At 73.2% G+C, this 57,671-nt stretch carries 42 protein-coding genes (2 of these 42 cut by a window edge); 32 read left to right on the top strand and 10 right to left on the bottom strand.

The genetic code is table 11. The features are described from left to right. The 3 genes in view from A6F73_RS21855 to A6F73_RS21865 are tightly spaced (at most 12 nt apart) and all read left to right on the top strand, a layout consistent with a single transcriptional unit that may run on beyond the window. Positions 1 to 818 carry the 3' portion of a SidA/IucD/PvdA family monooxygenase gene (locus A6F73_RS21855; RefSeq protein ID WP_079135878.1) on the top strand. Its footprint begins 646 nt before the window's first position, so 818 of the gene's 1,464 nt are visible here — the last part of the coding sequence; the start codon falls outside the window, past its left edge; its stop codon occupies positions 816 to 818. A gap of 7 nt (positions 819 to 825) precedes the next feature. Further along, a complete protein-coding gene (locus tag A6F73_RS21860; protein WP_244293671.1) occupies positions 826 to 2,619 on the top strand; it encodes an IucA/IucC family siderophore biosynthesis protein in 1,794 nt (597 codons plus the stop codon). 12 nt (positions 2,620 to 2,631) lie between these two features. Beyond that, entirely contained in the window at positions 2,632 to 4,791 is a 2,160-nt protein-coding gene (locus A6F73_RS21865; protein ID WP_079135879.1) for an ATP-dependent DNA helicase, read from the top strand. Positions 4,792 to 4,923: 132 nt separating this feature from the next. Here the strand turns inward: A6F73_RS21865 and lexA are convergent, their stop codons facing one another. Next, complete coding sequence (gene lexA, locus A6F73_RS21870) at positions 4,924 to 5,637, bottom strand: transcriptional repressor LexA (RefSeq protein WP_244293672.1); 714 nt, start codon at positions 5,635 to 5,637, stop codon at positions 4,924 to 4,926. 524 nt (positions 5,638 to 6,161) lie between these two features. Here lexA and nrdR point away from each other — a divergent pair. The 7 genes from nrdR (at position 6,162) to A6F73_RS21905 (ending at position 16,448) form a co-directional block, all read left to right on the top strand. Beyond that, positions 6,162 to 6,659, top strand: coding sequence for a transcriptional regulator NrdR (gene nrdR, locus A6F73_RS21875; RefSeq protein ID WP_063349343.1), 498 nt, complete (start codon positions 6,162 to 6,164; stop codon positions 6,657 to 6,659). 204 nt (positions 6,660 to 6,863) lie between these two features. Further along, entirely contained in the window at positions 6,864 to 9,746 is a 2,883-nt protein-coding gene (locus A6F73_RS21880) for a vitamin B12-dependent ribonucleotide reductase (protein ID WP_063349344.1), read from the top strand. A 173-nt stretch (positions 9,747 to 9,919) separates the two neighbouring features. Then, complete coding sequence (locus A6F73_RS21885) at positions 9,920 to 10,684, top strand: NAD(P)H-binding protein (RefSeq protein ID WP_063351404.1); 765 nt, start codon at positions 9,920 to 9,922, stop codon at positions 10,682 to 10,684. A gap of 289 nt (positions 10,685 to 10,973) precedes the next feature. Then, complete coding sequence (locus tag A6F73_RS21890; protein WP_208869102.1) at positions 10,974 to 12,377, top strand: ABC transporter substrate-binding protein; 1,404 nt, start codon at positions 10,974 to 10,976, stop codon at positions 12,375 to 12,377. 209 nt (positions 12,378 to 12,586) lie between these two features. Continuing rightward, positions 12,587 to 13,609: a sugar ABC transporter permease gene (locus tag A6F73_RS21895; RefSeq protein WP_063349345.1), complete on the top strand. Its 1,023-nt coding sequence runs from the start codon at positions 12,587 to 12,589 to the stop codon at positions 13,607 to 13,609. Further along, entirely contained in the window at positions 13,606 to 14,553 is a 948-nt protein-coding gene (locus A6F73_RS21900; protein ID WP_063349346.1) for a carbohydrate ABC transporter permease, read from the top strand. The genes A6F73_RS21895 and A6F73_RS21900 overlap by 4 nt, the downstream gene beginning before the upstream one ends. Positions 14,554 to 14,930: 377 nt before the next feature. Then, on the top strand, positions 14,931 to 16,448 hold the full coding sequence (locus A6F73_RS21905) for a DUF4173 domain-containing protein (protein ID WP_079135880.1): 1,518 nt from the start codon (positions 14,931 to 14,933) through the stop codon (positions 16,446 to 16,448). A gap of 158 nt (positions 16,449 to 16,606) precedes the next feature. On the opposite strand, the gene A6F73_RS21910 is transcribed toward A6F73_RS21905, so the two are convergent. Next, positions 16,607 to 18,148 carry an MFS transporter gene (locus A6F73_RS21910; protein WP_279634959.1) on the bottom strand — a complete coding sequence of 514 codons (1,542 nt, stop codon included), beginning with the start codon at positions 18,146 to 18,148 and terminating at the stop codon, positions 16,607 to 16,609. Positions 18,149 to 18,520: 372 nt separating this feature from the next. Between A6F73_RS21910 and A6F73_RS21915 the strand changes: the two genes are divergently transcribed. From A6F73_RS21915 to A6F73_RS21925, 3 genes are all read left to right on the top strand, one after another. Beyond that, positions 18,521 to 19,072 (top strand): TetR/AcrR family transcriptional regulator, encoded by a 552-nt coding sequence (locus A6F73_RS21915; protein WP_159398506.1) that lies wholly within the window; start codon positions 18,521 to 18,523, stop codon positions 19,070 to 19,072. 227 nt (positions 19,073 to 19,299) lie between these two features. Further along, positions 19,300 to 19,998 carry a ribonuclease HII gene (locus tag A6F73_RS21920; RefSeq protein WP_063349349.1) on the top strand — a complete coding sequence of 233 codons (699 nt, stop codon included), beginning with the start codon at positions 19,300 to 19,302 and terminating at the stop codon, positions 19,996 to 19,998. A gap of 99 nt (positions 19,999 to 20,097) precedes the next feature. Beyond that, positions 20,098 to 20,775, top strand: coding sequence for a hypothetical protein (locus A6F73_RS21925; protein ID WP_063349350.1), 678 nt, complete (start codon positions 20,098 to 20,100; stop codon positions 20,773 to 20,775). A 231-nt stretch (positions 20,776 to 21,006) separates the two neighbouring features. On the opposite strand, the gene A6F73_RS21930 is transcribed toward A6F73_RS21925, so the two are convergent. Continuing rightward, on the bottom strand, positions 21,007 to 21,705 hold the full coding sequence (locus A6F73_RS21930; RefSeq protein WP_063349351.1) for a hypothetical protein: 699 nt from the start codon (positions 21,703 to 21,705) through the stop codon (positions 21,007 to 21,009). Positions 21,706 to 22,064: 359 nt separating this feature from the next. Continuing rightward, positions 22,065 to 24,260, bottom strand: coding sequence for a RecQ family ATP-dependent DNA helicase (locus tag A6F73_RS21935; protein ID WP_063349352.1), 2,196 nt, complete (start codon positions 24,258 to 24,260; stop codon positions 22,065 to 22,067). Positions 24,261 to 24,488: 228 nt separating this feature from the next. On the opposite strand from A6F73_RS21935, the gene A6F73_RS21940 reads away from it, so the two are divergent. After that, on the top strand, positions 24,489 to 26,063 hold the full coding sequence (locus tag A6F73_RS21940; protein WP_063349353.1) for a DUF4192 domain-containing protein: 1,575 nt from the start codon (positions 24,489 to 24,491) through the stop codon (positions 26,061 to 26,063). 61 nt (positions 26,064 to 26,124) lie between these two features. Here the strand turns inward: A6F73_RS21940 and A6F73_RS21945 are convergent, their stop codons facing one another. Continuing rightward, on the bottom strand, positions 26,125 to 27,438 hold the full coding sequence (locus A6F73_RS21945) for an alpha/beta fold hydrolase (RefSeq protein WP_063349354.1): 1,314 nt from the start codon (positions 27,436 to 27,438) through the stop codon (positions 26,125 to 26,127). 765 nt (positions 27,439 to 28,203) lie between these two features. Between A6F73_RS21945 and A6F73_RS21950 the strand changes: the two genes are divergently transcribed. From A6F73_RS21950 to A6F73_RS21980, 7 genes are all read left to right on the top strand, one after another. Then, the gene (locus tag A6F73_RS21950; protein WP_244293673.1) at positions 28,204 to 30,327 is read left to right on the top strand and encodes a glycogen debranching N-terminal domain-containing protein; all 2,124 of its coding nucleotides are present in this window, start codon (positions 28,204 to 28,206) and stop codon (positions 30,325 to 30,327) included. A 106-nt stretch (positions 30,328 to 30,433) separates the two neighbouring features. Next, the gene (locus A6F73_RS21955; RefSeq protein WP_063351408.1) at positions 30,434 to 31,192 is read left to right on the top strand and encodes an NUDIX domain-containing protein; all 759 of its coding nucleotides are present in this window, start codon (positions 30,434 to 30,436) and stop codon (positions 31,190 to 31,192) included. Positions 31,193 to 31,434: 242 nt separating this feature from the next. Then, on the top strand, positions 31,435 to 32,907 hold the full coding sequence (locus A6F73_RS21960) for an ATP-binding cassette domain-containing protein (RefSeq protein ID WP_063349355.1): 1,473 nt from the start codon (positions 31,435 to 31,437) through the stop codon (positions 32,905 to 32,907). A gap of 3 nt (positions 32,908 to 32,910) precedes the next feature. After that, on the top strand, positions 32,911 to 33,834 hold the full coding sequence (locus A6F73_RS21965) for a hypothetical protein (RefSeq protein WP_063349356.1): 924 nt from the start codon (positions 32,911 to 32,913) through the stop codon (positions 33,832 to 33,834). 118 nt (positions 33,835 to 33,952) lie between these two features. Next, on the top strand, positions 33,953 to 34,885 hold the full coding sequence (locus A6F73_RS21970) for a FadR/GntR family transcriptional regulator (protein WP_063349357.1): 933 nt from the start codon (positions 33,953 to 33,955) through the stop codon (positions 34,883 to 34,885). A gap of 454 nt (positions 34,886 to 35,339) precedes the next feature. Next, complete coding sequence (locus tag A6F73_RS21975; RefSeq protein WP_063349358.1) at positions 35,340 to 36,977, top strand: RNA polymerase sigma factor; 1,638 nt, start codon at positions 35,340 to 35,342, stop codon at positions 36,975 to 36,977. A 174-nt stretch (positions 36,978 to 37,151) separates the two neighbouring features. Then, positions 37,152 to 38,081 carry a serine protease gene (locus tag A6F73_RS21980; RefSeq protein WP_244293459.1) on the top strand — a complete coding sequence of 310 codons (930 nt, stop codon included), beginning with the start codon at positions 37,152 to 37,154 and terminating at the stop codon, positions 38,079 to 38,081. Between the two features lie 192 nt (positions 38,082 to 38,273). On the opposite strand, the gene A6F73_RS21985 is transcribed toward A6F73_RS21980, so the two are convergent. After that, the gene (locus tag A6F73_RS21985; RefSeq protein ID WP_063349359.1) at positions 38,274 to 38,507 is read right to left on the bottom strand and encodes a hypothetical protein; all 234 of its coding nucleotides are present in this window, start codon (positions 38,505 to 38,507) and stop codon (positions 38,274 to 38,276) included. A 537-nt stretch (positions 38,508 to 39,044) separates the two neighbouring features. On the opposite strand from A6F73_RS21985, the gene A6F73_RS21990 reads away from it, so the two are divergent. The 6 genes from A6F73_RS21990 to A6F73_RS22015 all read left to right on the top strand — a co-directional run bounded on the left by A6F73_RS21990 (position 39,045) and on the right by A6F73_RS22015 (position 46,230). Continuing rightward, on the top strand, positions 39,045 to 41,156 hold the full coding sequence (locus A6F73_RS21990) for a DNA topoisomerase IV subunit B (protein ID WP_063349360.1): 2,112 nt from the start codon (positions 39,045 to 39,047) through the stop codon (positions 41,154 to 41,156). A 163-nt stretch (positions 41,157 to 41,319) separates the two neighbouring features. Next, a complete protein-coding gene (locus tag A6F73_RS21995) occupies positions 41,320 to 41,805 on the top strand; it encodes a CcdC protein domain-containing protein (RefSeq protein WP_063349361.1) in 486 nt (161 codons plus the stop codon). A gap of 64 nt (positions 41,806 to 41,869) precedes the next feature. Then, positions 41,870 to 43,030: a histidine kinase gene (locus A6F73_RS22000; RefSeq protein ID WP_063349362.1), complete on the top strand. Its 1,161-nt coding sequence runs from the start codon at positions 41,870 to 41,872 to the stop codon at positions 43,028 to 43,030. Positions 43,031 to 43,103: 73 nt separating this feature from the next. After that, positions 43,104 to 43,799, top strand: coding sequence for a response regulator transcription factor (locus A6F73_RS22005; RefSeq protein ID WP_063349363.1), 696 nt, complete (start codon positions 43,104 to 43,106; stop codon positions 43,797 to 43,799). A 125-nt stretch (positions 43,800 to 43,924) separates the two neighbouring features. Next, positions 43,925 to 44,485, top strand: a complete 561-nt coding sequence (locus tag A6F73_RS22010) for a DUF485 domain-containing protein (protein WP_244293460.1) — start codon at positions 43,925 to 43,927, stop codon at positions 44,483 to 44,485. Between the two features lie 32 nt (positions 44,486 to 44,517). After that, positions 44,518 to 46,230 carry a cation acetate symporter gene (locus A6F73_RS22015; protein WP_063351411.1) on the top strand — a complete coding sequence of 571 codons (1,713 nt, stop codon included), beginning with the start codon at positions 44,518 to 44,520 and terminating at the stop codon, positions 46,228 to 46,230. 67 nt (positions 46,231 to 46,297) lie between these two features. Here A6F73_RS22015 and A6F73_RS22020 read toward each other — a convergent pair whose 3' ends face one another. After that, positions 46,298 to 46,987: a response regulator gene (locus A6F73_RS22020; protein WP_063349364.1), complete on the bottom strand. Its 690-nt coding sequence runs from the start codon at positions 46,985 to 46,987 to the stop codon at positions 46,298 to 46,300. Beyond that, positions 46,987 to 48,582, bottom strand: a complete 1,596-nt coding sequence (locus tag A6F73_RS22025) for a sensor histidine kinase (protein ID WP_063349365.1) — start codon at positions 48,580 to 48,582, stop codon at positions 46,987 to 46,989. The genes A6F73_RS22020 and A6F73_RS22025 overlap by 1 nt, the downstream gene beginning before the upstream one ends. 220 nt (positions 48,583 to 48,802) lie before the next feature. On the opposite strand from A6F73_RS22025, the gene A6F73_RS22030 reads away from it, so the two are divergent. The 3 genes from A6F73_RS22030 (at position 48,803) to A6F73_RS22040 (ending at position 51,760) form a co-directional block, all read left to right on the top strand. Continuing rightward, positions 48,803 to 49,627 carry an ABC transporter ATP-binding protein gene (locus A6F73_RS22030; RefSeq protein ID WP_063349366.1) on the top strand — a complete coding sequence of 275 codons (825 nt, stop codon included), beginning with the start codon at positions 48,803 to 48,805 and terminating at the stop codon, positions 49,625 to 49,627. Beyond that, complete coding sequence (locus A6F73_RS22035) at positions 49,617 to 50,492, top strand: ABC transporter permease (protein WP_063349367.1); 876 nt, start codon at positions 49,617 to 49,619, stop codon at positions 50,490 to 50,492. The genes A6F73_RS22030 and A6F73_RS22035 overlap by 11 nt, the downstream gene beginning before the upstream one ends. Positions 50,493 to 50,683: 191 nt before the next feature. Beyond that, positions 50,684 to 51,760, top strand: coding sequence for an ABC transporter substrate-binding protein (locus tag A6F73_RS22040; protein ID WP_063349368.1), 1,077 nt, complete (start codon positions 50,684 to 50,686; stop codon positions 51,758 to 51,760). A 149-nt stretch (positions 51,761 to 51,909) separates the two neighbouring features. Here A6F73_RS22040 and A6F73_RS22045 read toward each other — a convergent pair whose 3' ends face one another. Next, positions 51,910 to 52,812: a sucrase ferredoxin gene (locus A6F73_RS22045; protein WP_063349369.1), complete on the bottom strand. Its 903-nt coding sequence runs from the start codon at positions 52,810 to 52,812 to the stop codon at positions 51,910 to 51,912. Positions 52,813 to 52,907: 95 nt separating this feature from the next. Beyond that, positions 52,908 to 55,358, bottom strand: a complete 2,451-nt coding sequence (locus A6F73_RS22050; RefSeq protein WP_063349370.1) for a DNA topoisomerase IV subunit A — start codon at positions 55,356 to 55,358, stop codon at positions 52,908 to 52,910. A 250-nt stretch (positions 55,359 to 55,608) separates the two neighbouring features. Here A6F73_RS22050 and A6F73_RS22055 point away from each other — a divergent pair, with 250 nt between their 5' ends. Then, on the top strand, positions 55,609 to 56,970 hold the full coding sequence (locus A6F73_RS22055; protein ID WP_063349371.1) for a pitrilysin family protein: 1,362 nt from the start codon (positions 55,609 to 55,611) through the stop codon (positions 56,968 to 56,970). Positions 56,971 to 56,990: 20 nt separating this feature from the next. Beyond that, positions 56,991 to 57,671, top strand: partial view of a pitrilysin family protein gene (locus tag A6F73_RS22060; protein WP_063351412.1) — the beginning only. 684 nt of this gene lie beyond the right edge of the window; only the first 681 of its 1,365 coding nucleotides appear in the window; its start codon is at positions 56,991 to 56,993; its stop codon lies off the right edge, out of view.

Genomic DNA, 57,671 nt, shown 5'->3' on the forward strand with positions numbered 1-57,671 from the left:
ACGACGGCGACGGCGTCCGGCTGCGCTGGCTCACCCGGACCAGGGCGCTCGCGCCGATGGAGTACTCCAAGCTCGGCCTGGAGCACTTCACCCCCGACTACACCCGCTACTTCCACAGCCTGCCCGAACCCGTCCGGGACGCGCTGGTCGCCGCCCAGTGGCAACTGCACAAGGCCGCCAGCGCCGAAACCCTCGCCGAGATCCACGACCACCTCTACGAACGCACCATCGGCCGCCCGATCGACACCGCCCCGGTCGACATCACCCCCGGCACCGCCGTCACCGAAGCCCGCCCCGGCCCCTGCGGCGGCCTCGAACTGCACTGCCGGCACGGCGACTCCGGCGTCGAACACGTCCTGCGCACCGACGCCGTGGTGCTCGCCACCGGCTACCGGGCCGCCCGCCCGGCCGCGCTCGAACCGCTCGCCCGGCTGATCGACTGGGACGGGGACGGGCGCTACCGGGTCGACCTCGACCACCGGGTCGCCACCCGGCCCGAACTCACCGGCGGCCTCTACGTCCAGAACGCCGAACTGCACACCCACGGCGTCGGCGCCCCCGACCTGGGGCTCGGCGCCCACCGGGCCGCCGTCATCCTCAACGCCGTCACCGGCCGGACCGTCCACCGGCTGCCCGCCCGCACCGCCTGGACCGGCTTCGCGCCGCCCCGGACCGCCCCCGCCGCTGCGGGCGCTGCCGCGGGCGCCGCCGCGGCTGTTGCCGAGGGCACCCCCGCCGCCGAGGGCGCCCCCACCGAGAGCACCCCCGCCATCCCCCGTCCCCAGGAGCTGACCCGTGCCGCAACCGTCGGCCGCTGAACCGCCGTTGTACCTGCCCCCGCACCTGACCGCCGGGCACTGGCGGCGGGCCGGGCGCGCCCTGCTGGCCAAGATGCTCGGCGAGTTCGCCTACGAGGAACTGCTCACCCCCGTCCGCGCCGCCTCCGACGGCGAGTACCTGCTCTGGCTGCCCGAGGCCGAGTACCGCTTCACCGCCCGCCGCGGCGCGTACGGAAGCTGGCGGGTCGACCCGGAGTCGGTCCGCTGCTCCGACCCCGACGGCCTCGACCCGCTGCGCTTCCTCCCGCACGCCCGGCACGCCCTCGGCCTGCGCGGCGAGACCACCGGCCACCTGATCCGCGAACTCACCGCCACCCTGACCGCCGACGCGCACCAGCTCGCCACCGCGCTCACCGCCGCCGAACTCGCCGACCTCGACCACCCCGCCCTGGAGGGCCGCCAGGACGGCCACCCCTGGATCGTCCCCAACAAGGGCCGGATCGGCTTCTCCGCCACCGACGCCGCCCGCTGGGCCCCGGAGGCCCGCACCCCGCGCCCGCTGCCCTGGATCGCCGTCCACCGCCGGCTCGCCGAGTACCGCGGCGTGCCCGGCCTGGAGCGGCCCGAGCAGCTGTACGCCCGCGAACTCGACGACCCGGACGCGCTGCGCGCCGCCCTCGGCCCGGCCGCCGCCGACTACCTGCTGCTGCCCGTCCACCCCTGGCAGTGGGACGAGACGATCGTCCCGCTGTTCGCGCCCTGGATCGCCTCCGGCGAGATCGTCCCGCTGCCCTCCGACGGCGACCCACGGCTGCCCCAGCAGTCCATCCGCTCCTTCTTCAACACCGCCCACCCCGAGCGCTGCACCGTCAAACTGCCGCTGTCCGTCCTCAACACCCTGGTCTGGCGCGGCCTGCCCACCGAACGCACCCTCGCCGCGCCCGCCGTCACCGCCTGGATCCACGGCCTGCGCGACGCCGACCCCTACCTGCGCGACGAGTGCCAGGTGATCCTGCTCGGCGAGATCGCCTCCGTCACCGTCGACCACCCGCTCTACCGCGAGCTGCCCGAGGCGCCCTACCAGTACAAGGAACTCCTCGGCGCGATCTGGCGCGAACCGCTCGGCCCCTTCCTGGCCGGCGGCGAACGCGCCCGCACCCTGGCCGCCCTGCTGCAGACCGGCTCCGACGGCCGGGCGCTCGCCGCCGAACTGATCGCCCGCTCCGGGCTCACCCCCGCCGCCTGGACCGGCCGGCTGTTCAGCGCGGTGCTGCCGCCGCTGCTGCACTTCCTCTACCGGTACGGGCTGGTCTTCTCCCCGCACGGCGAGAACGCCATCGTCGTCTTCGACGAGCACGACGCGCCGACCCGGCTCGCGGTCAAGGACTTCGTCGACGACGTCAACCTCAGCGACCAGGACCTGCCCGAACTGCGCGACCTGCCCGCCGAGGTCGACGACGTCCTGCTGCGGGACGGCCCGCAGGGGCTCTGCCAGTTCCTCCACTCCGGGCTGTTCATCGGCGTCCTGCGCTACCTCGCCCCGCTGCTGGAGGCGCAGACCGGGCTGCCCGAGGCCGAGTTCTGGGCCCTGCTGCGGGCCGAGATCCGCCGCTACCAGGACCGTTTCCCCGGCCTGGGCGAGCGCTTCGAGCTGTTCGACCTGTTCCGGCCGCGGATCGACCGGCTCTGCCTCAACCGCAACCGGCTGCTGCTCGACGGCTACCAGGACCGCCCGCACCGCCCGCACGCCGCCCGGTACGGGACCGTCCCCAACGCCCTGGTGACCCTGGAGGCGGATCTTCCCGGGCGACGGAGCCGGATTGTCACCCCAGCCCCGTAGGCTGGGAGGGTCATGACGAACGACTCCGAAACCCAGCTCCCCGGCGAGACCGAGCTCCCTGGCGAGGACGGCGGCGCCGCCGCCGACGTCGAGGAAGCCGTCGCCGTTCCGCGCTCCCGCATCCCCGACCTGCTGCACGCCGCGGTGGCGGCCGTCGGCGGCGTCGAGCGCCCCGGTCAGCTCCGGATGGCCGAGGCCGTCGCCGACGCCGTCGACAACGCCGAGCACCTGCTCGTCCAGGCCGGCACCGGCACCGGGAAGTCCCTCGCCTACCTGGTGCCCGCGCTCGCCCACGGGGACCGCGTGGTGGTCGCCACCGCCACCCTGGCGCTGCAACGCCAGCTCGTCGAACGGGACTTGCCGCGCACGGTCGAGGCGCTGCACCCGGTGCTGCGCCGCCGCCCGCTGTTCGCGATGCTCAAGGGCCGCTCCAACTACCTGTGCCTGCACCGGGCCAACGAGGGCACCCCGAGCGACGAGGGCGAGGGCCTGTTCGACGCGGCCGAGGCGCTCGGCGGGCCCGCCAGCAAGCTCGGGCAGGACGTGCTGCGGCTGCGCGAGTGGGCCGACGAGAGCGACACCGGGGACCGGGACGACCTCAGCCCCGGCGTCTCCGACAAGGCCTGGGCCCAGCTGGCGGTCACCTCCAAGGAGTGCCTGGGCGCCACCCGCTGCGCGTACGGGCAGGAGTGCTTCGCCGAGAAGGCCCGGGAGCGGGCCAAACTGGCAGACGTCGTGGTCACCAACCACGCGATGCTCGCGATCGACGCGATCGAGGGCGCGCCGGTGCTGCCCGAGCACGGGCTGCTGATCGTCGACGAGGCGCACGAACTGGTCAACCGGGTCACCGGCGCGGCCACCGCCGAGCTGACCGTCGGCGCGGTCAACCGGGCGGTCAAGCGCGCCGCCCGGCTCGCCAACGAGAAGGCCGTGGACGCCTTGCAGGCCGCCGCCGAGAACTACCACGGCCTGATGGAGACCGCCCAGCCCGGCCGGGTCGAGGAACTGCCCGAGTACCTGGCGTACGCGGTCACCTCGATCCGGGACGCCGCCCGCCAGGTGATCAGCTCGCTCGGTGAGACCCGCGACAAGGGGCTCAGCGACGAGGACGCCGTCCGCAAGCAGGCGATGGCCTCCGCCGAGTCGCTGCACGAGACCGCCGAGCGGCTGCTGGAGGACTCCGAGTACGACGTGGTCTGGATCGAGCGCAGCGACCGCTTCGGCATGGGCACGGGCTCGCTGCGGGTCGCGCCGCTCAGCGTCTCCGGGCTGCTGCGCGAGGGCCTCTACAAGGAGCGCTCGGTGGTGCTCACCTCGGCCACCCTCAAGCTCGGCGGGGACTTCAACGGCGTCGCCGCCTCCGTCGGCCTGCCCTCGGACTCCCGGCTGCCGGACCAGCGCACCCCCGGGGACAATCCTTCGTCCGGGTCCGGGTCCGGGTCCGGTTCTGGCTTCGGCGAGGACGCGGTGCCGCACTGGCGCGGCATCGACGTCGGCTCGCCGTTCAAGTACCCCAAGCAGGGCATCCTGTACGTCGCCCGGCACCTCGCCGATCCCGGCCGAGATCCCGAACGGCCCGACATGCTGGACGAGTTGGCGGAGCTGATCGGCGCGGCCGGCGGGCGCACGCTGGGCCTGTTCTCCTCGATGCGCGGCGCCCAGACGGCCGCCGAGGCGCTGCGGGAGCGGCTGGACAACCGGATCCTGCTCCAGGGGGAGGACACCCTGGGCGAGTTGATCCGGGAGTTCGCCTCGGACGCGTCCACCTGCCTGTTCGGCACGCTCTCGCTCTGGCAGGGCGTGGACGTGCCCGGCTCGGCCTGCCAGCTGGTCGTGATGGACCGCATCCCGTTCCCCCGGCCGGACGACCCGCTGATGAGCGCCCGCCAGAAGGACGTCGAACAGCGCGGCGGGAACGGCTTCATGGCCGTCGCGGCGACGCACGCGGCGCTGCTGATGGCGCAGGGCGCCGGCCGGCTGGTGCGCGCGGCCGAGGACCGGGGCGTGGTCGCGGTGCTCGACCCGCGGGTGGAGACCAAGCGGTACGGGAGCTTCTTCCGCTCCTCGATGCCGGAGTTCTGGTACACCACGGACCGCAACCAGGTGCGCCGCTCGCTGGCGGCGATCGACGCCTCGGCGCCGCCGGTCAAGCCGGTGGTGAAGCGGGGCTGAGCGGTGCGGTGATCCGGGGCTCCGTCCAGCCCCCCTGGGGGCCGAGGCGGGGTCCGGACGCCCCCGGAGACGCCGGAGGGGCTCCCCGCGACCACGCGGTGGAGCCCCTTCCCGCTGGGTGCGCGCGAGGCGTCAGAGGCGGCGCAGGACCGCGACGACCTTGCCCAGGATGGTCGCGTTGTCGCCGTTGATCGGCTCGTACGCAGGGTTGTGCGGCATCAGCCAGATCCGGCCGTCCTCGCGCTTGAGCCGCTTGACCGTGGCCTCGCCGTCGATCATCGCGGCCACGATGTCGCCGTTCTCGGCGACCGGCTGGCGGCGCACGGTGACCCAGTCGCCGTCGCAGATGGCCGCCTCGATCATCGAGTCGCCGCGCACGGTGAGCGCGAATAGCTCGCCCTCGCCGACCAGCTGGCGGGGCAGCGGGAAGACGTCCTCGACCGTCTGCTCGGCCAGGATCGGGCCGCCGGCGGCGATCCGGCCGACCAGCGGCACGTACGAGGTGGACGGACGGCCGGCCGTCTCGGCGGTGTTCGGGCGGGCCACCTCGACGCCGCGGACCTCGTAGGCGCGCGGGCGGTGCGGGTCGCGGCGCAGGAAGCCCTTGCGTTCCAGGGCCATCAGCTGGTGGGCGACCGAGGAGGTGCTGGACAGGCCGACGGCCTGGCCGATCTCGCGCATGGACGGCGGGTAGCCGCGGCGCTGGACGGAGTCCCGGATGACCTCGATCACGCGGCGCTGGCGTTCGGTGAGACCGGCCTCGTCGGTGCGGATGCCGGGGGGGCGGCCGGGCAGCGCGCGGGTGGGCGCCTGGTGGGCGTCGTCGATCGCTGGGGAGTGTTCGATCGGCTGGTCGGGAACGCGGCCCGTGCTGGAAAGGGCCGGGCCGGAGAGGCGCTGGTCTTCGCTACGGTCCATGCTGATGTCCACGCTCTGCTGATTCGTGGTGCGCTGCCCCACCTTGAACTGGGAGTGTTCCTGCACCGGGATGGTGTTGCTTTCGATGGTGTTCACGGCGGCCCCTCTCGACGGCTGTCCTCTCCCCTTTTCCAGCCCAACGCCCCTCCTATCGAAAGGTTGCGCCAAACACACGTTCGAGTGAATTATTCGAGAGTTGGCTGACTCGATCAAGGCTTTGCTGTACATCGAGACTGTGCATCGAGTAAATGTTCGATCGGATCTCGACTTCGGCAGTCTAATCGGTGCCGACACGCCAGGGGTGTCGCTTCCCCCGGAGACCTACATCTAGTGGTTACAGTCCTCTCCGTGCCCAGTACTAGTGGTTACGGCGCATGATCAGCTTGCCGAGGCCGGGGTCGCATCGCATAGACTCAACAGGTCCGCACGTCCTGCCAGGGAGGGATCCTCAGGTGCACTGCCCCTTCTGCCGGCATTCCGACAGCCGTGTTGTCGACAGCCGGACCAATGAGGACGGCAGCTCGATCCGCCGTCGTCGGCAGTGCCCGGACTGCGGCCGCCGCTTCACCACCGTGGAGACGGCCGCACTGATGGTCATCAAGCGCAGCGGGGTCACCGAGCCCTTCTCCCGGGAGAAGGTCATCACCGGCGTCCGCAAGGCCTGTCAGGGCCGCCCGGTCACCGAGGACGCCCTCGCCCAGCTCGGCCAGCGGGTCGAGGAGTGCGTGCGTGCCACCGGCAACGCCGAGCTGACCACCCACGACGTCGGGCTGGCCATACTCGGCCCGCTCAAGGAACTCGACGTGGTCGCCTTCCTGCGCTTCGCCAGCGTGTACCAGGCGTACGACGGACTGGAAGACTTCGAGGCCGCCATCGCGGAACTCCGCGCCGAACGGCCCGTCCCCGAGGCGGACGGCACCTGCGTGCCCGTCGCCGCCGCCGCGCCCTAGGAGGCGCCGGCACCCGGCCCCCTGGCGGGCCTTGCTGCACCAACGGGTCCCACGGGGCCCACGCATGCCCGAAAAAAGGGCACAGAACACAACAAACCGTGCGCAAGCAGGCGAGGTCTCCGCCTGCCCGCACACCGGAAGAACGAACCAGCGGTGCCCGGACTTTTCAGGGCACTTCGGGCGTTTGCCCAGGAGGAGGAAGAAGTGACAGACACCACGAGCGGTTCCGCACGCGGGTCGAAGTCCGACAAGACCACGGCCAAGGGCGGCGGCAAGGCCCCCAAGGGCGGTCTGCCGATCGGGCGCATCTACACCACTCCTGGCGTGCACCCGTACGACGAGGTCCGCTGGGAGCGCCGCGACGTCGTCATGACCAACTGGCGCGACGGGTCCATCAACTTCGAGCAGCGCGGCGTCGAGTTCCCCGACTTCTGGTCGGTCAACGCCGTCAACATCGTCACGTCCAAGTACTTCCGCGGCGCCGTCGGCACCCCCCAGCGCGAGTGGAGCCTCAAGCAGATCATCGACCGCGTGGTGCTCACCTACCGCGCCGCCGGCGAGAAGCACGGCTACTTCGCCACCAAGGACGACGCCGAGATCTTCGAGCACGAGCTGACGCACGCCCTCCTCCACCAGGTGTTCAGCTTCAACTCGCCGGTCTGGTTCAACGTCGGCACCAAGCAGCCCCAGCAGGTCAGCGCCTGCTTCATCCTGTCCGTCGACGACTCCATGGAGTCGATCCTCGACTGGTACAAGGAAGAGGGCATGATCTTCAAGGGCGGCTCCGGCGCCGGCCTCAACCTCTCCCGCATCCGCTCCTCGAAGGAACTGCTGTCCTCCGGCGGCAACGCCTCCGGCCCGGTCTCCTTCATGCGCGGCGCCGACGCCTCCGCCGGCACCATCAAGTCCGGTGGCGCCACCCGCCGCGCGGCCAAGATGGTCGTGCTCGACGTCGACCACCCCGACGTCGAGGCCTTCATCGAGACCAAGGTGAAGGAGGAGGAGAAGATCCGCGCCCTGCGCGACGCCGGCTTCGACATGGACCTCGGCGGCGACGACATCACCTCCGTCCAGTACCAGAACGCCAACAACTCCGTCCGCGTCTCCGACGAATTCATGACCGCCGTCGAGAACGGCACCGAATTCGGCCTGCGCGCCCGGATGACCGGCGAGGTCATCGAGACCGTCGACGCCAAGAAGCTGTTCCGCAAGATGGCCGAGGCCGCCTGGGCCTGCGCCGACCCCGGAATCCAGTACGACTCCACCATCAACCACTGGCACACCTGCCCGGAGTCCGGCCGCATCAACGCGTCCAACCCCTGCTCCGAGTACATGCACCTGGACAACTCCAGCTGCAACCTCGCCTCGCTGAACCTGATGAAGTTCCTGCGCGACGACGACTCCTTCGACGCGGACACCTTCGCCAAGGTCGTCGAGCTGGTCATCACCGCGATGGACATCTCCATCTGCTTCGCCGACTTCCCCACCGAGAAGATCGGCGAGACCACCCGCGCCTACCGCCAGCTCGGCATCGGCTACGCCAACCTCGGCGCCCTGCTGATGGCCACCGGCCACGCCTACGACAGCGAGGGCGGCCGCGCCCTGGCCGGCGCCATCACCTCGCTGATGACCGGCACCGCCTACCGCCGCGGCGCCGAACTCGCCGGCGTCGTCGGCCCGTACGACGGCTACGCCCGCAACGCCGCCCCGCACCAGCTGGTCATGCAGCAGCACGCGGACGCCTCGCTCGCCGCCGTCTCGCTCGACGAGTTGGATGTCCCGGTCTGGGCCGTGGCCAACGACACCTGGCAGGACGTCCTGCGGATCGGCGCGCAGAACGGTTTCCGCAACGCCCAGGCCTCGGTGCTCGCCCCCACCGGCACCATCGGCCTGATGATGGACTGCGACACCACTGGCGTCGAGCCGGACCTGGCGCTCGTCAAGTTCAAGAAGCTCGTCGGCGGCGGCTCGATGCAGATCGTCAACGGCACCGTCCCGCGCGCCCTCAAGCGCCTCGGCTACCAGGACGAGCAGATCGAGGCGGTCGTCGCCCACATCGCCGAGCACGGCAACGTGGTGGACGCCCCGGGCCTCAAGGCCGAGCACTACGAGGTCTTCGACTGCGCGATGGGCGAGCGGGTCATCTCGGCCATGGGCCACGTCCGGATGATGGCCGCGATCCAGCCCTGGATCTCCGGCGCGATCTCCAAGACCGTGAACATGCCGGCCTCCGCGACCATCGAGGACATCGAGGAGATCTACTTCGAGGCGTGGAAGATGGGCGTCAAGGCGCTCGCCATCTACCGCGAAAACTCGAAGGTCGGCCAGCCGCTCTCGGCGAAGAAGAAGGACTCCGAGGCCAAGGCCGAGGAGGCTCCGGCCGCCGCGGTCCAGAAGGTCGTCGAGTACCGCCCGGTCCGCAAGCGCCTGCCCAAGGGCCGCCCGGGCATCACCACCTCCTTCACGGTCGGTGGCGCCGAGGGCTACATGACCGCCAACTCCTACCCGGACGACGGCCTCGGCGAGGTCTTCCTCAAGATGTCCAAGCAGGGTTCGACCCTCGCGGGCATGATGGACGCCTTCTCCATCGCCGTCTCGGTCGGCCTGCAGTACGGCGTGCCGCTGGAGACCTACGTCTCGAAGTTCACCAACATGCGCTTCGAGCCGGCCGGCCTGACCGACGACCCGGACGTGCGGATGGCACAGTCGATCGTCGACTACATCTTCCGCCGCCTGGCGCTCGACTTCCTGCCGTTCGAGACCCGCTCGGCGCTCGGCATCCACTCCGTCGAGGAGCGCCAGCGCCACCTGGACACGGGCTCCTACGAGCCGCTGGAGTCCGAGGAGCTCGACACCGAGTCGCTCGCCCAGTCGGCCCCGGTGGTCGCCACCCCGGCCCCCGCCGTCGAGGCGCCCAAGGCCCCCAAGGCCTCCCCGGCGCAGGCTCACAACTCCACGGAGCTGATGGAGATCCAGCTCGGCCTCAACGCCGACGCCCCGCTCTGCTTCTCCTGCGGCACCAAGATGCGCCGCGCCGGCAGCTGCTACCTCTGCGAGGGCTGCGGCTCCACCAGCGGCTGCAGCTGACCGCCGGTACTGACCCCGCGCGGGTGAGCCACCGCTGAGGCGGGGCGAGGACTTCACGTCCTCGCCCCGCCTCTTCTCGTTGTCCGGGCACCTTCGCGGACGCCGATGTCACGGATGGGGGCGGTGGGCGGTCGGTAGGGGTGACGGTGTTCGGCGGGAGGAGTGGTGTGGTGATGGGGACGGTGCTGGTGACCGGGGCGACGGGGGTTCTGGGGCGGGAGGTGGTGCGGCTGCTGGTCGCGCGCGGGGTGGCGGTGCGGGGGCTGAGCCGGCGGGTGCGGAGCGGGGGCGCGGGGGTCGAGTGGGTGGTCGGGGACCTCGTGACCGGGGAGGGGATCGCCGGGGCGGTGGCGGGGGCCGAGGTGGTGGTGGACTGCGCGACCACGGTGGGGCGCAAGGACGTGGCCGCGGTCCGGACGCTGGTGGCGGAGGCCGGGAGGGCGGAGGTGCGGCACCTGCTGTACGTGTCGATCGTCGGGGTCGACCGGGTGCCGATCCCGTACTACCGGGCGAAGCTCGCCTGTGAGCGGGTGGTGCGGGAGTCGGGGCTGGGGTGGACGGTGCTGCGGGCGACGCAGTTCCACGACCTGTTGCTGAGGATCTTCGACGTGTCGGCGCGGTTGCCGGTGTTCCCGGTGCTTGGCGGGGCGAGCGTCCAGCCGGTGGACGTGCGGGAGGTGGCCGCGCGGGTCGCGGAGCTGGTGGGGGAGGGGCCGGCCGGGTACGCGCCGGAGGTGGGCGGGCCGCGGGTGCGGCCGTACCGGGAGCTGGCCGAGGCGTACCTGCGGGCGTCGGGTCGGCGGCGGGTGCTGCTGCCGGTGCGGGTGCCGGGGGCCTCGGGGCGGGCGCTGCGGGCGGGCGGGAACCTCGCGCCGGAGCGGGTGGTGGGCCGAGGGACCTTCGAGGAGGTGTTGGCGGAGCGGTTCGGCGACCGCTGATGTCAACCAGGGTTGCACCGGGCGTACTGACGGTCGGTCAAGAGGCGTGGCCCCGTCCGGGTTTCCGGGCGGGGCCGTCGTATCTGTCGCGCGGAGGCGAAGGCGGGGGCCGCGGTCGGGGTGTCGGCGGATGAAGGTCGACGCGGACCTTGGCGGCGGCTGGCGGCTGCGTTAACGTCATCGGATCGGTTCGTCCGTCGCCCTTCGCGATCTCTGCACGCCCGTCTCCGGTACAGCGCGATGTCGTTCAGCCCACCGTCGGCAGCATGCCCTGGCGAGGAGGACCGCATTGACCCTCAACCCGACCGCGCCGTCCGAGAGTTCCGGCTATCGCGGTTCCGGCCGTCGCTTGGCCGCCGTACCCGCCCTGCTCGCGGCGCTGGCCCTGACCGCGGCCTGTTCCAACAGCTCCGGCGGTTCGGGTGGCGGTGGTGACGCGGCGGCCCCGTCGCTGTCCGGTGACTGCGCCAAGTACCAGCCGTACGCCGGGCATTCGGGCACCACGGTGACGATGTTCGCCTCGATCCTCAGCCCGGAGTCGGACAATCTGGAGAAGTCCTGGGCCGAGTTCGCCAAGTGCACCGGCATCAAGATCAGTTACGAGGGCTCGAACGACTTCGAGTCCCAGCTGCCGGTCCGGGTGGCCGGCGGCAACGCCCCGGACTTCGCGATCATCCCGCAGCCGGGCCTGCTGGCGCAGATGGTGAAGAGCGGCAAGGTGGTCAAGCCGCCCGCCCAGACGGTCACCAACGAGGACCGGTGGAGTCCGATCTGGAAGACCTACGGCTCGGTCAACGGCACCTTCTACGCGGCGCCGATGAGCGCCAACATGAAGTCGCTGGTCTGGTACTCGCCGAAGGCCTTCAAGGCGGGCGGCTACGAGGTGCCGAAGACCTGGGCGGACCTGATGGCGCTCAGCGACCGGATCGCCAAGTCCGGTGGTGCCAAACCCTGGTGCGGCGGCATCGCCTCGGGCACGGCCACCGGCTGGCCGGCCACCGACTGGCTGGAGGAGGTGGTGCTCGGCACGTACGGCGGTGACGTGTACGACCAGTGGGTCGGCCACCAGGTGAAGTTCTCCGACGAGAAGGTCACCACCGCGATGAAGACCGTCGCCGGCTGGATGCAGAACCCGGCCTGGGTCAACGGCGGTTACGGCGACGTCAAGTCGATCGCCACCACCACCTTCCAGGACGCGGGCGCGCCGGTCCTCACCGGCAAGTGCGCCATGCTCCAGCAGGCGTCGTTCTACGAGGCGCAGTGGCCCAAGGACACCAAGGTCGGCCCGGACGGCGACGTGTTCGCCTTCCACCTGCCCGCGGTGAACCCGGCGATCCCCAACCCGGTCGAGGGCGGCGGCGAGTTCCTGGCCGCCTTCTCCGGCCGGCCCGAGGTGCAGGCGGTGCAGAACTACCTGTCCAGCTCGGACTGGGCGAGCAGCCGGGTGAAGACCGCGACGGGCTGGGTCTCGGCCAACCAGGGCGTGGACAAGAGCCTGTACACCGACCCGATCGACCGGCTGTCGGCGGACGCGCTGACCGACCCGGCGGCGACCTTCCGCTTCGACGGCTCCGACCTGATGCCGGCCGCCATCGGTGCCGGGCAGGAGTGGAAGTCGCTGACCGCCTGGTTCGCCGAGGGGCAGTCGATCCAGAAGACCGCCGCCGACATCGACGCCGCCTGGCCGCAGTAGCCGTACGGCCGTAGTGGGCGCCTGGCTGTAGTGGGCGCTTGGCCGCAGTGGGCAGACGCCCGTAGTAGGCGCCTGGCCGTAGTGGGCGCCGGGCCGGACTCGTGCCGGGCCCGGCCGGGCGCCGTTCAGGACCACCTGTCGAGGGCGGTGCGGGGCCACCCACCCGCACCGCCCGCCCCTTCCCACCAGAACAGGAGGGACGCACCGTCATGTCCGTACCCGGAACCCCTTCACCGGTCACCGCGCTCGCCACCGGCTCCTGGGGCGACGCGGCGGTCAAGTTCGGCAACAGCCTCGGCGCCGTCGCGGGCTTCCTCGGCATCCTGCTGCTGGTCTTCTTCGCCGCGGGCCGGGCCCGGGGTCGGCTCTCCCGCCCGCTGTCGGTGGTGGTGTTCCTCGGCCCGGCCGCGGTGCTGCTGCTGGTGGGCCTGGTCGTGCCGCTGATCCGCACGGTCTATCTGAGCCTGCAGAACGCCGACGGCAGCGGCTTCGTCGGCGGCGAGAACTTCGGCTGGGCGTTCACCACCGACTCGGTGCAGAAGGTGCTGGTCAACACGCTGCTCTGGCTGGTGGTCGCGCCGTTGGCGGCGACCGGCCTGGGCCTGGTGCTGGCGCTGCTGGTGGACCGGATGCGCGGCCAGGCGGTGTACAAGTCGCTGATCTTCATGCCGATGGCGATCTCGCTGGTCGGCGCCTCGATCATCTTCAAGTTCGTCTACGAGTCGCGTGGACCGGGCCAGTCGCAGATCGGCCTGCTGAGCCAACTCGCCATCGCGGTGGGCTGGGACGATCCGCCGAACTGGATGCTCTCGCAGCCGTTGAACACCTTCCTGCTGATGGCGGTGATGGTCTGGGTGCAGACGGGCTTCGCGCTGGTGGTGCTGTCGGCGGCGATCAAGGCGATCCCCGACGAGGTCACCGAGGCGGCCCGGCTGGACGGTGCGCAGGGGGTGCGGCTGTTCTGGTACGTCACGGTGCCGATGATCCGCACCACGGTGGTGGTGGTGCTGACCACCATCATGATCATCACGCTGAAGGCCTTCGACATCGTCCGCACCATGACCGGCGGCAACTTCGGCACCCAGGTGCTGGCCAACGAGATGTACTCGCAGTCCTTCGTGCAGTTCAACACCGGGCGGGGCAGCGCCCTCGCGGTGATCCTCTTCCTCGCGGTGCTGCCGTTGGTGGCCTACAACATCGTCCAGCTGCGGAAGGAGCGTGCGGTCCGATGAGCGCACCGCACGACAGGCCGGCCCGCGCGATGAGCGCGCCGCACGGCAGCCCGGTCCGGAAGGCCTTCAGCAGCCCGCTGGCCTCGGTCTTCGTGATCGCGGTGACCGTCCTGTGGACGATCCCGACGGTGGGCCTGCTGGTGACCTCGCTGCGCCCCAAGCAGGACGTGACGGCGAACGGCTGGTGGAACGCCTTCCTCCACCCGGACCTGGGCCTGGGCAACTACCACACGGTGCTGTTCGAGGGCGGCTCCGGCGTCTCCACCGGGCTGATGCCGTTCCTGGTGAACTCGCTGGCGATCAGCGTCCCGGCCACCCTGTTCCCGCTGGTGCTGGCGGCGATGGCGGCGTACGGGCTGGCCTGGGTGCGGTTCCGGGGGAGCGACACGGTGTTCTTCGCGGTGTTCGCGCTCCAGGTGGTGCCGATCCAGATGGCGCTGATCCCGCTGCTGCGCCTCTTCTCCGGCGGCGCGCACCTGGGCTCGCTGACGCTGATCCCGGCGGTGGACCTGAAGGGCAGCTACGCACCGGTGTGGTTGGCGCACACCATGTTCGCGCTGCCGCTGGCGGTGTTCCTGCTGCACAACTTCATCGCCCAGCTGCCGCGGGACCTGATGGAGGCGGCGGTGGTGGACGGGGCCTCGCACTTCAAGATCTTCCGTTCGATCGTGCTGCCGCTGTGCACCCCGGCGCTGGCCTCGTTCGCGATCTTCCAGTTCCTGTGGGTCTGGAACGACCTGCTGGTCGCGTTGACCTTCGCGGGCGGCACGCCGGAGGTGGCGCCGATGACGGTCCGGCTGGCGCAGCTGTCTGGGTCCTTCGGCGGGCGGTGGGAGCTGCTGACGGCCGGGGCGTTCCTGTCGATCGTCGTCCCGTTGATCGTCTTCTTCAGCTTGCAGCGGTACTTCGTCCGGGGCCTGCTGGCCGGGTCGGTGAAGGGGTAGCGGAGGGGTGGGGGAGGGGCCCCGGGAGGGGTGCGGGAGGGCCGCGGGAGCGGTGCGGGAGGGCTCCGGGAGCGGTGGCGGGAAGGCGGGCCGAGGTTTCTGAACTTGTTCAGAACTGAGTTTTGAACCTGTTCAGAATGGTCTACAGTCGGCTGCAGCCGCGGCGCCGAGCGCGCCCGACGGCGGACTGCCCCAAGGGCGGCTTCCGCATGCCCGCCGACCACCGAGGGGGACTCATGTCCGGTCCGTCCACACCTGCCCTGGCCGACCTGCCACCCGAGCCCGGGCCCGCGACACATGGAGCCGCGGCACATGGACCCGCGACACATGGACCTGCGACGCCCGGACCCGGACCCGGCCCTCATTGGGGATCCGGCATGCCCGCGCCGCCGCACCACGGGTGGCTGCGCCCGAGCGACCCCGAGCGCAGGGCGGCCGCCACGCCCCGGGTCCTCCTCCTGGCACTGCTCACCGGCCTGCTGACAGCCTGGCTGCTGTTCGACGGCGTGGGCGTCAACCTGCTGATCTGCGCCGGCGCCACCGCTGCCGCGGCCGGTCTCGCCGCCCGGTCGGCGGGCCGCCGGATCCGGCCCTGGACGGTGGTGTGGAGCCTGCTCGCCGTCGCCCTGCTCGCCGTCCCGGCGCTCTGGGAGGCGGGCTGGCCGGTGTCGCTGTCCATCGGGTGCGCGCTCGGCCTGGCCTCGCTCGCGCTGCACGGCGGCCGCCGCTGGGCGGGCGTCCTGCTCCCCCTGCCCGCCGTCCTCTGGCAGCTGCCGCCCGGCGTGCTCTGGCTGAGGGACGGGTTGCGTGGCCGGAGCCTGCCCTACCGGGGCCGCATCGTCCCGGTGCTCAAGGCACTCGCGGTCGCCGCCGTCCTGCTGACCGTCTTCGGTCTGCTGTTCGCCGGTGCGGACGCCGCCATGGCGGACCTGCTGGGCAGCCTCAGCCCCAGCCTCGACCTCCGCGGGCTCCCGCTGCGCGCGGTGCTGTTCGCACTGGGGGCGTTCACCGCCCTGGGCTTCGCCCACATCGCGGCCGGGCCCCGCCGCTGGGACCGTACGGTCGTCCGGCCGGGCCGGGCCCGCCGCCGGCTGGAGTGGGCGCTGCCGCTGGTCGCGCTCAACCTGATGTTCGGCGCCTTCGCGGTGATCCAGGCCCTGGTGGTACTCGGCGGCGCCGACGCCGTCCTGCGCAACACCGGGATGAGCCGCTCCGAGTACGCCCGGCAGGGTTTCTGGCAGCTGAGCGTGATCACCGCGCTCACCCTGGTCGTGGTGGCGGTCGCCAAGCGCTGGGCCCCGCGTAGCACGCCCGCCGACCGCCGGGTGGCGCGGATCCTGCTCGGGGCGCTCTGCGTGCTCGCCCTGGTCGTGGTCGCCTCGGCGCTCGGCCGGATGTGGTTCTACGTCGACGCCTCCGGCCTGACCAGGCTGCGGCTCTGGGTGCTGGTGGTCGAGGGCTGGCTCGGCGTCGTCCTGCTGCTGCTGATCACCGCCGGGCTGACCCGCTCGGCGGGCTGGCTGCCCCGCGTCGTCGTCCTCAGCGGCATGCTCACGGCGGCGGTGTACGGGCTGATGGGCCCGGACGCGATCATCGCCGAGCAGAACGTCGCCCGCTTCGAGCGGACCTCCCGGATCGACCTGCGCAACGTCCGCGACCTCTCGCCGGACGCCGCCCCCGCCCTGGACCGGCTCCCCGCCGTCCAGCGGGCCTGCGCGCTGCAGCTGATCCGCGCCGGGCTGGAGAACCACCCCGGGCCGGCCTGGTACGCCACCAGCGCCTCCGCCGCCCGGGCCCGGGAGATCCTGGCGCAACGGCCGCTGGTGGACCAGTTGGAGGAGGGGCGCACCCCCTGCGAGCGGGCCGGGATGAGGTACCAGGACCTCTGGCCCTGACGCCCGGCCCTGACGCCGGTGCCTGACGCCTGCGGCTGCGTCGGGGGCGGAGTAGGGGCGGTAGTCTGGGCCGGGAAACGCGGCCGGGCCGGCCGGGAGCGTGCTGCTCCCGGCCGGCCCGGTGTGGTGCGCTGTGGTGCGGTGTGCCCTGGTCGGGCTCAGTGCATCGCGACGCCGGAGGCCCCGCTCGGCAGGTCGCTGGCCTTGGCCTTGATCACGAAGACCGAGACCACCAGCGCCAGCCCGGCGAGCACGGCACCCACGATGAAGCCGTGCGAAATCCCCTGGGTGAGGACCGAGTTGGCGGCGTCGGTGCCCTTCGGGAACTCGTGGTGCTGCTGGAGGTAGGCCAGCTGGTCCGGAGTGGCCGACTGGAGGAACTTCGGCTGCTGGAGCTTGCCCTCGGCGGTGGCGTAGTGCGCGAAGACCGTGGTCAGGATCGAGAGGCCGAGCGAACCGCCGATCTGCTGCATGGAGTTCAGCAGGCCGGATGCGGCGCCGGTCTCCTGACCGGGGACGCCCGCGACCGCGAGCAGCATCACCGGGACGAAGATCAGGCCCATGCCGAAGCCGAAGATGACCGTGGGGCCGAGCACCCCGTCCAGGTAGCCGCTGTCCTTGCTCATCTGGGTCAGCCAGGTGAGGCCGACGGTGACCAGCAGGGCGCCGCCCGCCATGAACGGCTTCGGGCCGTACTTGGCCTGGAGGCTGGAGGCGAGCTGCGCGGCGATGATGATCGACACGCTGATCGGCAGGAAGGACACGCCGGCCTTCAGCGGGCTGTAGCCGAGCGGGCCCTGCACGAAGAGCGTGATGTAGAAGAAGATGCCGAACATGGCCGCCGCCAGGCAGAGCATCATCACCAGGCCGCCGGTGCGGTTGCGGTTGGCGAGCAGGTGCAGCGGGGTGATCGGCTGGTCGGTGCGGTTCTCGATCACGACGAACGCGGCGAGCAGCAGCACACCGCCCGCGAAGGAGCCGAGCGTGATGCTGTCCGACCAGCCGTCCGAGGCGGCGCGGATGAACCCGTAGACCAGGCCGACCAGGCCGAGTGTCGAGGTGAGTGCGCCCGGCAGGTCGAAGCGGCCCGCGTGGCGCTCGGACTCGGCGATGTAGCGCGGTGCGGCGAGCGCGATCAGCGCCGCGATCGGCACGTTGACGAAGAAGACCCAGCGCCAGTCCAGGTACTCGGTGAGCAGACCGCCGGCCAGCAGGCCGATCGCGGCACCGGACCCGGCCACCGCCGAGAAGACGCCGAACGCCTTGTTGCGTGCCGGCCCTTCCTCGAAGTTGGTGGCGATCAGGGCGAATGCCGTCGGTGAGCAGATCGCGCCGCCGATGCCCTGGAGCGCGCGGGCGGCCAGTAGCATCCCGCCGTCCTGGGCGAAGCCGCCCAGCAGGGAGGCGAAGCCGAACAGCAAGGTCCCGAAGATGAACACCCGGCGGCGGCCGAGGATGTCGCCCGCGCGCCCGCCGAGCAGCAGCAGCCCGCCGAAGGTCAGCGTGTAGGCGTTGATGACCCACGACAGGTTGGTGGTCGAGAAGTTCAGCGCGTCCCTGATCTGCGGCAACGCGATGTTCACGATGGTGGCGTCGAGCACCACCATCAACTGCGTGGCCGCGATGACGGTCAGGGTGATGCCCTTGCCCCGGCCCTGGCTGCTCTGTGGTGGTGAGTTCTTGCTGATCGTGTCGGAGATAGCCACGATTGTGCCCCCTGCTGGCTATGTGCCTGGCTGCGTGCTTCGTATGCTGCGGACCGACTGGTCCGGCGTGAGCCCACGGTCTGGCGCGGGCTAGGAAGGAACGGGATCGTTCACTAATGTGGACGATATCCTGGGCCTGATTGTGAACGCAAGCGTTCCCTAAGGATGGTGGCGATGGATCGGTTGGTGCGGCGTCTGACGGCGGACCGGGCGACCGGTCGGGCGGGCGCCCGACCGCTTGAGGCGGCGGACGCGCCCCCGTCACCCGCGGCGCCACCGGGAGCGGCGCCCGAACCGGCGGCTCACTGCCCGATGCGGATCGCCCGCGAGGCCCTCACACGGCCGGTGCGGCGCCGGGGGAAGGAGTTGGAGAACGCGATCTTCGAGGCCACGATCGACCAGCTCACCTCCGGCGGATACGCGCGGCTGACGATGGAAGGCGTCGCCGGCGCGGCGCGGACCGGGAAGGCCGCGCTCTACCGGCGCTGGGCGTCCAAGGACGAACTGGTCATCGACGCCCTGGACGCCACTCTCCCACGCCCCTACGACACCCCCGACCTCGGGTCCGCCGATCTCGAATTGCGGCAGCTCATCGAGGTGTTCATGGGCGCGATGAACTCCCCGACGGGCGCCGCGATCCAGACGCTGATGGGCGAGATCGACCATGAACGGGCCGAGGCGTTCAAGGACTTCATCGGCCAGCGGGTGATCGAGCCGACCAAGGAGACCATCCTGGCGATCCTGCGCCGCGGCGCCGACCGCGGCGACGTCCGGCCCGGCGCGGCCACCGCGCTGGTCGCGGACGTCGTCCCGGCGATGCTGCTCTACCAGGTGAAGATCTGCGGCCGGGAGAACATGGGGCCGGGCTTCGGGGCCCGGCTGATGGACGAGGTGCTGTACCCGCTGATCCGCGCCTGAGGACGGCTGCGGCCGCGGCTCCGCGGGCGGGGCTGCCGGCCGGTTGGCGCCGACGGTTGGCGCCGAGCGGTTCGGGCGGGCGGCCGGGGTGAGCGGTTCGGGCGGGCGGCCTGGTGGGCGGGCCGGTGGGCGGGCCGCCGGCGGTCGGCCCGGGCGGCTGAGCGGAGGGGCTTAGGCTGGATGCTGCCCAGCTGAACGGGCTGCCCCTCCGCCGAACGGAACTCGCGATGCCCATCGTCCCGCCGACGCACTCCGTCGAGCGCTCGCTCCGCCGCGCCGGCGCCAAGATCGTCGTCGGCCTGGACGAGGTCGGGCGCGGCGCCTGGGCCGGCCCGGTCACCGTGGGCGCGGCCGTCACCGGCCTGCGCAAGGCCCCGGAGGGGCTGACCGACTCCAAGCTGCTCACCGAACTGCGCCGCCGCGCGCTCGCCCCGGTCCTCGCCGACTGGGTCACCGCCTACGCGCTCGGCCATGCCTCGCCGCAGGAGTGCGACGAACTCGGCATGACGGCGGCGCTGCGGCTGGCCGCCGTCCGCGCGCTGGAGGCGCTGCCGGTCGAGCCCGACGCGGTGATCCTGGACGGCAAGCACGACTACCTGGGCGGCCCTTGGCAGGTGCGTACGGTGATCAAGGGCGACCAGTCCTGTATCTGCGTCTCCGCCGCCTCGGTGCTCGCCAAGGTCCACCGCGACGGGCTGATGGCCGAACTCGGCGAGGAATGCCCGGAATACGGCTTCGCGGACAACGCCGGCTACCCGTCCCCGGTGCACCGTGCCGCGCTGGAGGAGTTCGGCCCCACTGGGCATCACCGGCTCTCCTGGGCATACCTGGACGCGCTGCCGAAGTGGCGGCACCTGAAGCGCGTCCGTGACGTCGCGGGTGCGGCCGAAGGCTCCGCCGACGAACAGTTGACGCTCGGTTTCTGACGGTCCGTCTGGAATTGCCTGGGTGGGGCGGTGGGTGTGCGGTGCCCAATGGGTGGGGTGCGCGTGCGTGTTCGAGCGGCATTTGATAGATATCCGGGTATGCCTGTCTTCCCCGAGGAGTCGGAGATTCACGAGAGCCTCCCGGGCCCCGGCGTTCCCTTCCCCCGCGAGTCGGACGCACAAGCCCTCCGCGCGCCTGCCAACGGCGGCGCTTCTTCCACCGCACCCACCACCGTCGCCGCCGTTCCGGTGCCCGGCCCCCGTCCGGCACCGCCGCGCCCGACACCCCCGCGCGCCGACCGCTCCGGTCCGCCGCGACTGATCCCCAAGCCCTCGCCGGCGCAGCGCCGTTCGGGCGTCGCCGAACCGCAGGTCGAGATCCAGCGCGTCGCCGCCACCCCGGCGCAGGCGCTGGAACACGCGGACGACGCGGTCGACCGACTGCTGGACGCCGGCCGCAACCCGGGCGACATCCTGGTGCTGACGGTCGGCGAGGCGCACCCCTGGCAGCAGCACGAACTCTCCTTCGGCGAGGAGCGCTACTGGGCGCAGCTCGCCGAGGGCGGGGACGTGTTCTACGCGGACGTCGCGCTGACCCGCCCGGTGCGCCGGGAGGTGGTCGTCCTGGTGGTCAACGGCGGGACGGCCGCCCGGGCCGCCGAGGCCCACGCCAAGGCGCTCGGCCACACGACCGCGCTGCTCGTGGTCTGCGGTGACGCCGGCCCGGTCGCCACCGGGGCGGCCGGAACCGCGCCCGGCCGTTCGATCAGCGCCTGACCACGACCGAGCCACCCCGGGCCCGGCGCCGCACGGTGCCGGGCCCGGGGTCCGTCGTACCCCGGTGCGGCGAGGGCGTACGGTCCGGGGCGCGGCCGACCCGTGGCCGGGCCCGGGCCCGCCCGTGCCTGGTCTTGGTGCCGGCTGTCGGGCCTTCGGGTCGGCCCCGGCTGCGGCGTCGTCCGCGACCGTGACGTCGTCTGTGGTCGCGACCCGTCGGTGTCGGCGGGGTCAGCGGGTGCCGGTGCGCCGCGCGGGCTGGACGGCGGCGACCCGCGCCGGGGGCCACGGGTGCTCGGACTGCCGGGCGTGCTGGGCCCGTTCGGCCGCCTGGTGCCGGGCGCGCTGGCCGCGCGGGGCATCCAGCGCCGAGCGCGGCGGCAGTTCCGTGACGGTGTGCACCACCCCGTCCGCCCACGAGCCCGCGTGCGGATCGCGTCCGCTCCGGCCGTCCCCGAGGACGTGCCAGCCCGCCGGGGTGAGCCCGATGTACGAGCCGCAGCGCAGCCCGTGCAGGACGGCCGCGTCCCGCAGCGCCCACATCCAGGCGCCGTCCTGCTCGGTCCAGCCGGGCGCGCCCTCGCGGCAGCGCAACAGCACGGCCGTGCGGGTCGGTTCGGCCAGCCGCAGGTCGTGCGGGGTGACCTGGCGCAGGTGCGTGAGCAGGGCGTTGCGGTGCTGCCAACCGTCGGTGTCGTGTGGCCAGGGCGTGAACGAGGCCGAGGCGGACACGTGGTGCAGCGCGTTGAGGACGGCGATCACGACCGTGCCCGGCTGGGGCAGGTGGCGCTGATGCAACTCCACGACGAACTCGCGCGGGTCGCGCAGCAACGGGATCCCCGAGGCGGTCCAGGTCTCCAGGTCCAGCAGCCGTCTGGGCGCCGAACTCCGGGCGAGGGGATGCTGACCTCGGCCGATACCGTTGATCACGATCCTCCTTCCTGACCCACTGGCACGCGGGTACGTGGGTACGCCGAAGGCCGGGTCCAGCGGACAGGGTTTCGGGTACGCGCCAATTCTCGCGGTATCCGGGGTGGAGCGGCAACGATGAAACGATGAACGCCACCCGAAAGCCCACGTTCCGCCGGATATGTTCCACCGCGCTCCGAGCGTCGTTCGGGCGGCGTTGGACCTTGATCCAGACCGTGTGCGGGGTCCGGTGAACCGCCATCGGCACGGTGACCACTCCTTTCCCCGCTCCGGCGTCCCGCGTGTTCGCGAGGGGGCTGCTTTCTCCCTTCGTTAGGCCATTCGAGTGATGGGTGGAATGGCGGCCCACTGCCGCCCGGTCACCCCTGCACGGCCAGCACCAGGGGCAACACCGCGCTCGCCCCGGCACGGCGCAGCAGCCTGGCGGCCACGGTGACCGTCCAGCCCGAGTCGACGAGGTCGTCCACCAGCAGCACCGGCCCGCCGGCCTCGGCCACCGCCTGCGCCACCTCCGGCGGCAGCGTCAGCGCGCCGGCCAGCGAGTGCAGTCGCTGGGCGCTGTTGCTGCGCGCGCCGTGTGGGGGCCGGCCGTCGACGTACTCGATCCGGCCGAGCAGCGGCAGCCGGCCGATCTCGGCGATCCGCGCACCGAGGCTGCCCACCAGCTGGGGGCGGGTCGAGGAGGCCATGGCCACCACGCCGACCGGCCGCTCCAGCCGGGTGCCGTCCGCCGTCGCGGGCCCGGCCCAGCCGCCGGGGCCGCGGGCCCAGTCGGCGAGCACCGCGACCAGGGCGTCCACGGCCTCGCCGGGGACCGGTACGTCCGGGGCCTGGTCGGCCAGCAGGGCGCGCAGCCGGTTGCCCCAGCCGATGTCGGACAGCCGGCCGAGCGCCCGCCCGTTCTCGGCCTGCTCGCCCGCCGGGATCCGGCCCTTGAGGGGCACGCCGAGGGAGTCCATCCCGGTGGGCCAGAGCCGGCGCGGCTCGAAGCTGATGCCTGGGCGGCCGAGGGCGGCCCGGGCCGCGTCCAGCGCCTCGGCGGAGACCTCGGCGGTGTGCAGCGGCCCCGCGCAGTTGTCGCACCGGCCGCACGGACGGGCCTGCTCGTCGTCCAGCTGGCGCCGCAGGAACTCCATCCGGCAGCCGGTGGTCGCCGCGTACTCGCGCATCGCCCGCTGTTCGGCCTCGCGGGAGGCCGCGACCTTGGCGTACCGGGCGGTGTCGTACGCCCAGCTCTGCCCGGTGGCCGTCCAGCCGCCCTTGACCCGGCGGACGGCGCCGTCCACGTCGAGCACCTTGAGCATGGTCTCCAGCCGGGTGCGGCGCAGGTCCACCCGGGGCTCCAGCGCGGCGGTGGACAGCGGGCGGCCGGCCTCGGCCAGCGCGTCGATGGTGCGGCGCACCTGCTCCTCCGGCGGGAAGGCCAGTGAGGCGAAGTAGCGCCAGATCGCCTCGTCCTCGCGCCCGGGCAGCAGCAGCACCTCGGCCCGGTCGACGCCGCGCCCGGCCCGGCCGACCTGCTGGTAGTAGGCGATCGGCGAGCTGGGCGAGCCGAGGTGCACCACGAAGCCCAGGTCGGGCTTGTCGAAGCCCATGCCCAGTGCGGAGGTGGCGACCAGCGCCTTGACCCGGTTGGCCAGCAGGTCGGCCTCGGCGGTGCGGCGCTCGGCGTCCTCGGTGCGGCCGGAGTAGGAGGCCACTGGGAAGCCCCGCTCGCGCAGGAAGGCCGTCACCTCTTCGGTGGCGGCCACCGTCAGGGTGTAGACGATGCCCGAGCCCGGCAGCCGGTCGAGGTGGTCGGCGAGCCAGGCCAGCCGGTGCGCCGGGTCGGGCAGGGCCAGCACGCCCAGGGTGAGGCTCTCCCGGTCGAGCGGCCCGCGCAGCACCAGGGCGTGCTCGTCGGTGCTGCCGGTGCCGAGCTGTTCGGCGACGTCCGCGGTGACCCGGGCGTTGGCGGTGGCGGTGGTGGCCAGCACCGGGACGCCGGGCGGGAGCTCGGCGAGCATCGTGCGCAGCCGGCGGTAGTCGGGGCGGAAGTCGTGGCCCCAGTCCGAGATGCAGTGGGCCTCGTCGACCACGAGCAGGCCGGTGGAGGCGGCGAGCTTGGGCAGCACCTGGTCGCGGAAGTCGGGGTTGTTCAGCCGCTCGGGGCTGACCAGCAGGACGTCGACCTTCCCGGCGGAGACCTCGGCCTGGATCTCGTCCCACTCGTCGGTGTTGGCCGAGTTGATGGTCCGGGCGTGGATGCCGGCCCGGGCCGCCGACTCGACCTGGTTGCGCATCAGGGCGAGCAGCGGGGAGACGATCACCGTCGGCCCTGCGCCCCGGGCCCGGAGCAGGGCGGTGGAGATGAAGTAGACCGCGGACTTCCCCCAGCCGGTGCGCTGCACGACCAGGGCGCGGCGGTGGTCGACCACGAGGGCCTCGATGGCCGTCCACTGGTCCTCGCGCAGGACGGCGCCGGGCCCGGCGAGCTCGCGCAGGACGGCCTCGGCCCGCGCCCGGACCTCGGCGCGGTCGGCGGTGGCGGTGGTGTGGTTCTCGGGCTGCTGCATGGCGTCCATGTAACCCCGAGCCGCTGACATGAGGCGAATGCCGTGGCTGCGGAGAGGTGGAGGCCGGATGTATTTCATCAGCTCCTCAGCTGAACGGCCGCCGACTAATCACCCGGGGGAGTGGGCGCGGTGTGCTCCGAATGAGGGAAGCGGAAAACGAGGGCGGAGTTATCCACAGGAAAAGAGAAAAATCCGGTGCGTCTCTCGGATTGCGTCACGCTTCCGGTCATGAACGCCGCGGACAACCGGAGCGTCATGAACAACGGGAGCGTCATGAACAACGAGCGCGTCACCCTGTCCCTCGGCCCGTCCTCCGGCCACCGGCCGGTCACCATGCGCGGTCCGGCCGATATGGCCGAGCTGCTGCCCTACCTCCTGGGGTTCTACCCCGACGACAGCATCGTCGCGGTCGGCCTCCAGGGGCCCGACCTGCACCAGGGCGGAGTGATCCGGGCGGACATCCCGGAGTCGCCCGAGCAGTGGCCGGCCGCGGCGGAGGAGACGGCCGCCCTGCTGGTCGCCCTCTCCGAGCGGCACGGCGAGCGGCCCGTCCAAGTGCTCCTCTACCTCTGCCAGGATCCGACCACGGCGCACGCCCCTCCGGCGGTGGACGGCCTGCGGCCGCTGGCGGACGACCTCCGCGCGGCCCTCGGGCGCAGGGGGGTGGCCGTCAAGGAGTCGCTCTGCGTCTCGGACGGCCGCTGGTGGTCCTTCCTCTGCCGCCGCGCCGGGTGCTGCGACCCGGCGGGCAACCCGATCCGCCGTGCCCCCGGCCCGGGCCCGGCGGCCGCCGCTGCGGCCTTCGCTGGCCTCGCGCCGCGCGGCAGCCGGAAGGCGATCATCGGCGGGCTGGCCCCGATCGGCTCGCCGGGGGCGGACGCCCAGCGTGCGGCGCTCGCGCGGGTCGAGGCGGCCGAGGCCAACGGTGCTGACGGCGCTGGGGGCTCCGGTGGCGCGGCCGTCCAGGAGCAGGGCGCCGGCCTGCTCGACCAGGCCTTCGCCGAGTTCGCGGCCGGGGCCCGGGAGCTCGACGAGGATCGGGCGGCCCGGCTGCTGGTCGCCCTGCGGGACCGCCTCACCCGGGATCGCGGCGTCGAGTACACCCGGCCCGCCGAGCTCGCGCCCGCCGAGCGGCTCTGGCGCTTCCTCGCCCGGCGCGCCGTGCCGCCCTACGAGGGCTGCGCGGTGGCCCCTCTCACCCTGCTGGCCTGGGCCTCCTGGGTGGCGGGGGACACCGCGACGGCCCGCGTCGTGCTGGGCCACGTCCTCCGGCTCGACCCGTCCTACCTGCTGGCCGAGCTGCTGTACGAGTCGTTGAACGACGGTATGACGCCCGACGCGCTGCTCGCGGCAGTCGAGGCGCAGCGTCGGCGGCGCGAGGCGGGTGGGCCTGTGCCAGCGCCCGCCGGCGAACCGGGGCCGGCGCCCACCGAGGGCCCGGGTGGTGACCAGGCGGGCCGCGGTGGGCCGTCGGGGCTGCCCGGGCCGGCGGGGGCCTCACGCCGCCGCCGGACGGCCCGCCGGAAGGCCGCGAAGGCGGCTCAGGCCACAACGGCGGCGGCCGAGCGGGGCCCGGTCGGCCCGGTCGGCCCCGCTGAGCCGACGCCGCGCCCGGACGGTCCGGGCCCGCTCGCCCTGCTGCCGGCGCCCGGGTGCGCTCCGGTGCCCCGGCAGCGGTCCGCCCGGGGTCTGCGGCTCGGTCGGGCAGCGGTGTCCCGGGCCGCCGCCGCACCGTCGGCCGCCGGGCGCCACCGGTGCCGGGGCGTCCGTCGGGCGGCGAGGGGAGCCCACCATGCGCGCTGACCTCGCCGGGCGTCCGCCAGGGGCCGCCCGGAGCCTCGCCGCCCGGCCCGGGCGGGCTTCGCTAGGCCTCGCCGTGCGCCAGCTTGATCAGGCGGTCGAGCACTTTGCCGCCGCTCGCCCGAAGGCCGTCGTGCTCCCACTCGTTGGTGATCCAGGTCCGCAGACCGCGCACCGCGCGGGCGGTCGCCAGCGAGTCGGCGGTGTTCACGTACATGTCGTCGTGGTAGACCGCCGCCACGACGGGGACGGTGTTGGCGGCCAGCTGCGCCGGGTCGTACAGGTCGGGCCAGTCGGTGCGGGCGGCCAGCAGGTCCGCGGTCTCCTTCAGCGGGCGCAGCGCCGGGTCGGTGTCGAACATCCAGGGGTAGATCATCTCCCCGGTGAACAGCACCGGTGCGCCGGAGTCCAGCGAGGCCCGGGCGTCGAACTGCGGGAACTCCTTGCGGACCCGCTCGGCCGACCAGGCGGTGCCGCCCTGGTCCACCGAGCGCTGGCCGTAGATCGACTCGTGCAGCACGGCGTACAGCGGGCCCTCCGCGAAGGAGAGCTTGGCCTGGGCACCGGCCAGGAAGGTGTCGGACAGCTCGGGGCCGGCCGCGCCGTCCACCCAGGCCTCCTCCAGCAGGTAGTGCAGGGTGCCGGAGCCGCTGCCGCCGCCGAGCATCAGACCGAGGGCCTGGAACGCCTCGACGGTGAGCAGTCCGCCGTCGGGCAGCGTCGCGGGGGCGGCGGCGAGGTGCGCGGCGATCCGCCGTACCGCCTCGACGTTCTGCGGGAACCTGGCGTAGTGGTCCTCGTTCTTGTGGACCACCCGCGGGTAGGCGGCGCGGTAGACGTCGTCCGCCGAACTGCCGAGGCCGGACAGGCCGCCGGTGATGAAGGCCTCGGCCAGGCCCTCGGGGGCGAAGGAGAGGTAGGTGAGGGTGCAGAAGCCGCCGAAGCTCTGGCCGAGCACGCTCCAGCGCCGGTCTGCGCCGAGCAGCTGGTGGCGGATCAGTTCGGCGTCCCGCACGATCGAGTCCGCGCGGAAGTGCGCCAGGTAGTCCGCCTGCTCCTGGGCGCCGCCGCGCCGGGCGAGGGTCTGCCGGGTCGCGGGCGTGGAGCGACCGGTGCCGCGCTGGTCGAGCAGGAGCACCCGGTAGTCGTCGAGGGCGCGCTCCAGCCAGGCGTCGCGGCCGAGCGGGCGGGCGGCCTTGCCGCCTGGGCCGCCCTGGAGGAAGACCAGCCAGGGCAGGTCGGCCTGCTCGCGGCCGGTGGCCACCACCTCGCGGGCGTACACCTCGATCTGCTCGCCCTGCGGGTCGGCGTGGTCGAGGGGGGCCTGGAAGACGTGGTCGGTCGTAACAATCCCGGGCAGCCGGCTGACGGTGGACATGCAACTCCTCGGTCTCTGCTGGTCACAGCGGTCAGGTCGCGGCTCACGGGGTCACCGGGTGCGGGCGCCGCGACCCCCGCACCGTATCCTGACCGCGGTCGGGCACCGGTTCGACGGCCACCGCCCACTCGGCCAGGCATACGATGCCGGGCCGGGGCGGGTTGCACGGCAGGCCGCGGGCCGGGACGCAGCCGCCGCCACCCGGCGGCGAGACCGCGCCGCCCTGGTGGCAGCCCGGTGACGGCCCGACCGTGACGGCTCGACGGCTGCGGCACGACCGCCCGGCGGGCCGGGCTCGACGGGCCGCACCCGTCGCCGGGCGTGACCTGGAGGCGGTGCGCGGCGTTCACCCCGGGGGGCCGGCGACCGGCCGACGCTCGTCCGGCGGCAGGTTCCGGGCGGACCGCCCGCCGAGCGGGGTGGCCACGGCGCCGGGGCACCGGAGCGTGCGGGGCCCGCTCGGGTCACCTGGCCCGGCCGTTGCTGCGGCCCACGGGCCGGGCGCCACCGGCAGGCCGGGCCACCGGACCTGACGACGCGCCGGGCGCCGCGTCGGGCCCGACGCGAAGGCGCGGCGCGCCGGTACCGGCCTGGTACCGCGCACCGCATGGCACGGCCCGGCACCGGGTACGGCCAGACACGGCACACCCGCCGACGGGGCACCCCGCCGGCCCGGCACCATCAGCACGCGATCGAGCGTGCTCGCGGCCCACCGGCCTGACCAGGCCACCGGACCGCCGAGGGGAGGAGAGTCCGGTGACCGCCATGAGGCCACCACAGGCCATGCCGGCCGAGAGCGTGGTCGGCGCGCCGAGACCGGTCGGCCGCCCCGACCAGGTCCAGACGGCCGGACCGGCGGGGGCGTCCGTCGGCCCGAGTCGGCTCGCGGCCCCGCCAAGGCCGCAGCCTCCCGCCGTCCACCACGCGGTGCTCTGCGTCAACGCCCCCGCGATGGCCGCCTCCGGACCGGACGGTCAGCTGCGCGGCCACGGCCTGCACGGCTTCTACCGCAACGGCGTCCGGGTGCTCGCCCGGATGGAACTGCGTCTGGGCGGCATGGAGCCGCTGCCGCTCCAGGGCGCCCTGACCAGCACCGCGCAGGCCCGCTTCCTCGGCGCCGTCCGGCTCCCCGGCGACCTCGACCCGGACCCGGCGCTCACCGTCGAGCGGCTGCGTCACGCGGACGGAGTGGAGACCGTCATCGTGCGCAACACCGGTGGCCGGCCCGCCCGGCTGCCGATGGAGATCGCCCTCGGCACCGACCTCGGCCCGGTCGCCGAGATCGCCGCGGGGCACCGCCCGGCCGACCTGCCGGGCCAGGTGCAGTCCGCCGGGCTGCGCTGGGCCGGCCCGGCGCACAGCGCGGTGGTCAGCGCCAAGCCCTCCCCGCACGCGGTGCTGGCCGGGGCCGGGGTGCTCCGGTGGGACTTGGAGGTGCAACCCGGCGCCCGCTGGTCGGTCGAGCTGCGCGCCGAACTGGAGAGCACCGCCCCCGGCCCGCGGCCGCCCGGCGGGCGGGGCACGGGCGTGCCGCTGCCCTGGGCCGAACCGGAGGTCCGCAGCGACGACGCCCGGGCCGCCCTGCTGGTCACCCGCTCCCTGGACGCCCTCGGCGGGCTGCTGTTCGCCGACCCGGACCGCCCGACCGACCTCTACCCGGCCTCCGGAGCGCCCTGGCGCTTCGGCCTCGCCCCGGCCGACGCGCTCTGGGCCGCCCGGCTCACCCTGCCGCTCGGCACCCGGCTCGCCGTCGGCACCCTCCGGGCGCTGGCCCGCCGTCAGCAGCCCGCCGCCGCCCCGGGCCGCACCGAAGGCCTGCTGCCCGGCGCCCTCCGGCACGGCGGCCCCGAGCTGCCGCCCACCTGCACCGCCACCGAGGCCACCCTGCTGTTCGTCACCGTGCTGGCCGAGGCCTGGCGCTGGGGCCTGCCCCGCGCGGAGACCGCCGACCTGCTCCCGGCCGCCGAGCGGGCCCTGGCCGCCCTTCGCGAGGGCCTGGTCGACGGCTTCGTCACCGACCTCAGCCGTCCGGCGGAGGACCGCACCGCCCACCCGGTGGCCGCCCGGGCCGAGGTCCAGGCGCAGGCCCACCGCGCCGCCCTGCACGGCGCCGAACTGCTGGAGGCCTTCGGCCGCCCCGGCGCCGAGGAGTGGCGCGGCTGGGCCGCCGAACTGCGCGGGCGCTTTCGCGAGCGGTTCTGGATCGACGACCTCTCCGGCGGCCGCCCCGCCGCCGCGCTGGCCCCGGGCGGCCAGCCACTGCCGGCCGTCGCCTCCTGCCTGGTGCACCTGCTGGACACCGGGCTCGCCGCCGACGGCGGCCGGCACGAGAGCCTGCTGGACCGGGAACAGACCCGGCTGCTGGCCCAGCGCCTGGCCGCGCCGGAGCTGGACAGCGGCTGGGGCCTGCGCACGCTCAGCGCCAAGTCCCCCCGCTTCAACCCGCTGGGCCACCGCGGCGGCGCGGTGCGGGTCCACGAGACCGCGTTGGCGATCGCCGGGCTGGCCGAAGCCGGCCACGAGAACGAGGCCGGCGCCCTGCTGGAGGGCCTGCTCGCCGCGGCTGCTCACTACGAGGGGCGGCTGCCCGAGATGTACGCGGGGGAGCAGCGCATCCCCGGCTGCCCGCCGGTGCCGCACCCGGCCGCCTGCCGCCCGGCGGCGGTCTCGGCGGCCGGCGCCGCGCACGCGGTGTTCGCGCTCGCCGGGGTCCGACCCGACGTGCCGGGCGGCCGGGTGCTGGTCCGCCCGGCCAGCACCGCTCCGCTCGGCGAGCTGGAGCTGACCGGCCTGCGGGTCGCCGGCGAGCCCTTCTCGGTCCGGGTGAGCCGGATCGGCGTGGCGATGGTCGAGGAGGCCTCCGCGGAGCTGCAACTGGTCGCCCGCTGACACCCCTGCCCGGGCCCGCCCGGCTCCGGCGACACCTCAGGCGGGCCGGGCGCGGTCCGTGTACGGGCCTGTGCTTATCGTCAGAGAGACGACTATGATCGTCGCCATGTCGCGCTACGATCCGTCGGCCTTCCCCCCGTTCGCTGTCACGGTTGACCTGGTGGTGCTGACGGTGCGCGACCACGCGCTCTGCGCCCTGCTGGTCAGACGCGGCGAGCCGCCGTTCCAGGGGTACTGGGCACTGCCCGGCGGCTTCGTCCGCCCGGACGAGGGCCTGGCCGAGGCCGCCTCCCGGGAGCTGGCCGAGGAGACCGGCCTGCGCGCGCACTCAGCCCCCGGCCACGAGGCGGTCGGCCCCGGCGCGGCCGGTGCCCACTTGGAGCAGCTCGCCACCTACGGCCACCCGCAGCGCGATCCCCGGATGCGGGTGGTCAGCGTCGCCTACCTGGTCCTCGCCCCCGACCTGCCGACCCCCCGGGCCGGCGGCGACGCCAGCAGCGCCCGCTGGGCCCCGGTCGGCGAACTGCTCGGCCAGAGCCCGGTCGACGGAGTCCCGCTCGCCTTCGACCACGGGCTGATCCTCGCCGACGGCGTGGAACGCGCCCGCTCCAAGATCGAGTACTCCTCCCTCGCCACCGCCTTCTGCCCCACCGAGTTCACCGTCGGCGAGTTGCGCCGGGTCTACGAGGCGGTCTGGGGCGTGGTCCTGGACCCGCGGAACTTCCACCGCAAGGTCACCGGCACCCCCGGCTTCCTGCTGCCCTCCGGCGGCACGACGACCCGTCAGGGGGGCCGTCCTGCCCAGCTGTTCACCGCGGGCGGCGCGACCGTCCTCAACCCGCCCATGCTGCGCCCGGAGTCCTGACCCGGCCCCGGCCCGCCGCCCCCGGCCCGCCGCCGACTCCCCCTGGCCCGGGAATCGCAGGATCGGATTGTCCCCTGATCGGGTGAGGTGGGTGGCCGACGGGCCCGCGCCGCTCCCGTAATGCCCGGAATCTCCGCCACCGGCCCCTAATGTGCTGGCGCGGGGCCGTGCCGGCACGCGCCAACACACCAGGGGGCGCCCCGCGTCGGGCAGGTCGGCCGAGGGCATGGGAGCAGGCAGCGATGATCCAGATCACCGGACTGACCAAGGTCTACCGCAAGGGCGCGCCGCCCGCGGTGCTCGATCTGACCTTCGACGCCCGGCCCGGCATGGTGACCGTGTTGCTCGGCGCCGAGGGCGCGGGCAAGTCCACCGCGCTGCGGCTGATGCTCGAACTCGAACGCGGCCAGGGCGTCACGCTCTTCGACGGCCGCACCTACCGTCGGCTGCGCCGCCCCGAGCGGGAGGTCGGCGTGCTGCTGCCCGGCCCCGGGCCGGGCGCGGCCGCCGTGGCGGGCCACCCGGGCCGCAAGGCGCACGGCCACCTGCGGATGCTGGCCGCGGCGGTCGGCGCCCCCGCACGGCGGGCCGACGAACTGCTGGAGCAGACCCGGCTGGCCGCCGTCGCGGGGCAGCGGCTGCGCAGCTTCTCGCCCGGCATGCACCGCCGGCTGGCCCTGGCCGCGGCCTTGCTCGGCGACCCCGGCGCGCTGCTGCTGGACGCGCCGACCGAGGGCCTGTCCCCGCGCAACGTCGAGTGGTTCCACTCCTTCCTGCGCTCGTTCGGCGTCGCCGGCGGGACGGTCCTGGTGACCACCCGCACCCCGCAGGAGGCCGCGCAGCTCGCCGACCGGGTCATCACGCTGGACCGCGGTCGGCTGGTGGCAGACCAGCCGGTGGCGGAGTTCCGCCGGACCAGGCTCAGCCCCGAAGTGGCCGTCCGCGGGCCGCAGATGGCGCGGCTGGCCGACCTGCTGGTCAGTCAGGGCGCCGAGGTGCGGCGGGACGGCGGCGCGGGCCTCGCGGTGGCGGGCATCGGCCGTACCGAGATCGGTGAACTCGCCTATCGTCACGGCATCCTGCTGCACGAGCTGGCCGACCGGGTGGTCGAGCAGCCGGCGCCCCGGGCCGCCCTGCCGGTCGCGTCGGGCCGCTCCGGCCACCTCCGTGTCCAGTCCGGCCCCACCGTTGCCGAGCCGGGCCCCGAGTCCGGCCCCGAGCCCGCTCAGGAACCGGCCTCCGACGCCCCGGCCGTCACCGTCCCGCGCCACCGGGGCGCCCGTCGCCTGGAGGCCCGGCCGGCGGCCGCCCACCACCGGGACGAGGCGGCGCTGCCCACCCGCGCCCTGCCGGCCGCCTCGGCCGCGACCGCCCTGTCCGCGACCGCCCTCTCCACCCTCGGTACCACCCCCCACCAGGCCGAGCCCGCCGAGCCCACTCCGACCGTCGCCGTGGAGCGGCTGTTCCGTGGCGGCCCCGGCGCCCTGGCCAGATCCGCGTCGGCCCTCGCCCCGACCCCCGTCCCCGTCCCCGCCCCCGCTGCCGGTGCAGGGGAGCCCGGGCCCGACCCGGCCAGGGGCCGCCGCGAGAGCGCCGCCGACCTGCTGACCGACGACACCGTCCGGCTCGGCCGCCCGGCCCAGGCCCAGGCCGCGCCCCCGGTCCCCGGCGGTCCCGTCAGCCCCGCCACCCCCGACGACCACCGGAGCGAGTGAACCGTGCGTGTCCTGGCCTACGAGCTGCGCCGCCTGCGCGGCCTGCGTTCCACCTGGCTGTTGCTCACCGCCGTGCTGCTGTGCGACGCCGTCACGGCCGCCGTCCTGGCGAGCCAGGCCCCGGCCGGCCCGCTGGCCGCCCCGGCCGGGGTGCGGCTGCTGACCGCCGCCGTGCCGCTGATCCCGCTGCCGTTCGCCGCGTTCGGGGCCGGCGTGCTGGGCGCGCTCTCGTACGGGCACGAGGTGCGACACCCGGGGCTGCCGGCCTCCCGGGTGTCGTACCCGCGGCGGGTGCGGCTGCTGCTGGCCAAGCTGCTGGTGGTCGGTCCCGTCGCGGGGCTGTTGGCGCTGGCGACCCTGCTGCTCGACGCGGTGGTGGTGCAGCTGGCGCTGCCGGGCGGGGTGACGGTGGCCGCCTGGGCGGAGCCCTCGGCCTTGTCGGACCAGGTGTCGCAGGCGCTGGCCGCCACCGGGCTGTCCGGCCTGGCCGACCTGCCGGGCCTGGCCGACCTGCCGGGCGTGTTCGCCCCGGTGGGGCTGGCGGCCGGCCACGGGGTGCCGGCGGCTCTGCTGGCCTTCGTCCTGCTGACCGTCGTGGCGGGCTGGACCGGGGTGCTGGCGGCGTCGCTGACCCGCAGCGCCTCGGTCGGGGTGCTGCTGTTGTGCGCGCTGCCGCCGCTGCTGGAGTCCGGTGTGGCGCTGCTGCTGCGGGAGACCGGCAGGCCGTGGCCGACCCGTGCGGCCGAACTGCTGCCGTTCCAGTCCGGCGTCGAATGGGCCTACGGCTGGGTTTACCGCGGGGGGCACGAGGCGGCGGCCGGGAGTGCGGCGCTGACGGATCCGGCCCTGCTCGTGGCGGTGGCGGCGCCCGCGGCCGTCCTGCTGCTCGCGGCGCTCCTGGTGCAGGTCCGGCGGCGCGCGCTCTGACGCCGGGCGTCGAGGGGGTGGTCGCGCCGAAGAATCAAGATCGACCAGCAGTGACCGTAATGCGCGGTTCTTCCTGATAAGAAGTCAATTATCCAGTCGCGGTCGATCACCCTTTCGTGTGCTTTTCACGAGAATTCTCAAGCTGCGCCTGCCGATCGCCGACAAAGGAGCTGTGAGTACCCTTGCGCACCCCACCATGACCCCCGCCCGTTCCGCTGACGGACCCATCCACGGCCCCGGCGATCTGGACCGCTTCTCGTACGCCGACCGGCCGACTCCGCCGGCGCCCCGCTGGGAGGGCGCCGAGTCCGATCTCGCCCGGGTCGGCCGCAAGACCACCAGCAGCCGCGGTCGCGGTCTGCACGGCCAGCTGGTCCAGCAGCTCGGCCAGATGATCGTCTCCGGCGACCTCGGTGCCGACCGTCCGCTCGTGCCCGAGGAGATCGGCCAGCGGTTCGAGGTGTCCCGCACGGTCGTCCGCGAGTCGCTGCGCGTCCTGGAGGCCAAGGGCCTGGTCAGTGCCCGGCCGAACGTCGGCACCCGGGTCCGCCCGGTCGCCGACTGGAACCTGCTGGACCCGGACATCATCGAGTGGCGCGCCTTCGGCCCGCAGCGGGACGAGCAGCGCCGGGAGCTGTTCGAGCTCCGCTGGGCGATCGAGCCGCTGGCCGCCCGGCTCGCCGCCGGCCACGGCCGGGAGGACGTCCAGCAGCGGCTGGTCGAGCTGGTCGAGATCATGGGCCACGCCGCCGCCCAGGCCGACCTCTCCACCTACGCCCGGGCCGACGCCGAGCTGCACGGCCTGATCCTCCAGATGGCCGGCAACCGGATGCTGGAGCACCTGTCCGGGATCGTCGCCGGCGCGCTGCAGGTGTCGGGCGGCCCGGCCATCTCCTGCGAGCGCGCCTCCGAGTCCTCGGTCAGCCTGCACGCCCGGCTGGTGGACGCGCTGGGCACCGGCGACGGCACCGCGGGGGAGGCCGCGATGCGGGCGCTGCTCACCGTCCACCCCGAGATCGAGCCGTCCGTCCCCGCCCCTCGGGAGCACTGAGCGGGCTGTTCCGGTGAGCGGGCGCCCCGTCCGTCCTCCGTTCCTCCAGGGCCCTCCGGCCGCACCCGCGCGGCGCAGCCGGAGGGCTTCTGCACGCCGGCGGTCCGACCCGGACGTGTGATGCCCCGTCCATGACAATAGGTTTCGGCGCGGGTGAGCGATGATGGATTCCGGCCCCGTGGCCGTGGGCGCCGAGTGGTGTGACCCGCGACACGAAGGCCATGCGTAACACTTGACGAGTAGCAGCGATGTCTCCTGAGCGGGGGCAGCTCCGGAATACTTCAACATGTCACAATGCTGTGTTGGTCCGCGGCGCTGCTGCCGTCCTGCAAACCCAGTCCTCAAGCCCGAGTCGGTCGGAATCGACACCGCGCGTCCGACGCGCGATTTCCTTCCCCGCCCGCTCGGGCGGCCGGTACGGGTTCGAGTCCACTCATCGTCCGAGAGGTTGTTCGTGTCGGCCAGCACATCCCGTTCACTTCCCCCCGAGATCGCCGAGTCCGCAGCTCTGCTGGCGCTCATCGAGCGGGGCAAGGCCCAGGGGCAGATCGCCGGTGACGACGTGCGCCAGGCGTTCGAGGCGGACCAGATCCCGGTCACCAAGTGGAAGAACGTCATGCGCAGCCTCAACCAGGTGCTGATTGAGGAGGGGGTGGATCTCATGGTCAGCGCGGCCGAACCGGCCGGCGCCAAGCGCAAGAGCGTTGCTGCCAAGAGCCCCACCAAGCGCACCGCCACCAAGGCTGTCACCACCCGGAGCCCGTCCGCCTCCACGGCCCCGACCAAGCCGCCCGTACGGATCGCGCCCGGTGCGCCCGTCGCGGCCCCGGCCGTGGCGGCCGCCACGGCGTCCGCCCCCACGGTGTCCGCCGGGATCACCTCGGAGACGACCGGTGTCGCCTCCGAGCTGAAGACGGTCGCGGCGAAGAAGGCGGCCCCGGCCAAGAAGGCCGCCGCCAAGAAGGCCGCCGCGCCGGCCAAGAAGACCGCCGCCAAGAAGACCGCCGCCAAGGCGGGCAAGGGCGACGAGGAGCTCGGTGGCGAGGAGGAGCTGCTCGAGGACGTCGCGCTGCCCGGCGACAAGGCCGGCGAGGAGGCGGAGCCCGAGGAGGAGTCGCAGGGCTTCGTGCTCTCCGACGACGACGAGGACGACGCGCCGGCCCAGCAGGTCGCCGTCGCCGGTGCCACCGCCGACCCGGTCAAGGACTACCTGAAGCAGATCGGCAAGGTCCCGCTGCTCAACGCCGAGCAGGAGGTCGAGCTCGCCAAGCGCATCGAGGCCGGCCTGTTCGCCGAGGACAAGCTCTCGGCCGCCGACAAGCTCGCCCCCAAGCTCAAGCGCGAGCTGGAGATCATCGCCGAGGACGGCCGCCGCGCCAAGAACCACCTGCTGGAGGCCAACCTCCGCCTGGTGGTCTCGCTGGCCAAGCGCTACACCGGCCGCGGCATGCTCTTCCTGGACCTGATCCAGGAGGGCAACCTCGGTCTGATCCGTGCGGTCGAGAAGTTCGACTACACCAAGGGCTACAAGTTCTCCACCTACGCCACCTGGTGGATCCGCCAGGCGATCACCCGCGCCATGGCCGACCAGGCCCGCACCATCCGCATCCCGGTGCACATGGTCGAGGTCATCAACAAGCTGGCCCGCGTCCAGCGCCAGATGCTCCAGGACCTGGGCCGCGAGCCCACCCCGGAGGAGCTGGCCAAGGAACTCGACATGACCCCCGAGAAGGTCATCGAGGTCCAGAAGTACGGCCGTGAGCCGATCTCGCTGCACACCCCGCTCGGCGAGGACGGCGACAGCGAGTTCGGTGACCTGATCGAGGACTCCGAGGCGGTCGTCCCGGCCGACGCGGTCTCCTTCACCCTGCTCCAGGAGCAGCTGCACTCGGTGCTGGACACCCTCTCCGAGCGCGAGGCCGGCGTGGTCTCGATGCGCTTCGGCCTGACGGACGGTCAGCCGAAGACGCTCGACGAGATCGGCAAGGTGTACGGGGTCACCCGTGAGCGCATCCGCCAGATCGAGTCGAAGACCATGTCGAAGCTGCGCCACCCGTCGCGTTCCCAGGTGCTGCGCGACTACCTGGACTGATCCGGCCGGTACGGTCGCAAGCGTGTGGCGAAGGCCCGGAGCCCCACGGCTCCGGGCCTTCGCCGCTGTCCGGGCCCGGGCGGGTCAGCGTCCGGGTGGCCGTTGTCCCTCGTCCGGGTGGCGGTGTGGCGGGAAGCGGTCGCACCGCGTAGTCGATCACCTACGCTGTGGCGGTTGCCTGCTGCCGAGCCGACTGGAGTCACGGTGCTGCCCAACCCGGACCGCGCTGCCCTGCCGACCCCCGCCCCGCCCCCGGCGAGCCCGGCGGCCGCCCGTGCGGGCCGCCGCCGACGGGCCGCCGTGCTGGCGCTGCTGGCCGCCGTCCCCGTCCCGCTGGTCGCGCTCGGTGCGGCCGGTCCGGCCGGGGCGCAGCGCCGGGTGGTCGGCGGCACCGCCGAGACCACCGCCGACCACCCGTGGGTGGTGGCGCTGTCCAGCCGCCAGCAGTTCGGCAGCGGCCGCTCCGGCCAGTTCTGCGGGGGAGCGCTGGTCACGCCGACCAAGGTGGTGACGGCCGCGCACTGCTTCTACGACGAGTCCCGGGGCGCCAAGGTGGACCGGCCGGGGCTCAAGGCCGTCATCGGCCGGGACGACATGCGCAGCTCGGCCGGCCGCGAGGTGCCCGTGCGGTCGGTCTGGATCCACCCCGACTACTCCTTCACCGCGAACCTGAACGACGTCGCCGTGCTCACCCTCGCCGACCCCCAGGACTCCCGGCCGGTGATCGACCTGGTCGGCCAGGGCGAGACCGAGCCGTACGCGGCCGGGACCGCCGCGCGGGTCTTCGGCTGGGGCGACACCACCGGGCACGGCGACTACTCGCCCACGCTGCGCGGGGTGGAGGTGCCGGTCATCGCGGACCAGACCTGTGCGCAGGCCTACCCGGGCGGGCAGGACGGCAAGTTCGACGCCCGGGGCATGGTGTGCGCGGGCGAGGAGAAGGGCGGCAAGGACGCCTGCCAGGGCGACAGCGGCGGCCCGCTGGTCGTCGGCGGCCGACTGGTCGGCCTGGTCTCCTGGGGGACGGGTTGCGCCGAGGCGGCCCACCCGGGCGTCTACACCAGGGTGGCGTCCGTCGCGGACGCGGTGCGCTCGGTGCTGTGAGGGCCGCCCGGACCGTTGCCGGTGGCCAACTGGTCACGTTCTGAAGCCACATCGCTGCGGAGCGTGCGGCTCTCCGGGAACAGCAGAGCCGGGCGACTGACCCCGAGGGGATCTGTCGCCCGGCTCACCGGTCGCGCGTGGTGCGCGACCGGACACACAGCTCGACGCCGACTGCTGGTGTGGCGCCTTGGATCAGCGCTCTTCTTCGGCGGCCGTGGCGTTGGTGGTGCCGCTGAGACGGCCGCTCTCGTCCTGTATCTCCACGGCGATCTTCTTGAGCTCGGGCTCGAACTTCCGGCCGTGGTGGGCGCAGAAGAGCAGCTCTCCGCCGCTGGCGAGTACGACGCGCAGGTAGGCCTGGGCGCCGCAGCGGTCGCAGCGGTCAGCCGCGGTGAGCGGGCTCGCAGGTGTCAGAACAGTAGTCACGTCGCCTCTTCTCTAGCTCGACGAGCTGTCGTACCAGGGTCAACATCCAACCAGGCCGAAAACGTTCCCGCTCGTGGCTTTTCTTCTCTGAGGATTCTGCTGTGTTGATGAGGACGTGCCCCGGGGGCCGGTGGTTCATGCGTACCGAATCCCAGGATCCGCCCGTCCCTCGAACGCCCGATCGGGACCGGGTGCGAGGTCCGCGTAGCATAATCCTCTGCCGGGTTGGAGCATAAGCCCCGCCCCGGGCCCCGGTAGCCTGCATAACGGCAGTTCCGGAGCCTGTGCCAGGCCCCACGATCCGCCAGGACCGGTGGTACCGGGAGGAGATGGCGCCCCGGGGTCCGGATACCGGAGCGGTCCTTGTTCGCGCAGCGCGTACAAGCTGCGCGGGAGCGGCCCGCCGTGCTGTGCACCCAGCGGAGGGGTGCGAGCACACCGGGCGACGGCTGTCGGTGCGGCGTGCTGCACTGGCGGATGGTCCGGATGCGTCCGGATGTGACCGATAAGACAGAACTTCACCGAGGAGAGTGCCGCGTGAGTGCCGAAACGACCGTGCCGTCCGCACTGCTGGCCGGCGACGACGGTTCCAACTACACCGCTCGGCACCTGCTCGTCCTGGAGGGCCTGGAGGCGGTCCGCAAGCGCCCCGGCATGTACATCGGCTCGACGGACAGTCGCGGCCTGATGCACTGCCTCTGGGAGATCATCGACAACTCCGTCGACGAGGCGCTGGGCGGTCACTGCGACCGCATCGAGGTCCTGCTGCACCCGGACTCCTCGGTCGAGGTCCGCGACAACGGGCGCGGCATCCCGGTCGACGTCGAGCCCAAGACCGGGCTGTCCGGCGTCGAGGTCGTGATGACCAAGCTGCACGCCGGCGGCAAGTTCGGCGGCGGCTCCTACGCGGCCTCCGGCGGCCTGCACGGCGTCGGCGCCTCGGTGGTCAACGCGCTCTCCGCCCGGCTGGACGTCGAGGTCGACCGCAGCGGACACACCCACGCGATCAGCTTCCGCCGCGGCACCCCCGGCATCTTCACCGAGGCCAGCCCGGACGCGCCCTTCGAGCCCGCCAACGGCCTGACCAGGGCCCGCAAGGTGCCCAAGGCCCGCACCGGCACCAGGATCCGCTACTGGGCCGACCGGCAGATCTTCCTCAAGGACGCCCGGCTCTCCCTGGAGCACCTGTACAGCCGCGCCCGGCAGACCGCGTTCCTCGTCCCCGGCCTGACCATCGTCGTGCGTGACGAGCGGCTCACCGAGAGCGAGCAGGTCGAGGAGTCGGTCTTCCGCTTCGACGGCGGCATCGCCGAGTTCTGCGAGTTCCTGGCGCCCGACAAGCCGGTCTGCGACGTGCTGCGACTGCACGGCGAGGGCACCTTCAAGGAGACGGTGCCCGTCCTGGACGAGCTCGGCCACATGACCCCCACCGAGGTCACCCGGCAACTCGGCGTGGACATCGCGCTGCGCTGGGGCGCCGGTTACGACACCACCCTGCGCTCCTTCGTCAACATCATCGCCACCCCCAAGGGCGGCACCCACATGACCGGCTTCGAGCGCTCGCTGGCCAAGACCGTCAACGAGGCGCTGCGCGCGGCCAAGCTGCTGCGCGTCGCCGAGGACGACATCACCAAGGACGACGCCACCGAGGGCCTCACCGCGGTGGTCACCGTCCGGCTCGCCGAGCCGCAGTTCGAGGGCCAGACCAAGGAGGTGCTCGGCACCTCGGCGGCCAACCGGATCGTCGCCGCCGTCGTCGCCAAGGAGCTCAAGGCCTTCCTCACCTCGGCCAAGAAGGACCAGAAGCTCCAGGCCCGGGCCGTGCTGGACAAGGTCGTCGCGGCCGCCCGCACCCGGGTCGCGGCCCGCCAGCACAAGGAGGCCCAGCGCCGCAAGACCGCGCTGGAGACCAGTTCGCTGCCGGCCAAGCTGGCCGACTGCCGCAGCGACGACGTCGACCGCAGCGAACTGTTCATCGTCGAGGGCGACTCCGCGCTCGGCACCGCCAAGCTCGCCCGCAACTCCGAGTTCCAGGCGCTGCTGCCGATCCGCGGCAAGATCCTCAACGTGCAGAAGGCCTCGGTGAGCGACATGCTCAAGAACACCGAGTGCGCCGCGATCATCCAGGTGATAGGGGCCGGTTCGGGCCGCACCTTCGACATCGACCAGGCCCGCTACGGCCGGGTCATCTTCATGGCCGACGCCGACGTCGACGGCTCGCACATCCGCACCCTGCTGCTGACGCTGTTCCACCGCTACATGCGGCCGATGGTCGAGCAGGGCCGGGTCTTCGCCGCCGTGCCGCCGTTGCACCGGATCGAGCTCACCAGCCCCAAGCGCGGCCAGGAGAAGTACCACTACACCTACTCCGACGCCGAACTGCGCTCCACCCTGCTGGAGTTCCAGCGCAAGGGGCAGCGCTGGAAGGAGCCGGTGCAGCGGTACAAGGGCCTGGGCGAGATGGACGCCGACCAGCTGGCCGAGACCACCATGGACCCGCGCCACCGCACGCTGCGCCGGATCAACCTGGGCGACCTGGAGCAGGCCGAGCGGATCTTCGACCTGCTGATGGGCAACGACGTCGCCCCGCGCAAGGAGTTCATCGTGGACTCGGCGGCCACCCTGGACCGCTCCCGCATCGACGCCTGAGGCCTTCGGATCCCTCCGGCACGAGGGCCCTCCACCCGTGGGTGGAGGGCCCTCGTGCTGCGGGTTCCACCTGTGGTCCACCCCGGCGCCGATCAACCGGGGGCGCCGGATCCGTAACGTCGGAGAGGTCAGTACAAGCCTCCTGTCGGGACGGAGAAGTCCGATGACCGCCCTCGTCAACATCGTCGTGATCATCGCGGTGATGGTCCTCGTGGTCCAGCGCCAGATGCGCGCCCAGCGCCTGGACACCGAGCGCCGCTTCTGGCTGCTGCCGCTGATCCTCGGGGCGCTCGCGCTGCGCGACCCGCAGCTCATCGACCACCAGCACACCGCGCTGTCCGCCACCCTGGTCGGGTGCGGCCTGGCGGCGGTGGTCGCGATGGGCTCCGTCTGGGGCTGGACCGTGCGGCTGTGGCGGGCCGGGGACGGTTCGGTCTGGGCCAAGGGCACCAAGGCCACGGTGGCCGCCTGGGTCGGCATGCTCGCCATCCGGCTCGCCCTGTACGGCGTCGGCGCGGCACTGCACGTCCACCAGGCGGGCAGCGCGCTGCTGCTGGGACTGGCGGTCCTGCTGCTGACCCGCTCGTTCGTGGTGAACTGGCGGGCACGGGCCCTGGACCTGCCGCAACAGGCCGCCGTACCGCGCTGACCGCGCTGACCGCCTTGCCCGGGGCCTGCCGGGCCCGCTGTCCGAGAACGTCGAGGAGGCACCCGTGGCCGAGTGGTACTGGACCCGCTGGCCGTCCCGCGAGGGGCTGGAGCGCGAGGCCGGGAGATGGCCGCGGCGGGTCCTCGCCCTGCTCGGCCGCACCGTCCTGCTGGTCGTCGTCTGCTGGGGGACGTTCTCCGGCGGCAAGTACACGGGCTGGGCGGTGGCCGTCGCGGCGGCCGGACTGTTCGGGGTCGCCGCCCTGGCCGCCGGCTACCTCTACGCCACCCGGGAGCAGCGCCTGGCGCTCTCGCTCGGCCTGGCCGCCGCCCTGCTCGGCAGCGCCTGGCTGGCCAACTGGGGGCAGGCCTACCTGCTGGCCGACTTCGTCTGGTGCGGGCTGGCCGTGATCGGGGTGGTCCGGCTGCCGGCCGCGCCCGGCCTGCTCACCGCGGCGGCCGCGCTGGGCTCGTACACCGCCGCCAGCTGGGCGAGTTGGGTGAGCATCTTCGCCACCATCGGCGGGCTCGGCCTGCTCGGCTACCTGCTGCGGCTGGACGTCGAGGCCCGTGGCACCGCCCGCCAACTGCTCACCCAGGAGCGCGCCGCCCGGGCCGCCGAGGCGGAGAGCGCGGCGCTCGCCGAACGGGCCAGGATCGCCCGGGAGATCCACGACGTGCTCGCGCACAGCCTTTCCGCGCAGCTCGTCCACCTGGAGGCGGCCCGGTTGATGCTGGACGCCGGCACCGACCGCGAGCAGATCCGCGAACGGGTCGTCGCGGCCCGGCGGATGGCTCAGGACGGGCTGGTCGAGACCCGGCAGGCGCTGTCCGCGCTGCGCGGCGAACTCACCCCGGTCGGCGAGTTCCTGGTGGAGCTGACCGGGCGGGAGCGGGCCACGCTCACCGTCACCGGCACGCCCCGGCCGCTCGCCGCCGAGGCCGCCCTCGCGGTGCGGCGCACCGCGCAGGAGGCGGTGACCAACGTCCGCAAGCACGCGCCCGGCGCCCGGTGCACCGTCGAACTGCGCTACCTGGCGGAGGCGGTGGAGCTGGAGGTGCGCAACTCCCGCCCTCCGCGCGGCGAACCGTCCGGGGAGCTGTCGGCCAGCGGCAGCGGGTACGGTCTGCTGGGGATGCGCGAACGCGCGGAACTGCTCGGCGGCACCCTGCTGGCGGGCCCCGAGGACGGAGGGTGGCGCGTGCTGCTGCAGGTGCCGGCATGAGCGAGCGCGGCGAGCTCATCATCAGCAGGTGCGGATTTCGCGAAGCGACTGCCGAGCGAAGCGGGGCGGGCGCATGAGCGAGGCAGAGGTCACCAGGGTGCTGGTGGTGGACGACCAGACGGTGGTGCGCGAGGGCATCGTGATGCTGCTGGGGCTGCTGCCCGGCATCGAGGTGGTCGGCGCGGCGGCGGACGGGGAGGAGGCCGTCGCCCTGGTGGAGCGGTGTCACCCGGACGTGGTGCTGATGGATCTGCGGATGCCGCGCGTCGACGGCGTCGAGGCGACCCGGCGGATCCGGGCCGCGCACCCGCAGACCGAGGTCGTGGTGCTCACCACCTACGCCGACGACGACTCGCTGTTCCCCGCTCTGCAGGCCGGGGCGCGCGGATACCTCACCAAGGACGCCGGCGGTGAGGAGATCGCCCGGGCGATCGCGGACGTCCGCGCGGGGGCGGCCGGGCTCTCGCCGCAGATCCAACTCCGTTTGCTGGAAAGGCTTTCAGGGCCTCCGGCCGGATCCGTGCCGGGGGCCGGGAAGCCGGTCGGGCGGCCGGGGGAGCTCCCGGACGGGCTGACCGCCCGGGAGGCGGAGGTGCTGGCGCTGATCGCCGAGGGGCTCTCCAACGCCGAGATCGCCCAGCGGCTGTTCGTCAGCCAGGCCACCGTGAAGACGCACATCAACAACCTGTTCGCCAAGACCGCGGTAAGGGACCGGGCGCAGGCGGTCTCGTACGCCTTTCGACACGGGATCACCGGTACGCAGCAGTAGTCGGATGAGTGTCTGTCGGATGATCGATCACCTCATCGAGTGAAGGTATCGGCAATGGTCAGAGGGGCTGTCCGGCGGCCGCCATCATGGTTGGGGTCAGAGTGCCCGCCGGTCCAGGAGCAGTTGTGCCACAGCAGCAGACGAGCAGTCCCGGACAGGGGCAGCGATTTGACTGGTGGGCCGCTCCGGCCGCCGCCACCGCCTCCGACCGGTCGGCCGTGCCCGGCCAACCGGCGGTGCCGGCCCAGTCGGCCCCCACCCGCGCGGTCCAGCCGGTACCGGCCGAGCGGGCGCCCGCCCCGGTCGCCGCCCCCGCCGCCCGACCCGCCGCCGAACCGGCGGCCGCCCCCCGGGCCCTGGCGCCCGCCACCGACAGCACCGAGGTGTACCGGGCCGTCCAGCGCAGCGACGCCTTCCAGGACATCCGCCGCAGCTACCGGTCGTTCGTCTTCCCGGTCAGCGGCGCCTTCCTCGGCTGGTTCCTGATGTACGTCGCCGCGCAGGCCGCCGCCCCGGGCCTGATGCGCAGCCAGGTGGCCGGCCCGCTCAACGTGGCCTGGCTGCTCGGCCTGCTGCAGTTCGCCTCCACCTTCCTGCTCACCTGGCTCTACGCCCGCAACGCCCGGACCAAGCGCGACCGCGCCGCCCTGGGCCTGCGCTGGGACACCCAGGACCAGCTGCGATGACGACCACGATCACGACCGCGGTGACGACCGCGATGACGACCGCCACCCCGCCCCCCGTCGCCCCCACCGGCGACCACCACGACCTCGCGATCGCGCTGTTCGCCGTCGTCGTCCTGGTCACCCTGGCGATCACCCTCTGGGTCGGCCGCCGGGGCAGCGCCACCGAGGACTTCTACGCCGGCGGCCGGGACTTCACCCCGCTCCAGAACGGCTTCGCGCTCTCCGGTGACTACCTCTCCGCCGCCTCCTTCCTCGGCGTCGCCGGACTGATCGCGCTGTACGGCTACGACGGCGTGCTCTACAGCATCGGCTTCCTGGTCGCCTGGCTGGTGGTGCTGATGCTGGTCGCCGAACTGGTCCGCAACGCCGGCCGGTACACCCTCGCCGACGTGCTCGCCCTGCGGCTGCGCCGCCGCAAGGTCCGGGCCGCGGCCGGGGGCGCCAGCGTCGTCGTCACCCTGCTCTACCTGGTCGCCCAGATGGTCGGCGCGGGCTCGCTGGTCGCCCTGCTGCTCGGCACCAACAGCGCCCAGGCCCGGACCTGGACCATCGTCGCCGTCGGCGGACTGATGATCGTCTACGTCACGATCGGCGGGATGCGGGCCACCACCTGGATCCAGATCGTCAAGGCCTTCCTGCTGATCGCCGGCTCGGTGCTGCTCACCGTGCTGCTGATGGTCCGCTTCCACGGCGACGTCGGCGAGCTGATGCGCCAGGCCGCCCAGCACAGCGGCGCCGGGCGGCGCTACCTCGAACCCGGCCTCAAGTACGGCGCCACCTTCACCAGCCGGCTCGACTTCTTCAGCCTGGGCCTCGCCCTGGTGCTCGGCACCGCCGGACTGCCGCACATCCTGTCCCGCTTCTACACCGTGCCCACCGCGAGGGCCGCCCGCCGCTCCACGATGTGGGCGATCGGCCTGGTCGGCGGCTTCTACCTGATGGCCATCGCGCTCGGCCTGGGCGCGACCGCGCTGGTCGGCTCGGCGGAGGTGCGGCACGCCAACTCGGCCGGGAACACCGCCGTCCCGCTGCTCGCCCTGGTGCTCGGCGGCGGCAACGGCAGCACTGGCGGGGTGGTGCTGTTCGCGCTGATCTCGGCGATCGCCTTCGCCACCATCCTCGCCGTGGTCGCCGGGCTCACCCTGGCCTCCTCGGCGGCCTTCGCCCACGACATCTGGGCCGGCGCCTGGCGCGGCCGGCCGCGCCGGCGCCCCTTCCGGCGGCGCGCCGCCGTCCCGGCCTCCCGGCCGGGGGAGGCCGGGGACCCGGCGGAGGCCGAGCCGACGGGCGAGGCCAGCGAGCGCCAGGAGGTCTGGGTGGCGCGGTTCGCGGCCGTCGGGATCGGCGCGGCCGCGATCGCGATCAGCCTCTACGCCCAGCAGCTGAACGTCGCCTTCCTGGTCGGCCTGGCCTTCGCGGTGGCCGCCTCCAGCAACCTGCCCGTCCTGCTGTACAGCCTGTTCTGGTCGCGGTTCACCGCCCGCGGCGCGGTCTGGTCGGTGTACGGCGGGCTGGTCCCGGCGATCGTGCTGGTCGTCTTCTCCCCGGTGGTCTCCGGCACCAAGGTGGCGCTCTTCCCCGGCGTCGACTTCCACTGGTTCCCGCTGGAGAACCCCGGCATCATCTCCATCCCGCTCGGCTTCCTGGCCGGCTGGATCGGGACCATCACCTCGCCCGAGCCGGCCGACGCGGACCGCTTCGCCGAGCTGGAGGTGCGCGCCCTCACCGGTGCGGGCGCGGCCTGAGCGCCGCGCCCCGGGGAACCCCGGCGGGCCTGGGGCCGCCGGGGTTCCCCCACGTCCGGGCGTGGTGTCAGGCCCGGACCGCCAGGCCGTAGCGGTGCTCGGGGCGGCCGGTGTCGCCGTAGCGCAGGGTCAGCCGCAGCCGGCTGTCCCGCTCCAACTGCTTGAGGTAGCGCTGCGCCGTCGAGCGGCTCAGCCCGGTGGCGTCCGCGACCTCCTGCGCGGACAGCGGGCGGCCCGCCTGGCGCAGCACCCCCAGCACCAGGTCGGTGGTGGGCGCCGAGTGCCCCTTCGGCAGCGGGCCGGCCGGGGCGGCGGCGCTGCGCAGGGTGGCGAACAGCCGGTCCACCTCGTCCTGGCCGGCCTCCCGGGCCGCCGGGCCGGCCAGCGCGTGCCGCAGCTGCGCGTACGCGACCAGCTTGTCCCGCAGGCCGGCGAAGGTGAACGGCTTGACCAGGTACTGCAGCGCGCCGTGCTGCATCGCGGCGTGCACCGTCGACACGTCCCGGGCGGCCGTCACCATCATCACGTCGCAGGCCACCTGCCGCTCCCGCAGCCGGCGCACCAGCGCCAGGCCGGTCTCGTCCGGCAGGTGGTGGTCGAGCAGCAGCAGGTCCACCGGGCGGCGCTCCAGCGCGGCCAGCGCCTCCCCGGCCGAGTGCGCGGTGCCGGTCACCCGGAAGCCCGGCACCTTGGCCACGTACGCGGCGTGCACGTCCGCGACCCGGAAGTCGTCGTCCACCACGAGTACGTCGATCATCAGGCCTCCACGAGCTGAGGGGTGAGCAGGGCCTCGGGCAGCTCGACCGTGAACCGGGCGCCGCCGAGCGGTCCCGCGTCGAGCACGATCCGGCCGCCGGTCCGTTCGACCAGCCGCCGCACCATCGCCAGCCCCAGCCCGCGCGGACGGTGCGCGGGCGCGTCCTTGCTGGTCCACCCCTCCTCGAAGACCTGCTCGCGCAGTTCCTCCGGCACGCCCGGGCCGCTGTCCGTGACCTGCAGCAGCAGCGTGGAGCCGGCCGCCGCCAGCGTCACCTCCAGCCGGCCGCCCCCACCCGCCGCGAGCGCGTCCACCGCGTTGTCGATCAGATTGCCGAGCACCGTCACCAGCGCCCGCGCGTCCACCACCGCGTCCGGCAGGTGCGCCGCCGGGGCCAGCAGCAGCCGCACCCCGCGCTCGCCCGCCACCGCCGTCTTGCCCGCCAGCAGCGCCGCGACGTGCGGATCCTGCACCTGCTCGGCGATCCGCGCCGCGACCACCGCGTGCGAACCGGACTGCTCCGAGATGAACGCCACCGCCTGCTCGTGGCGGCCCAGCTCCAGCAGGCCCAGCAGGGTGTGCATCCGGTTGGCGTGCTCGTGGTCCTGGGCGCGCAGCGCCTCGGTCAGGCTGCGGGTGGTGTCCAACTCCCGGACCAGCGACTCCAGTTCGGTCCGGTCGCGGAGTGTCACGACCGCGCCGCCCTCGGCCGTGCTCATCCGGTTGACCACCAGCACCCGGTCGTCCCGGACCGCCGGCAGGTCGGCGCCGGTGATCCGCCCGGTCAGCACGTCCGACAGCCGGCCCGGCGGCAGCACCGCGTCGATCGGCCGCCCGGTGCAGTCCTCCGGCAGGCCGAGCAGCCGCACCGCCTCGTCGTTGGCCAGCCGGATCCGGCCGCGCTCGTCCAGCGCCACCATGCCCTCGCGGATGCCGTGCAGCATCGCCTCCCGCTCCACCAGCAGCGCCGAGATGTCGGCCAGCGCGATGTTGTGGGTGCGGCGCTTCAGCCGCCGGGCCAGCGCCAGCGTGGCGACCGTCCCCGCGGCCAGGCCCGCGCCCGCGCACAGCAGGATCCCGGTGAGCATCTTCAGCAGCCGGCGGCGGATCGAGTCGTCGCTGATGCCGACCGACACCTCGCCGACGATCCGGCCGTCCGCGACCCGCAGCGGCACCTTGCCGCGCGCGGTGCGGCCCAGCGTGCCCTGCTGCATCGCGGTGACGCTGAGCCCGCTGAGCGCCGGCTCCGGGTCGGTGCTGACCCGGTGGCCGATCCGCTCCGGGTCGGTGTGCGAGAGCCGGATCCCGTCCAGGTCGGTGACCACCACGAAGCTCGCGCCGGTGGCCAGCCGGATCTGCTCGGCGTTGCGCTGCGCGGTCGCCGAGTCCCGGGCGTCGGCCGCTCGGGCGATCGCCTCGTCGGTGGCGGTGGCCTGGGCGATCGACAGCGCCCGCTGCATCGCGTCGTGGTCCAGCTCGCTGCTGACCGGGGCCAGGAACAGTCCGGCGGTCACGGTGGTGACACCGACGGTGACGACGGTCTGGCTCAGCAGCAGTTGCGCGAAGACCCGGCGGGGCCAGCGGGGCAGCTTCATCCGGGCCTCCTCTCGGCGGCTGTGGGGGGCGGGTACGTCAGGGTCGGGACACCCTACGTTTCCGGCGTGTTTCTGTCAGCCGCGTCCCCGCAGTTGTAGCGGAAGCAAAAGGAGCAGAACACCCCTCAATGCGGAGAAACCGCAGTACGCCGAGAAGGCTCCCGCCCGGGCCCCGCCCGCTCCTACCTTTCCGGGGCAAGCACAGACCCGGGAGGATTGAATGAGCACAACCCCGGCGATCGAGCTGACTGGCGCGACGAAACGGTTCCGCACCCCGTCCGGGGCCCTGCACACCGCCGTCCGTGATCTCGATCTGACCGTCGCCCAAGGCGAGTTCGTCGCCGTCGTCGGGCCCACCGGCTGCGGCAAGTCCACCACGCTGACCCTGGTCAGCGGCCTGGAGGAGCCCACCGAGGGCGAGGTCCGGGTGGACGGCGAGCCGGTCCGCGGGATCCACCCCAAGGTCGGTTTCGTCTTCCAGCAGGACGCCGTCTTCCCCTGGCGCACCGTCCTGTCCAACGTGATGGCCGGGCCGCGTTTCCGCGGCGTGCCCACCGCCGAGGCCAGGGAACGGGCCCGGGACTGGCTGGGCCGCGTCGGCCTCGCCGCCTTCGAGGACCGCTACCCGCACCAGCTGTCCGGCGGCATGCGCAAGCGCGTCGCGCTCGCCCAGACCTTCGTCAACGACCCGGACATCCTGCTGATGGACGAGCCGTTCTCGGCGCTGGACGTGCAGACCCGCGCCCTGATGTCCGACCAGCTGCTGGAGCTGTGGGCCGGGACCAGGTCCTCCGGGAACGCGGCGTCGGTCGTCTTCGTCACCCACGACCTGGACGAGGCCATCGCGCTCGCCGACCGGGTCGTCGTCATGACGGCCGGACCGGCCACCGTCAAGGAGATCTTCACCGTCGACCTGCCACGACCGCGCACCGTGGAGGCCGTCCGGCTGGAACCGAGGTTCGTCGAGCTGTACCGCGAGATCTGGGCCTCGCTCGGCGAAGAGGTGCGCATCACCCGGGAGAGAGGAGCGGGTCGTGCCGCTTGAGACCGCGTCGGCCGTCGCCGACAAGCCCCCGGCGGCCGCCCCCGCCAGCCGTACCGAGGCCCGCGAACGGGCCGCCCGCAACCGGAGGCTGACCGTCTACGGGGCCCGGGTCGCGGTCCTGGTCGCCTTCCTCGGACTGTGGGAGGTCTGCGCCCGCACCGACGTCATCGACCCGTTCAACTTCTCGCAGCCGTCGAAGATCTGGGACCAGATCTGGCAGTGGATCACCCACGGCACCGCGCAGGGCTCGCTCGGCGAACAGATCGGCTACACCCTCTACGAGGCCCTCACCGGCTGGGTGATCGGCGTCATCTGCGGTGTGCTGCTCGGCATCGCGCTCGGCCGGGTCCGCTTCCTGGCCGACGTGTTCGGGCCCTACATCAAGGTGCTCAACGCGATCCCGCGGATCGTGCTCGCCCCGATCTTCCTGATCTGGTTCGGCCTCGGCCCGGCCTCCAAGGTCGCCTCCGCCGTCGTCCTGGTGTTCTTCCCGGTGTTCTTCAACGCCTTCCAGGGCGCCCGCGAGGTGGACCGCAACCTCGTCTCCAACGCCCGCATCCTCGGCGCCGACGGCCGCAAGGTCACCCTCCAGGTGGTCATCCCCGCCGCCACCACCTGGATCTTCACCAGCCTGCACGTCAGCTTCGGCTTCGCCCTGATCGGGGCCATCGTCGGCGAGTACATCGGCGCCACCAAGGGCCTCGGGCTGCTCGTCGCCGCCGCCCAGGGCACCTTCAACGCGGCCGGCGTGTACGCCGCCATGACCATCCTCGCCGTCGTGGCGCTGCTCACCGAGGGGCTGCTGACCTTCGCCGAGAAGAAGCTGTTCCGCTGGAAGCCCGCCGACGCGGGCGACGGCCGCTGAACCCCCTGCGCCGCTGAACCCCCTGCGCCGCTGAACCCCCTGCGCCGCTGAACCCCCTGCGCCGCTGAACCTTCTGCGTCGCTGAATCCCCTGCGTCGCTGAACCCCACCCTCCGGCGTCGCGAACCCCCCGCGCCGCTGAACCCCCTTGTGCCGCTGATCCCCCCTCGCAGAGAGAGGCACCCCCCACCCATGCGCCCGAACCCGATCGGCAGATCCGCCGCGGCCGCCCTCGCCGCCGTCCTGCTCCTCCCGCTCTCCGCCTGCGCCAACGACGCCGCCACGACCACCCACGGCGCCGCCGCCCCGGCCGGCCGGCAGGTCGACGGACCCAAGGTCAAGATCATGGTCGGTGGCCTGGACAAGGTCATCTACCTGCCCGCGATGCTCACCCAGCGGCTCGGCTTCTTCGCCGACGCCGGCGTCAACGTCGAGCTGATGAGCGAGCCCGCCGGCGTCAACGCCACCACCGCGTTGCTCGCCGGCGACGTCCAGGGCGCCGTCGGCTTCTACGACCACACCATCGACCTCCAGGCCAAGGGCAAGATCGTCGAGTCCGTGGTGCAGTTCTCCCAGGCCCCCGGCGAGGTCGAACTCGTCTCCACCAAGCAGGCCGACGCCATCAAGTCCGGCGCCGACTTCAAGGGCAAGAAGCTCGGCGTCACCAGCATCGGTTCCTCCACCGACTTCCTCACCAAGTACCTCGCCGTCAAGAACGGCACCGCCGTCAGCGAGTTCAGCCCGATCGCGGTCGGCGCGGGCCAGACCTTCATCGCCGCGCTCCAACAGGGCAGCATCGACGGCGGGATGACCACCGACCCGACCGTCGCCAACGTCCTCGACAAGGGCCTCGGCAAGATCCTCTACGACATGCGTACCCCCGAGGGCTCCCGCGACGCCCTCGGCGGTCTCTACCCGTCGTCCTCGCTCTACATGAACACCGACTGGGTGGAGAAGAACAAGGACACCACCCAGAAGCTCGCCAATGCCTTCGTCAAGACCCTCAAGTGGATGTCCACGCACAGCCCCGAGGAGATCGCCGCGAAGATGCCCGCCGACTACGCGCAGGGCGGCGCCGAGCAGTACGCGGCCGCGATCAAGGCGACCCTGCCGATGTTCACCACCGACGGGGTGATGCCAGCCGACGGCCCCAAGACCGTCCTCGCCGTGCTTGCCGCCTTCCACCCGGACGTCAAGGGCAAGGAGGGCACCATCGACCTCTCCCGCACCTACACCACCGAGTTCGTCGGCAAGGCCGTCACCGGCTGAGCCGACACCCGACGTGACGGCCCCGCGCACCTCCGTGGACAGCAGGCGCGGGGCCGCCCGCGCGCTCCGGTCCCGCGCTCACCCCCACGGGCGCGGGGCCGCCCGCGCTCCCGACCTGCTGAAGACTCTGCCGTCCCGCCGCCGTCCCGCTACCGGCCCCGCACCGAGAGCACGTCCATCCGCGACGGTGTCCCCGCCGCCTTGCCGCAGCTCTCCGGACGCGCCGGCTCGCTCACCGCCTCGATCACGTCCACCTCCCAGGCCCGGCCGTCCTGGTGCAGCACCGAGACCAGCCAACGGCCCGCGCCGTCCGGCCGCTGGGACAGCGTCAGCGTGTCCACCCCGGTCTCCCCGGTCGCCAGCCGCACCGCGTGCTCGGCCGCCTGACCCGGACGCTCCCAGCCCGAACAGCCCCGCGACCAGGCCGGCACCATGTGCCCGGCCGCCGTCGCCGCCAGCACCTCCTTGGCCGCCTCCGCCGTCAGCCGCCCGTACGCGTAGCCGTACGGCAGCACCAGCATCGTGGGGGAGAAGCGGTGCCCGCCCAGGTGCGTCACCTCCCACACCTCGCTGTGCCCGGCCGCCGCCAGCTCCGCCGCCAACGGGCGGCCCAGCAGCGCGCAACAGCGGTCCCGCCGCCCGTTGGTGCACACCAGCGCCAACGGGCCGCCGACGTGCTCCACCCCGAAACCGCCGTGGTCGCCGACGCCCAGCGCCGCGAAGTCCAGCTCCAGCAGCTCCGCCGGATCGGCCACCTCCGCCCGGCGCACCCAGCCGCGACCCGGCACCGTGTGCGCCACGACCACCTCGTGCCGTGCCGTCGGCAGACAGTCCGCGTGCCGCCCCGGCCGCCGGATCAGCGCCACCCGCACCCCGGTGCCCGCCGCGGCCGCGTCCAGCGCCCGCCCCGTCGCCGGGTCCAGATGGCTCTCCCCGAGTGCCTTCGCGCCCCACGGCCCGTTCTGCTCCACCAGCAGCCAGGTGGTCGCCACCGCGGCGGTGGCGGTCAGCGGCTCCGACAGTTCACGCGACAACGTCGCACAGGTGCTCACCCGGGCAAGGCTACCCTCGGCACCCGCCGTGCCCCCGAACGACGGAGGAGGGGTGCCGGACGACTCCGGCACCCCTCCTCCACCACGCCTGCGCCCTACGCCGGCCCGGCCACCACCGCGATCGGCGCCGTCACCGGCGTGCCCGAACCGTCACGGCGCGGGTCGCGCTCCGGCAGGTCCACCGGCGCGCCCTTGTCGGACGCCGCCCGGGCCGGGGCCACGCCCGCCCAGGCGAACGTCAGACCGTCCTCGCCGCGCAGGAACCGCTGGCAGCGCACGCCGCCCGTCGCCCGGCCCTTGCGCGGGTACTGCTCGAACGGCGTCACCTTCCACGACGTCTGCTCCTCGCCGGCCAGCGTCCCCGACGCCCCCGCCACCGAGACCACCACCGCGTCCGCCGCCGGATCCACCGCCGTGAACGACAGCACCCGCGCCCCGTCGGACAGCTTGATCCCCGCCATGCCGCCCGCCGGACGGCCCTGCGGGCGCACCTGCCCCGCCGGATAGCGCAGCAGCTGCGCGTCCGAAGCGATGAAGACCAAGTCCTCCTCGCCGGTGCGCAGTTCGACCGCGCCCACCAGCTCGTCACCCTCCTTGAGGGCGATCACCTCGAACTCGTCCTTGTTCGCCGGCCACTCCGGCACCACCCGCTTCACCACGCCCTGCACCGTGCCCAGCGCCAGCCCCGGCGAGGACTCGTCCAACGTGGTCAGCGCCAGCGCCCGCTCCCCGGCCTCCAGCCGCAGGAACTCGCCCACCGCGGCCCCGCCGGCCAGCGTCGGCGACGGCGTCGGCGGCAGTGCCGGCAGATCGATCACCGGCAGCCGCAGCACCCGGCCCGCCGACGTCACCACACCCACGTCCGCCCGCGCCGTCGCCGGCACCGCCGACACGATCACGTCGTGCTTCGACCGCTTCTCCGACAGCTCGAACGGCTCCCCGTCCGCCGTCCGCGCCAGCAGGCCCGTCGACGACAGCAGCACCCGGCACGGGTCGTCCGCCACCTCCAGCGGCACCGACAGCGCCGCCGACGGCGCCGCCCCCGCCTCCAGCAGCACCGTCCGCCGCTCCGTCCCGAACTGCTTCGCCACCGCGCCGAGTTCGGACGACACCACGCTGCGCAGCCGGGAGTCGGAGTCCAGGATCTCGGTCAGCTCCGCGATCTCCGCGTTCAGCTTCGCCTTCTCCTGCTCCAGCTCCACCCGGTCGAACCGGGTCAGCCGCCGCAGCGGAGTGTCCAGGATGTACGCCGTCTGCGTGTCCGACAGCGAGAAGCGCTCCATCAGGCGCTCCTTCGCCTGCCCCGCGTTGTCACTCGACCGGATGATCGCGATGACCTCGTCGATGTCGAGCAGCGCGACCAGCAGACCGTCGACCAGGTGCAGCCGCTCCTCCCGCTTGCGCCGGCGGAAGTCGCTGCGCCGCCGCACCACGGTGAACCGGTGGTCGACGTAGACCTCCAGCAGCTCCTTCAGCCCCAGCGTCAGCGGCTGGCCGTCCACCAGCGCCACGTTGTTGATGCCGAAGGTCTCCTCCATCGGCGTCAGCTTGTACAGCTGCTCCAGCAGCGCCTCCGGCACGAAGCCGTTCTTCACCTCGATCACCAGCCGCAGCCCGTGCTCGCGGTCGGTCAGGTCCTTGACGTCCGCGATGCCCTGCAGCTTCTTCGCGTTGACCAGGTCCTTGATCTTCGAAATGACCTTCTCCGGGCCGACGTTGTACGGCAGCTCGGTCACCACGATGCCCTTGCGGCGCGCCGTCACCGCCTCCACCGTCGTGGTCGCCCGGATCTTGAACGTGCCGCGGCCCGACTCGTACGCGTCCCGGATCCCCGACAGGCCCACGATCCGCCCGCCCGTCGGCAGGTCCGGACCGGGCACGAACCGCATCAGCGTGTCCAGGTCCGCGGTCGGGTGCTTGATCAGGTGCCGGGCCGCCGCCACCACCTCGGACAGGTTGTGCGGCGGCATGTTCGTCGCCATGCCGACCGCGATGCCCGTCGCGCCGTTCACCAGCAGGTTCGGGAACGCCGCCGGCAGCGCCAACGGCTCCTGCTCGCTGCCGTCGTAGTTCGGACCGAAGTCGACGGTGTCCTCGTGGATCGACTCCACCATCGCCATCGACGCCGCCGTCAGCCGCGACTCCGTGTAGCGCATCGCCGCCGGCGGGTCGTCGTTGCCCAGCGAACCGAAGTTCCCGTGCCCGTCGATCAGCGGCAGCCGCATCGAGAACGGCTGCGCCATCCGGACGACCGAGTCGTAGATCGACGCGTCGCCGTGCGGGTGCAGCCGGCCCATCACCTCGCCCACCACACGGGCGCACTTCACGTGCGCGCGGTCCGGCCGCAGGCCCATCTCGTTGGCCTGGTACAGGATCCGGCGGTGCACCGGCTTCAGACCGTCCCGCGCGTCCGGAAGCGCACGCGAGTAGATCACCGAGTAGGCGTACTCCAGGAAGGAGCCCTGCATCTCGTCCACGACGTCGACATCGAGGATCCGCTCCTCGAAGTCTCCGGGCGGCGGGGTCTGCGAACTGCGGCGGGCCATCGCGGCGGGGCTCCCTTACGTCTCGCTTGCTGTGTCTCGGTCAGTCTCTGACGTCCATCCACCGACCCCCGTCAACAGGGCTCGGCGCCCCCATTGTGGACCCTCGCGCCGACACTCCCGGCCAGCGCCCCTCTTCCGCCCCTGGCGAACGCCCCGTCTGCGCGGGACACGAACACGCCCCCCGCGCGTTGCACCACAATGGGGGACGCCACACGAACCCCGACATCGACGACGGGAAGGACCCGAGCGCATGGCCAACCCGGCCCCCGCATCCGCCTCCACCGGAGGACATGGCGCTGCCATCGCCATCACCGAGCACCGCCTGGCCAACGGCCTGCGCGTCGTCCTCTCCGAGGACCACCTCACCCCGGTCGCCGCGGTCTGCCTCTGGTACGACGTGGGCTCCCGGCACGAGGTCAAGGGCCGCACCGGCCTCGCCCACCTCTTCGAGCACCTCATGTTCCAGGGCTCCGCCAACGTCTCCAACAACGGGCACTTCGAGCTCGTCCAGGGCGCCGGCGGCTCGCTCAACGGCACCACCAGCTTCGAGCGCACCAACTACTTCGAGACCATGCCCGCCCACCAGCTGGAGCTCGCCCTCTGGCTGGAGGCCGACCGCATGGGCTCGCTGCTCGCCGCCCTCGACGAGACGTCCATGGAGAACCAGCGCGACGTCGTCAAGAACGAGCGCCGTCAGCGCTACGACAACGTCCCCTACGGCACCGCCTTCGAGAAGCTCACCGCGCTCTCGTTCCCCGACGGCCACCCGTACCACCACACCCCGATCGGCTCCATGGCCGACCTCGACGCCGCCACCCTCGACGACGCCCGCGCGTTCTTCCGCACCTACTACGCGCCCAACAACGCCGTCCTCACCGTCGTCGGCGACATCGACCCCGAGCAGACCATCGCCTGGGTCGAGAAGTACTTCGGCAGCATCCCCTCCCACGACGGCAAGCAGCCGCCTCGCTCCGGCGAACTCCCCGACACCATCGGCAGCGAACTGCGCGAGCACGTCCACGAGGACGTCCCCTCCCGCGCCCTGATGGCCGCCTACCGCCTCCCGCACGACGGCACCCGCGACGCCGACGCCGCCGACCTCGCCCTCACCATCCTCGGCAGCGGCGAGTCCAGCCGCCTCTACAACCGGCTCGTCCGCCGCGACCGCACCGCCGTCGCCGCCGGCTTCGGCCTGCTCCGCCTCGCCGGCGCCCCCAGCCTCGGCTGGCTCGACGTCAAGACCTCCGGCGACGCCACCATCGAGCAGATCGACGCCGCCGTCGACGAGGAACTCGCCCGCTTCGCCGCCGAAGGCCCCACCCCCGAGGAACTCGAACGGGCCCAGGCCCAGATCGAGCGCGAATGGCTCGACCGGCTCACCACCGTCGCCGGCCGCGCCGACGAACTCTGCCGCTACGCCGTCCTGTTCGGTGACCCCAAGCTCCTGAACGACGCCCTCCCCAAGGTCCTCGACATCACCGCCGAGGAGGTCCAGGCCGTCGCCAAGGCCCGGCTCCACCCCGACAACCGGGCCGTCCTCGTCTACGAGCCCACCACGGCCGACGACACCGACGCCCCCGCCGCCACCGATGAGGAGGGTGCCGCCGCATGAGCACCGACTACGTCCCCGCCATGACGTTCCACCCCCAGCCCGAGCCCGGCACCCCCGGCCCCTGGGCCTTCCCCGCCCCCGAGCGCGCCGCCCTCGGCAACGGCATCACCGTCCTGCACTGCCACCGGCCCGGCCAGCAGCTCGTCGCCGTCGAGGTCCTCCTCGACGCCCCGCTCGCCGCCGAACCCGACGGCCTCGACGGCATCGCCGCCATCCTCGCCCGCGCCCTCAGCGAGGGCACCGACACCCTCACCGCCGAGGAGTACGCCGCCGAACTCGAACGCGCCGGCGCCACCCTCGACGCCCACGCCGACCACCCCTGCATCCGCGTCTCCCTGGAGGTCCCCGCCTCCCGCCTGCAGCGCGGCCTCTCCCTGCTCGCCGACGCCCTGCGCGCCCCCGCCCTCCCCGAGGACGAGATCGAGCGCCTCGTCGCCAACCGCCTCGACGAGATCGTCCACGAGCAGGCCAACCCCGCGCGGCGCGCCGCCAAGGCCCTCTACGCCGAGCTCTTCGACGGCGCCGACCGCCTCTCCCGGCCCCGCAGCGGCACCGCCGACACGGTCAAGGCCATCGACCGGGCCGCCGTCAAGGCCTTCTACGACGCCCACGTGCGCCCCGCCACCGCCACCGTCGTCGTGGTCGGCGACCTCACCGGCACCGACCTGCCCGCCCTCCTGGAGAGCACCCTCGGCACCTGG

Origin of the sequence: Streptomyces sp. MJM8645, assembly GCF_001625365.1 — a bacterium.
GTDB lineage: Bacteria > Actinomycetota > Actinomycetes > Streptomycetales > Streptomycetaceae > Kitasatospora.

Bases quoted from the DNA above. Each gene is read 5' to 3' on its own strand.
- A6F73_RS21955 (WP_063351408.1), top strand. From the start codon at position 30,434: ATGTCGCGCTACGATCCGTCGGCCTTCCCCCCGTTCGCTGTCACGGTT.
- A6F73_RS21925 (WP_063349350.1), top strand. From the start codon at position 20,098: ATGCCTGTCTTCCCCGAGGAGTCGGAGATTCACGAGAGCCTCCCGGGC.
- A6F73_RS21905 (WP_079135880.1), top strand. From the start codon at position 14,931: ATGCCCGCGCCGCCGCACCACGGGTGGCTGCGCCCGAGCGACCCCGAG.
- A6F73_RS22020 (WP_063349364.1), bottom strand. From the start codon at position 46,987: ATGATCGACGTACTCGTGGTGGACGACGACTTCCGGGTCGCGGACGTG.
- A6F73_RS21960 (WP_063349355.1), top strand. From the start codon at position 31,435: ATGATCCAGATCACCGGACTGACCAAGGTCTACCGCAAGGGCGCGCCG.
- A6F73_RS22005 (WP_063349363.1), top strand. From the start codon at position 43,104: ATGAGCGAGGCAGAGGTCACCAGGGTGCTGGTGGTGGACGACCAGACG.
- A6F73_RS21895 (WP_063349345.1), top strand. From the start codon at position 12,587: ATGTCCGTACCCGGAACCCCTTCACCGGTCACCGCGCTCGCCACCGGC.
- A6F73_RS21865 (WP_079135879.1), top strand. From the start codon at position 2,632: ATGACGAACGACTCCGAAACCCAGCTCCCCGGCGAGACCGAGCTCCCT.
- A6F73_RS22015 (WP_063351411.1), top strand. From the start codon at position 44,518: ATGACGACCGCCACCCCGCCCCCCGTCGCCCCCACCGGCGACCACCAC.
- A6F73_RS21885 (WP_063351404.1), top strand. From the start codon at position 9,920: ATGGGGACGGTGCTGGTGACCGGGGCGACGGGGGTTCTGGGGCGGGAG.
- A6F73_RS21945 (WP_063349354.1), bottom strand. From the start codon at position 27,438: ATGTCCACCGTCAGCCGGCTGCCCGGGATTGTTACGACCGACCACGTC.
- A6F73_RS22055 (WP_063349371.1), top strand. From the start codon at position 55,609: ATGGCCAACCCGGCCCCCGCATCCGCCTCCACCGGAGGACATGGCGCT.
- A6F73_RS21940 (WP_063349353.1), top strand. From the start codon at position 24,489: ATGAACGCCGCGGACAACCGGAGCGTCATGAACAACGGGAGCGTCATG.
- A6F73_RS21950 (WP_244293673.1), top strand. From the start codon at position 28,204: ATGAGGCCACCACAGGCCATGCCGGCCGAGAGCGTGGTCGGCGCGCCG.
- A6F73_RS22050 (WP_063349370.1), bottom strand. From the start codon at position 55,358: ATGGCCCGCCGCAGTTCGCAGACCCCGCCGCCCGGAGACTTCGAGGAG.
- A6F73_RS22040 (WP_063349368.1), top strand. From the start codon at position 50,684: ATGCGCCCGAACCCGATCGGCAGATCCGCCGCGGCCGCCCTCGCCGCC.
- A6F73_RS22030 (WP_063349366.1), top strand. From the start codon at position 48,803: ATGAGCACAACCCCGGCGATCGAGCTGACTGGCGCGACGAAACGGTTC.
- A6F73_RS21900 (WP_063349346.1), top strand. From the start codon at position 13,606: ATGAGCGCACCGCACGACAGGCCGGCCCGCGCGATGAGCGCGCCGCAC.
- A6F73_RS21995 (WP_063349361.1), top strand. From the start codon at position 41,320: ATGACCGCCCTCGTCAACATCGTCGTGATCATCGCGGTGATGGTCCTC.
- A6F73_RS21935 (WP_063349352.1), bottom strand. From the start codon at position 24,260: ATGCAGCAGCCCGAGAACCACACCACCGCCACCGCCGACCGCGCCGAG.
- A6F73_RS21920 (WP_063349349.1), top strand. From the start codon at position 19,300: ATGCCCATCGTCCCGCCGACGCACTCCGTCGAGCGCTCGCTCCGCCGC.
- A6F73_RS22025 (WP_063349365.1), bottom strand. From the start codon at position 48,582: ATGAAGCTGCCCCGCTGGCCCCGCCGGGTCTTCGCGCAACTGCTGCTG.